Origin of the sequence: Snodgrassella sp. M0110, from assembly GCF_016101465.1 — a bacterium.
Lineage (GTDB): Bacteria > Pseudomonadota > Gammaproteobacteria > Burkholderiales > Neisseriaceae > Snodgrassella > Snodgrassella alvi.
This window is the reverse complement of record NZ_JACFQM010000002.1, coordinates 403,700-461,370: the sequence shown is the minus strand read 5'-3', so window position 1 is coordinate 461,370 and position 57,671 is coordinate 403,700. Positions and strand designations below refer to the sequence as shown.

General features: G+C 41.4%; 48 protein-coding genes and 1 pseudogene (2 of these 49 running past the window's edge). 21 read left to right on the top strand and 28 right to left on the bottom strand.

Translation table 11 applies throughout. From position 1 onward, the window contains the following. Both corA and ppx read right to left on the bottom strand, forming a co-directional pair. A protein-coding gene (gene corA, locus H3T84_RS04890) for a magnesium/cobalt transporter CorA (protein ID WP_084585088.1) crosses the window boundary here: on the bottom strand, positions 1–1,035 show its 5' portion. 42 nt of this gene lie to the left of the window's left edge; the window shows 1,035 of its 1,077 coding nt (coding positions 1–1,035); its start codon is at positions 1,033–1,035; the stop codon falls past the left edge of the window. A 25-nt stretch (positions 1,036–1,060) separates the two neighbouring features. Then, entirely contained in the window at positions 1,061–2,560 is a 1,500-nt protein-coding gene (gene ppx / locus H3T84_RS04885; protein ID WP_084585087.1) for an exopolyphosphatase, read from the bottom strand. Between the two features lie 330 nt (positions 2,561–2,890). Here ppx and H3T84_RS04880 point away from each other — a divergent pair, with 330 nt between their 5' ends. Beyond that, positions 2,891–3,661 carry an MBL fold metallo-hydrolase gene (locus H3T84_RS04880; RefSeq protein ID WP_078475332.1) on the top strand — a complete coding sequence of 257 codons (771 nt, stop codon included), beginning with the start codon at positions 2,891–2,893 and terminating at the stop codon, positions 3,659–3,661. Between the two features lie 402 nt (positions 3,662–4,063). On the opposite strand, the gene glnA is transcribed toward H3T84_RS04880, so the two are convergent. The 3 genes from glnA to H3T84_RS04865 all read right to left on the bottom strand — a co-directional run bounded on the left by glnA (position 4,064) and on the right by H3T84_RS04865 (position 8,591). Beyond that, positions 4,064–5,482, bottom strand: coding sequence for a type I glutamate--ammonia ligase (glnA, locus tag H3T84_RS04875; RefSeq protein ID WP_025330382.1), 1,419 nt, complete (start codon positions 5,480–5,482; stop codon positions 4,064–4,066). A 432-nt stretch (positions 5,483–5,914) separates the two neighbouring features. Beyond that, the gene (locus tag H3T84_RS04870; protein WP_198218401.1) at positions 5,915–7,045 is read right to left on the bottom strand and encodes a P1 family peptidase; all 1,131 of its coding nucleotides are present in this window, start codon (positions 7,043–7,045) and stop codon (positions 5,915–5,917) included. Between the two features lie 73 nt (positions 7,046–7,118). Beyond that, complete coding sequence (locus H3T84_RS04865; protein WP_198218400.1) at positions 7,119–8,591, bottom strand: MFS transporter; 1,473 nt, start codon at positions 8,589–8,591, stop codon at positions 7,119–7,121. A gap of 461 nt (positions 8,592–9,052) precedes the next feature. Here H3T84_RS04865 and aroE point away from each other — a divergent pair, with 461 nt between their 5' ends. After that, the gene (gene aroE / locus H3T84_RS04860; protein ID WP_198218399.1) at positions 9,053–9,862 is read left to right on the top strand and encodes a shikimate dehydrogenase; all 810 of its coding nucleotides are present in this window, start codon (positions 9,053–9,055) and stop codon (positions 9,860–9,862) included. Then, a complete protein-coding gene (mtgA, locus tag H3T84_RS04855) occupies positions 9,859–10,554 on the top strand; it encodes a monofunctional biosynthetic peptidoglycan transglycosylase (RefSeq protein ID WP_078475326.1) in 696 nt (231 codons plus the stop codon). The genes aroE and mtgA overlap by 4 nt, the downstream gene beginning before the upstream one ends. A gap of 34 nt (positions 10,555–10,588) precedes the next feature. Here mtgA and H3T84_RS04850 read toward each other — a convergent pair whose 3' ends face one another. Further along, positions 10,589–10,855, bottom strand: a complete 267-nt coding sequence (locus H3T84_RS04850) for a chaperone modulator CbpM (protein ID WP_078475325.1) — start codon at positions 10,853–10,855, stop codon at positions 10,589–10,591. 15 nt (positions 10,856–10,870) lie between these two features. Then, positions 10,871–11,839 carry a DnaJ C-terminal domain-containing protein gene (locus tag H3T84_RS04845; protein WP_198218398.1) on the bottom strand — a complete coding sequence of 323 codons (969 nt, stop codon included), beginning with the start codon at positions 11,837–11,839 and terminating at the stop codon, positions 10,871–10,873. Between the two features lie 952 nt (positions 11,840–12,791). Between H3T84_RS04845 and aceE the strand changes: the two genes are divergently transcribed. The 6 genes from aceE (at position 12,792) to H3T84_RS04815 (ending at position 21,893) form a co-directional block, all read left to right on the top strand. Next, positions 12,792–15,500 carry a pyruvate dehydrogenase (acetyl-transferring), homodimeric type gene (gene aceE, locus H3T84_RS04840; protein WP_370524010.1) on the top strand — a complete coding sequence of 903 codons (2,709 nt, stop codon included), beginning with the start codon at positions 12,792–12,794 and terminating at the stop codon, positions 15,498–15,500. Positions 15,501–15,609: 109 nt separating this feature from the next. Beyond that, entirely contained in the window at positions 15,610–17,250 is a 1,641-nt protein-coding gene (gene aceF / locus H3T84_RS04835) for a dihydrolipoyllysine-residue acetyltransferase (protein WP_198218397.1), read from the top strand. 112 nt (positions 17,251–17,362) lie between these two features. Beyond that, positions 17,363–19,114: a dihydrolipoyl dehydrogenase gene (gene lpdA, locus H3T84_RS04830; protein ID WP_198218396.1), complete on the top strand. Its 1,752-nt coding sequence runs from the start codon at positions 17,363–17,365 to the stop codon at positions 19,112–19,114. A 276-nt stretch (positions 19,115–19,390) separates the two neighbouring features. Next, positions 19,391–20,518: an AI-2E family transporter gene (locus H3T84_RS04825; RefSeq protein WP_198218395.1), complete on the top strand. Its 1,128-nt coding sequence runs from the start codon at positions 19,391–19,393 to the stop codon at positions 20,516–20,518. 122 nt (positions 20,519–20,640) lie between these two features. Further along, on the top strand, positions 20,641–20,907 hold the full coding sequence (rpsT, locus tag H3T84_RS04820) for a 30S ribosomal protein S20 (protein WP_025330392.1): 267 nt from the start codon (positions 20,641–20,643) through the stop codon (positions 20,905–20,907). A gap of 32 nt (positions 20,908–20,939) precedes the next feature. After that, positions 20,940–21,893, top strand: a complete 954-nt coding sequence (locus H3T84_RS04815; protein ID WP_198209555.1) for a bile acid:sodium symporter family protein — start codon at positions 20,940–20,942, stop codon at positions 21,891–21,893. A gap of 150 nt (positions 21,894–22,043) precedes the next feature. Here H3T84_RS04815 and recX read toward each other — a convergent pair whose 3' ends face one another. From recX to H3T84_RS04795, 4 genes are all read right to left on the bottom strand, one after another. After that, a complete protein-coding gene (recX, locus tag H3T84_RS04810; RefSeq protein ID WP_174829989.1) occupies positions 22,044–22,514 on the bottom strand; it encodes a recombination regulator RecX in 471 nt (156 codons plus the stop codon). Beyond that, positions 22,511–23,218, bottom strand: coding sequence for a phosphoglycolate phosphatase (locus tag H3T84_RS04805; protein ID WP_041880341.1), 708 nt, complete (start codon positions 23,216–23,218; stop codon positions 22,511–22,513). The genes recX and H3T84_RS04805 overlap by 4 nt, the downstream gene beginning before the upstream one ends. 157 nt (positions 23,219–23,375) lie before the next feature. Then, a complete protein-coding gene (locus H3T84_RS04800; RefSeq protein WP_198218394.1) occupies positions 23,376–24,446 on the bottom strand; it encodes an aldose epimerase family protein in 1,071 nt (356 codons plus the stop codon). Then, positions 24,433–25,746: a replication-associated recombination protein A gene (locus H3T84_RS04795; protein ID WP_198218393.1), complete on the bottom strand. Its 1,314-nt coding sequence runs from the start codon at positions 25,744–25,746 to the stop codon at positions 24,433–24,435. The genes H3T84_RS04800 and H3T84_RS04795 overlap by 14 nt, the downstream gene beginning before the upstream one ends. A 170-nt stretch (positions 25,747–25,916) precedes the next feature. Here H3T84_RS04795 and H3T84_RS04790 point away from each other — a divergent pair, with 170 nt between their 5' ends. Then, entirely contained in the window at positions 25,917–26,264 is a 348-nt protein-coding gene (locus tag H3T84_RS04790) for a hypothetical protein (protein ID WP_174833128.1), read from the top strand. Between the two features lie 41 nt (positions 26,265–26,305). After that, on the top strand, positions 26,306–27,721 hold the full coding sequence (gene thrC / locus H3T84_RS04785; RefSeq protein ID WP_198218392.1) for a threonine synthase: 1,416 nt from the start codon (positions 26,306–26,308) through the stop codon (positions 27,719–27,721). 64 nt (positions 27,722–27,785) lie between these two features. On the opposite strand, the gene H3T84_RS04780 is transcribed toward thrC, so the two are convergent. Further along, entirely contained in the window at positions 27,786–29,288 is a 1,503-nt protein-coding gene (locus H3T84_RS04780) for a sodium:proton antiporter (RefSeq protein WP_100116860.1), read from the bottom strand. A gap of 104 nt (positions 29,289–29,392) precedes the next feature. Beyond that, positions 29,393–30,331 carry a Dyp-type peroxidase gene (locus H3T84_RS04775; protein ID WP_198218391.1) on the bottom strand — a complete coding sequence of 313 codons (939 nt, stop codon included), beginning with the start codon at positions 30,329–30,331 and terminating at the stop codon, positions 29,393–29,395. Positions 30,332–30,663: 332 nt separating this feature from the next. On the opposite strand from H3T84_RS04775, the gene H3T84_RS04770 reads away from it, so the two are divergent. Next, entirely contained in the window at positions 30,664–32,388 is a 1,725-nt protein-coding gene (locus tag H3T84_RS04770; RefSeq protein WP_198218390.1) for a cation:proton antiporter, read from the top strand. 141 nt (positions 32,389–32,529) lie between these two features. Here H3T84_RS04770 and H3T84_RS04765 read toward each other — a convergent pair whose 3' ends face one another. The 11 genes and pseudogenes from H3T84_RS04765 to H3T84_RS04710 all read right to left on the bottom strand — a co-directional run bounded on the left by H3T84_RS04765 (position 32,530) and on the right by H3T84_RS04710 (position 44,527). Continuing rightward, complete coding sequence (locus tag H3T84_RS04765; RefSeq protein WP_232346104.1) at positions 32,530–33,915, bottom strand: MFS transporter; 1,386 nt, start codon at positions 33,913–33,915, stop codon at positions 32,530–32,532. Between the two features lie 95 nt (positions 33,916–34,010). Beyond that, on the bottom strand, positions 34,011–34,901 hold the full coding sequence (gene cyoE / locus H3T84_RS04760; protein WP_041880326.1) for a heme o synthase: 891 nt from the start codon (positions 34,899–34,901) through the stop codon (positions 34,011–34,013). A gap of 9 nt (positions 34,902–34,910) precedes the next feature. After that, positions 34,911–35,243, bottom strand: a complete 333-nt coding sequence (gene cyoD / locus H3T84_RS04755; RefSeq protein WP_025330405.1) for a cytochrome o ubiquinol oxidase subunit IV — start codon at positions 35,241–35,243, stop codon at positions 34,911–34,913. Then, positions 35,240–35,851 (bottom strand): cytochrome o ubiquinol oxidase subunit III, encoded by a 612-nt coding sequence (locus H3T84_RS04750; RefSeq protein ID WP_025330406.1) that lies wholly within the window; start codon positions 35,849–35,851, stop codon positions 35,240–35,242. Before H3T84_RS04750 ends, cyoD begins: the two co-directional genes overlap by 4 nt. Next, entirely contained in the window at positions 35,851–37,836 is a 1,986-nt protein-coding gene (gene cyoB, locus H3T84_RS04745) for a cytochrome o ubiquinol oxidase subunit I (RefSeq protein WP_174833133.1), read from the bottom strand. Before cyoB ends, H3T84_RS04750 begins: the two co-directional genes overlap by 1 nt. Positions 37,837–37,855: 19 nt before the next feature. Then, entirely contained in the window at positions 37,856–38,746 is an 891-nt protein-coding gene (gene cyoA / locus H3T84_RS04740) for a ubiquinol oxidase subunit II (protein WP_174833134.1), read from the bottom strand. Positions 38,747–39,754: 1,008 nt separating this feature from the next. Beyond that, on the bottom strand, positions 39,755–40,768 hold the full coding sequence (gene hemB / locus H3T84_RS04735; RefSeq protein ID WP_198218389.1) for a porphobilinogen synthase: 1,014 nt from the start codon (positions 40,766–40,768) through the stop codon (positions 39,755–39,757). Positions 40,769–41,115: 347 nt separating this feature from the next. After that, a pseudogene (locus H3T84_RS12100) lies at positions 41,116–41,685 on the bottom strand (LysE/ArgO family amino acid transporter). A gap of 194 nt (positions 41,686–41,879) precedes the next feature. Continuing rightward, a complete protein-coding gene (locus H3T84_RS04720; protein ID WP_174833137.1) occupies positions 41,880–42,635 on the bottom strand; it encodes an endonuclease/exonuclease/phosphatase family protein in 756 nt (251 codons plus the stop codon). Positions 42,636–42,657: 22 nt separating this feature from the next. After that, positions 42,658–43,101, bottom strand: a complete 444-nt coding sequence (gene nudB / locus H3T84_RS04715; protein WP_198218385.1) for a dihydroneopterin triphosphate diphosphatase — start codon at positions 43,099–43,101, stop codon at positions 42,658–42,660. After that, positions 43,094–44,527: a mechanosensitive ion channel family protein gene (locus H3T84_RS04710; protein WP_084585827.1), complete on the bottom strand. Its 1,434-nt coding sequence runs from the start codon at positions 44,525–44,527 to the stop codon at positions 43,094–43,096. Before H3T84_RS04710 ends, nudB begins: the two co-directional genes overlap by 8 nt. 322 nt (positions 44,528–44,849) lie before the next feature. Here H3T84_RS04710 and rpsF point away from each other — a divergent pair, with 322 nt between their 5' ends. The 5 genes from rpsF to mltB all read left to right on the top strand — a co-directional run bounded on the left by rpsF (position 44,850) and on the right by mltB (position 47,452). Then, on the top strand, positions 44,850–45,233 hold the full coding sequence (gene rpsF / locus H3T84_RS04705) for a 30S ribosomal protein S6 (protein WP_025330414.1): 384 nt from the start codon (positions 44,850–44,852) through the stop codon (positions 45,231–45,233). 19 nt (positions 45,234–45,252) lie between these two features. Continuing rightward, complete coding sequence (gene priB, locus H3T84_RS04700; protein ID WP_041880709.1) at positions 45,253–45,549, top strand: primosomal replication protein N; 297 nt, start codon at positions 45,253–45,255, stop codon at positions 45,547–45,549. 5 nt (positions 45,550–45,554) lie between these two features. After that, entirely contained in the window at positions 45,555–45,785 is a 231-nt protein-coding gene (rpsR, locus tag H3T84_RS04695; RefSeq protein ID WP_025330416.1) for a 30S ribosomal protein S18, read from the top strand. A 15-nt stretch (positions 45,786–45,800) separates the two neighbouring features. Continuing rightward, on the top strand, positions 45,801–46,256 hold the full coding sequence (rplI, locus tag H3T84_RS04690; protein WP_041880712.1) for a 50S ribosomal protein L9: 456 nt from the start codon (positions 45,801–45,803) through the stop codon (positions 46,254–46,256). A 119-nt stretch (positions 46,257–46,375) separates the two neighbouring features. Beyond that, complete coding sequence (mltB, locus tag H3T84_RS04685) at positions 46,376–47,452, top strand: lytic murein transglycosylase B (RefSeq protein WP_198218383.1); 1,077 nt, start codon at positions 46,376–46,378, stop codon at positions 47,450–47,452. A gap of 349 nt (positions 47,453–47,801) precedes the next feature. Here mltB and H3T84_RS04680 read toward each other — a convergent pair whose 3' ends face one another. Then, the gene (locus H3T84_RS04680) at positions 47,802–48,959 is read right to left on the bottom strand and encodes a hypothetical protein (protein ID WP_198218381.1); all 1,158 of its coding nucleotides are present in this window, start codon (positions 48,957–48,959) and stop codon (positions 47,802–47,804) included. A 676-nt stretch (positions 48,960–49,635) separates the two neighbouring features. Here H3T84_RS04680 and dnaX point away from each other — a divergent pair. The 3 genes from dnaX to recR all read left to right on the top strand — a co-directional run bounded on the left by dnaX (position 49,636) and on the right by recR (position 52,983). Beyond that, the gene (gene dnaX, locus H3T84_RS04675) at positions 49,636–51,594 is read left to right on the top strand and encodes a DNA polymerase III subunit gamma/tau (protein WP_198218379.1); all 1,959 of its coding nucleotides are present in this window, start codon (positions 49,636–49,638) and stop codon (positions 51,592–51,594) included. A gap of 57 nt (positions 51,595–51,651) precedes the next feature. Further along, the gene (locus H3T84_RS04670; protein WP_025330421.1) at positions 51,652–51,993 is read left to right on the top strand and encodes a YbaB/EbfC family nucleoid-associated protein; all 342 of its coding nucleotides are present in this window, start codon (positions 51,652–51,654) and stop codon (positions 51,991–51,993) included. Positions 51,994–52,377: 384 nt separating this feature from the next. Continuing rightward, complete coding sequence (gene recR / locus H3T84_RS04665; RefSeq protein ID WP_198218373.1) at positions 52,378–52,983, top strand: recombination mediator RecR; 606 nt, start codon at positions 52,378–52,380, stop codon at positions 52,981–52,983. Between the two features lie 161 nt (positions 52,984–53,144). Here the strand turns inward: recR and ilvA are convergent, their stop codons facing one another. Beyond that, a complete protein-coding gene (gene ilvA, locus H3T84_RS04660) occupies positions 53,145–54,677 on the bottom strand; it encodes a threonine ammonia-lyase, biosynthetic (RefSeq protein ID WP_198218364.1) in 1,533 nt (510 codons plus the stop codon). Positions 54,678–54,876: 199 nt separating this feature from the next. Here ilvA and H3T84_RS04655 point away from each other — a divergent pair, with 199 nt between their 5' ends. Beyond that, positions 54,877–56,022, top strand: coding sequence for a D-alanyl-D-alanine carboxypeptidase family protein (locus H3T84_RS04655; protein ID WP_198218362.1), 1,146 nt, complete (start codon positions 54,877–54,879; stop codon positions 56,020–56,022). Between the two features lie 135 nt (positions 56,023–56,157). Here the strand turns inward: H3T84_RS04655 and H3T84_RS04650 are convergent, their stop codons facing one another. Both H3T84_RS04650 and H3T84_RS04645 read right to left on the bottom strand, forming a co-directional pair. Further along, the gene (locus H3T84_RS04650; protein WP_198218360.1) at positions 56,158–57,450 is read right to left on the bottom strand and encodes an adenylosuccinate synthase; all 1,293 of its coding nucleotides are present in this window, start codon (positions 57,448–57,450) and stop codon (positions 56,158–56,160) included. Between the two features lie 36 nt (positions 57,451–57,486). Next, a protein-coding gene (locus H3T84_RS04645; RefSeq protein WP_198218358.1) for an ATP phosphoribosyltransferase regulatory subunit crosses the window boundary here: on the bottom strand, positions 57,487–57,671 show its end. The gene runs 967 nt beyond the window's last position; only the last 185 of its 1,152 coding nucleotides appear in the window; its start codon lies off the right edge, out of view — the gene reads right to left on this strand; its stop codon occupies positions 57,487–57,489.

The following is a 57,671-nucleotide window of genomic DNA, read 5'->3' as shown; positions in this document are numbered from 1 at the left end:
AATTATAGTCGCCATAAGACCGAGTACCACAAAATAACTATAATGCCAGTGTAATTCAGGCATGTTATCAAAATTCATCCCATAGATACCGGTAAGGACATTCAGTGGCATGACGATGATAGTGATAACGGTAAGCATACGCATTTGTTCATTCAGATGGTTTGACTGATAGGATAAATGCACATCCATCATGCCCATTACAGTATCTCGTGCACTGTCGAGCGTTTCCATTAATTGCTGGGTATGGTCATACACGTCAAGTAAATAAACATGGGTGTTCTGACTGAACATGGAAAATTCTCCATGTACAATTCGGCCGACAATATCACGAATAGGGGAAAGGGTACGGCGCAGATTACTGGCATCACGTTTTAACTGGTGGATCAGAATCAGTAAGTTTTTATTACTGTTGCTAAACAGGCGTTTGTCAACACCTTCAACCCGATTGTCAAATTCATCTACAGTAACGAAATAATCATCAATGATACGATCCAGCAATGAATACGCCAGAAAATCAATTCCTTTGCGGTAGATATCGCTGTAATTATGCTGAATATATTTACGGATAATATGCAGTAATCCGAGCGGTTCAAACTGGAAAGTAATAATATAATTCTGACCAATGATAATATAAATCTGGTTATATTGCAGTTTTTGTTTTTTATAAACAAAAACTCGTGCGGCTAAAAACAGATAATGTCCGTAGTCTTCAATTTTCGGACGCTGCTTGCGACTAAGCATGTCTTCCATGGCCAGTTCATGGATATTAAAAGGCTGTAATAGCTGATGCAGCTGTTCGTTATCAGTAATACCAATTAGGTGAATCCATGTAAGACAGTCTGTATCAGGTGCCGGTATGTTTTTACTGCATATATCGTCGCCGGTGAAGCTATGATTGATTAGTTGCTTTTCTTTAATCCGGATAATAGTCATGGATTGTGCCGGCATGTTGCTGACATTGCTGCGATGTACCAGACTAGGCAGATTATGGGTCTGAGCCAGTTTGTTACTGGAAACATTCGGCGTTGTACTCATGGGACATCCTTGACTGATTTATGGTTTACATGGCTTTGATTTCTAACTGTAATCCAATTTTCTGCCATAAAACAGATTCCTGCAATAAGACACTGTCAGTAAGCGGATTGTGTTTTAACCATTCTTTACCCAGGCTGATGGTCAGTTTCCTTAACTGTTGGTCATAGTGAATGTCACAATGATTCACCGGTATCTGAATGTCTTGCCGTGCCCGGCAGAACAGTGCAGCCAGCCGTAATGACAATATACCCAGCCAGAGCATTTCCTGCTGACTGAATTCGGCTATTTTGCGTAGGTCGCCGCGCTGTCCTAATACCATTGTAGCCAGAATATGCTGTTCTTTACGTGAAAAACCGGGCATATCAGCCTGATCGAGAATATAGGCTGCATGCTTATGAAAACCAGTATGAGAAATATCCAGACCAATTTCATGTACCAGCCCAGCCCAATGTACATATTGTTGCCATTGTTCCGGATGATCAGGAGAAACAGAGGCGGACAGATGATTGAATATCATTTGAGCTAGCTCGGCTACGCGTTCTGCCTGGATGGTATCAACATGATAGCGCTGCTGAAAATCAGCTATAGTCTGGTTGCGCATATCATCACCAAGTTGTCGTCCGATCATGTCGTAAAACACACCATCCCGCAGTGCGGCATCGGTTACTGTCATTTCGCTGATATTCAGTTCGGCAAAGGCGGCGATCATTACAGCCAGTCCGCCGGCAAAAACCTCTGTCCGGTCTGATTTTAAGCCTTCCAGTTTGGCTTTTTTGGTACTTCCGGCTGCAATAATATGATTGGCAATTTTGTGCATTTGTGTTGCGGTAATTGCATCGATGGTTGTGTCACCGGCTGCAATCACATCGCGAATTGAGCGGGCAGAGCCGGAGGTACCAATAGCGTAATGCCAGCCAATATTTTTAAGTGCGACGGAAATACGCTGAATTTCTGCCCGTGCATTGTTGACTGCGGCCTGAAAATTTTTATGGTGTATTTTACCGCGCGGGAAGAACCGCATACTGTAGGAAACACAGCCAAGATTCAGGCTTTCAGTAATGGCAGGCTGTAAATCCTGTCCGATAACAAATTCAGTAGAGCCGCCACCAATATCTATTACCAGCATGTTTTCACCCTTAGGCGGTAAGGTATGAACCACACCGGTATATATTAGTCTGGCTTCTTCGCGTCCGGCAATAATATCAATCGGAAAACCCAGTCTGGCTTCGGCAAGCGGTATAAACTGGCTGATATTTTTGGCAACGCGAAAAGTATTGGTTGCAACAACTCTTACCTGATCAGGATTGAAACCACGCAGCCTTTCTCCAAATCTGGCCAGACAATCCAATGCGCGTTGCTGAGAATCCTGATCAAGATTTTTTTGTTCGTCCAGTCCTGCTGCCAGCCTTACCATTTCTTTGATGGAATCAATGACCTGTAAATGGCCGTTCTGATTGTGGCAAATCTGGAGACGAAAGCTGTTAGAGCCTAGGTCTACAGTAGCGAGCATGTCTTGCGTGGTCATAATAAATATTTTTTAGTTCAGATAGGCTTAATGTTACCGTATCCCTACCACAACTGCCATGAAAGGCTGTTTTACCAAATGCTATCGGCGAAAATGATACACAAGTAACAGTGAATTTTATTTTTGGGTAAAAATAAAAAGGGGAAATTTGTGATTGAATGTACTTAAGTATTTTGGCAGAGCTGAATACTTTTCACTTTATGTCCAAACAAATATAACCATCCTTTACCAGTTTAGTTTAAAATAATTGAGATCCATCACACAGACAATAATAATTTTCAAATTACCATGCTTGTTAGTTTTTTTGGAAAATCATGTTTTGAGTAGTATATGAAAATAAAATTATTAATTAATGATATTAGAGGCTTCAAATTAAGCCCCAATAAAGGTGTTAGTTTTTATATTGAAGATGATAATACAAAAATTCTAATGGATTGTGGATCTGAATGGAGTGAGAATTTAACTCTAAATAACATAAATTATATAGTTTTATCACATGGTCATTATGATCATTCTGGTGGAATAAAACATGTAAATATAAATCAGGATGCATTAGAAAAAATGACGCTGATAGCGCATCCTGATGCATTAGAAAAAAGATATGCCATCAATCCATTAAAAACTCGATCGGATGGCAGGTTATCTTTGGAAAAATTGAAAACAAAATTTGATATAAAGTTAACAACAGAAGCTATTTGGTTAACAAAAAAAATGGTATTTCTTGGTGATGTTGGTGGATGCAAATTACCCACAGGAATTATTAAAACTGATAATAAAATAAGGTTAGACTATATTAATGATGATTCTAGTTTAGTTTATTGTTCAGAAAAGGGATTAGTCATTATTACCGGATGCAATCATGCTGGTTTGAAGAAACATATAAATAAAGCTATCAGAATAACTGGGGATAAGAGAGTTTATGCAATAGTTGGTGGATTACATTTTAATGGGCTTTCGGTATTAAAATTACCATTCGTGCTTAGAATTTTAAAAAAAACAAATACGACAAATTTTTATACATGTCATTGTACAGGTAAAATTGCAGAAAAAATATTAAATTCAAAAAAAATGTCTACTGGTGATATATTAGAGTTTATATAATCTATATTTTTTGTCTTAATGATAGTGCTGTTATGTTAAAAACTTTAAATATGTGATGGCTTGTTTGTCGACCAATATCATAGAAGAGACATCTGCCCACTTTTTTGGCGAAGATCGCTTAACACTAGGATATTGGTGTACCAGTGAGGTCATAGAAAATGACGGCATGATGTATTACTCTCTCAAAAGAGAATAAATGGGCTAGAAATGGTACAAAGGGTATACTAATCATATTTGCAAAATTGAATATGAAAATTTTTTCATTCTTAAAGACTTAACATTTGCTATTATGCTGACAGATTGCAGCAGTGTATAAAGCTTGAGTCAGCTTAAATCCGGATACAATTCAGACCGCTTTATCCTACAGATAAGCGGTCTGAGAATCAGCTTGAGACTAATATCTTACAGACTGTAATACATTTCAAATTCAAGCGGATGTGGTGCCATACGAATGCGTTTTACATCATCGCTCTTGAATTCAATATAGCTGTCGATCCAGTCCTGACTGAATACGCCGCCACGGGTTAAAAATTCATGGTCTGCTTTCAGTGCTTCCAGTGCCTCTTCTAAAGAAGCACATACGGTTGGTACCAGAGCATCTTCTTCCGGTGGTAAATCGTACAGATTTTTATCTGAAGGATCACCCGGATGAATTTTATTCTGGATGCCGTCCAGTCCGGCCATTAACAAAGCGGTGAAAGCCAGATAAGGATTAGCGGTAGGATCCGGGAAGCGAGCTTCGATACGGCGGGCTTTTGCACTGGCAACGTACGGAATGCGGATAGAAGCTGAACGGTTTTTGGCAGAGTAGGCCAGTTTGGTCGGGGCTTCAAAATGCGGTACCAGACGTTTGTAAGAGTTGGTTGACGGATTAGTCAGCGCATTCAGTGCTTTAGCATGTTTAATGATACCGCCGATGTAGTACAAAGCCAGATCAGACAAGCCGGCGTAGCCGTCACCGGAAAACAGATTTTGTCCGTCTTTCCAGATAGACTGATGTACATGCATACCGGAACCATTGTCACCCAGAATAGGTTTTGGCATGAAAGTAGCAGTTTTACCAAAGTTGTGCGCTACATTCTGGATGACATATTTCATATCTTGTGTCCAGTCAGCACGGCGCACCAGTGTATTGAAACGGGTACCGATTTCCATCTGACCGGCAGTGGCAACTTCGTGGTGATGTACTTCTACCGGAATGCCGATCGCTTCCAGTGTCTGGGTGCAGGCTGAGCGTAAATCCTGACCGGAATCAACAGGTGCTACAGGGAAATAGCCGCCTTTAACGCCCGGGCGGTGTCCGGTATTCTGACCGTCATATGATTTACCGCTAGACCATGCGGCTTCTTCAGAATGAATTTTATAACGGGTACCGCTCATATCGGTTTGCCATTCTACGCCGTCAAACACGAAAAATTCCGGTTCCGGACCAAAGAATGCAGTATCACCGATACCGGTTGATTTCAGATAAGCTTCGGCACGTTTTGCGATGGAGCGCGGATCACGGTCGTAACCCTGACCATTGGCCGGATCGATAACATCACAGGTTAAAACAACTGTGGTGTCATCATAGAAAGGGTCAATAAATGCTGTCGATGCATCTGGTCTCAGAGTCATATCGGAAGCCTGAATTCCTTTCCAGCCGGCGATGGAAGATCCATCAAAAGCCTGACCGTTTTCAAACCATTCTTCAGGGTCTTCCAGCACAATTCTGGCTGGCACGGATACGTGCTGCTGTTTGCCTTTTGTATCGGTAAAGCGCAAATCAATGAATTTGGCATCATTTTCTTCAATCAGGCTAACTACTTTTTTTATTGACATATTTAAGGCTCCCATTAAGGTCTGGAGAGTGACAAACTCTCCGGCAAGTTAAGGTGATTCTGCCACATTCAATTTGTAAAAAAAACGCATTGATGTAAAAAAAGCCGGTTTTTTATAACGGATTAAATTAACTTATTTAAAAACATGTTGTTATATATATCTATTCTGGTTTATATCAGAATTTGTGAACTATCAGATTTAGTTATTCAATACAGAAAAATTTAATAAATCAAATACCGTCAGGAAATAAAGAAGAGCCAGGTTGATGTATCAGGCAGAATATTAACGGTGGATAAAAGGCGTTATTTCAAATTTTCTTATGTTATTGATTCGGAATGCTGATATTTGAATCGAATCGTATTAATTTGTTTCAGCCCGTAAGTTATCTGTTAACTCGTAATTAACGGGCTGAAATTAATAAATATTAAATATTTATTTGATTTTTCCGTATTTTTTCAAAATTGCTAACAGTTGATCCTGCGGTAGCGCCTGAACCAGATTTTGGTCACGACCTTCCATGGTTTCAGCTGCACATAAAGCATTTAATACTGCTTCTTCAACTGCTTCTACTGTGGCAATATAAAGCGGATCAATAATTTCATCGCTCAGCATATCAATTTTGCTGATGCCCAGACTGTAAGCATTTTCATTAGCGGTAGAGAAAGCCAGAAAAATGTCGCCGGAACCGTTATCACCATAAGCGCCGAGTAAGCCGATGCCAATAGGGACACGTTTGGTGAGTTTACTCAGTTGCCAGGGAAGTAACGGGGCGTCGGTAGCCAGAATCACGATGATAGATCCTGTTCCCGGTTTGGGGGCAAAAGTATTAATTACAGGCATGGTTTCAGGGCCAAATTCATCTTTCAGCGGAATACCGCAAATTTGAAAAGTATCACGCATCCCATGGTTGGCCTGTACCAGTACACCCAGAGTAAATTCACCGGCTTCTGTGCTGACTATACGTGATGCGGTGCCGGTACCGCCTTTGAAATCATGGCAGATCATGCCGGTGCCACCACCGACGTTACCTTCAGCAATGGCACCTGCGTGTGCATTATTTAAAGCCTCAAGTGCATGTTCAGGTCTGATATGAAAACCATTAATGTCGTTTAATAATCCGTCCCATGTTTCGCCCACTACCGGATAAAAATATCCTACGCCGTCTACAGGCTGACCATTGTTAACATATGGAAAATAAAAGTGATTATCTATCATCCATTTGCTGGTGGTATCGCGTACAATACCTACGCTGTTAGTATTGGTGATGAGTACCGGACCATGCATTAAACCTGAATCATCCAGCCAGTGTGTGCCGGTTAATTCTCCATTGCCGTTTAAATCATGCCTGCCGACAAATACAGCACTGCGTTGTTTACCTCTGGGCAAAATAGCGGTTACACCAGTACGGGCAAAGGCTGAACCCGGACCTGTATAATTATCCGGTGTACCATAGATAACGGTACTGTAGCCAACTTCAATGCCGCATACATCGGTTATCGCATTGTTTTTGCCAGTGGTGCCGGTTAGAGGAATTCCTAATTCCCGTGCACGTTTCTTAATCATAATATTTCTCCTTTTTACATGTATCATGTTGTTTATCTTGATTATATTGTAAATATTAGCTTTTGCAGCATTTTTACAATAATTGTTTGAAATTACTGGTGGTGTACGGCTGCTGCTCTTTTTTTGCTTTAAGAGCGGTAAGTAATGCCTGATAACGGCTGCGGGTCAGTGGATAACCAATGGCACACAGTGCAGCAATAATGCCGGCTAATGCATGAATCCATGTGTTTAATTCCAGAATAGCCTGTTGTGCCAGTGGTGGCTGAATAATGGTTTCCTGTCCTGTGGATGATATATATCCATGTTTCTCCAGATAAAAACCAATAAACCAAATGGCCAGTGCACTACCGAATTTTTGTAAGAATGACATCAGGGCTGTAATTGCTCCTTCTCTTCGTTTGTTGTTAATAAAATCATCCAGCTCACTAATGTCGTACATCATGGAATAATATATAGTCCAAAAATAACTATTGCCAAGTTGAAGCAGAATTAAAAAAATTATCAGCATAGTTCTGTTAGGAAATCCGCAAAAAAAGAATAGGCCTGTGCCTATTGAGCTGATGAGCATAGACAGATAATAGACATTTCTTTTATCAAATTTCTGCGCGGTATAATTTACAGCGGGAAGCCAGGCAAGAGCCAGTAAGCTATAAATCAAAAAACAGATCGCAGCATTTTTTTCGCTGTATGCCATGTTGTTTAAAAATAAATAATATAAGGCTCCGGTACTGAGCGCGTAAGCAGCCGACCAGAAAAAAACTGATGCGCCAAGAAATTTACTTGATGAAAGACGCCAGATTTCAATCATGTTACTGATAACTTCGCGAATAAAAGCCAGAAGCCGGTATCTGCTATGTATTCGGCTTGTTTTATGCCGGACAGGCAGTTCATAACCACGTGTCAGAAACCAGCAGGTGAGTCCGCTCAGTAAAGTCAGAACAGCAAATATCACACTCACTCCGTGCCAGCCGCTGCTGACACTGAATCCATAATCTACCATCCATTTAACAATCAGCGGCGGAGCGCAAGAAGATACAAGAACGGCTGCATTAAGTGCATAACCCGCCCATACCCGAAGCGAAGTACGTTCATCAAAGTTATTGGTCATTTCTGCACCTAAAGTGTAGAAAGGTATGACGTAGATTTTGTAAGCAGACCAGAAGAGAATGGCAATTATGGTGAAATAAACCGTTTTCTGATTGGTGCTGAGAGATGAAATATCAGTATAGAGCAGTAACAATAGCAGGGTATATGGCAGAATAGCTGCCAGCATTAATGGTCTGCGCCTCCCCCAGTGTGAACAGATATTATCTGAAAACTGACCTACCAGCGGATCAGCCACAGCATCCCAGATAACAGCAATTAGAACAATAGTACCTGCTTGAGTAGCAGGAATGCTGGCAACGTTTGTCAGAAAAAAAAGATAAAAAACATAAAAAAGATTATAGGCAAGTGAATCAGCCATTTGTCCGATGGCATATCCCAGTTTAACGTGTAAGGGTAATTTATTGAATGTGTGAGGAATGACAGGCCGGCGAGTATGCATGATTCATCCTGATAAAAACTATATCAATTGGCATTGCAATATGCATTGCATAAAAATTTTTGCTTCAGATGCTGGCCTGATATCAGATTATTTTTTGAACGTGCTGATTGATTAAATGCCAGCTGATTGATAAGTAGTTTTGTGTTTACCTGGATGTAATCAGGTTTTATTACAGCTAATCGATAATCCGGAAATTAAAGAGTAAGCGTGGGTAAATCATACGGTAAATTGAAGTTAAATAAAAATAAATTTTTACAATTGTTGCTAATTTGTCTGGTTTTCAGGCTAAAAAATTAATTTTATTCAGGCAGAAATTTATTTAGCGGCCAGATATGCATGCGTATGAAAGCCAGCGTCTGCTTATCATGAAAGAAAAATTAATGGTTTTATGATAGGGTTTTGCCTTTGACCGGTGTAGTCTGGATAATGGCAACAGTTATTTACATCGCAGAGGGGAGTCAATGAGTATATTTGCAGTATTAGGTAATCCTGTAGCGCATAGCCGTTCTCCGCAAATTCATCAGGCTTTTGCTGCTCAGCACGGTCAAAAGTTAATTTATGAGCGGCGTCTGATTGCTTTAGATGATTTTGCTGCACAAGCCAGAGAATTTTTTAAAGCTGGTGGAACCGGGGCTAATGTTACTGTGCCTTTTAAGTATGAGGCTTATATTCTGGCTGATGTGCTGACTGAACGGGCTAAAGCAGCAAAAGCTGTTAATACTTTATTCTGGCGCAACGGACAGTTGCTGGGAGACAATACTGACGGTATCGGTCTGGTGCGGGCAATTGAAGAATTATTGTCTTTTTCTCTGAGTAATAAACATATATTACTGCTGGGAGCGGGTGGTGCAGCGTGTGGTGTCATTCAGCCACTTTTACAGCAACTGCCAGCATCACTGACCATTGCTAACCGTTCAGTTGAAAAAGCACAGCTGCTTGCTCAGGAGCATAATGTAAACTGGTGTGCGGTAACGCAGATAAAACCGGAATATGATGTCATTATCAATGCTACCTCAGGTAGTTTACACGGGCAGAAATTACCTGTGTCTGCGCCAGTACTGGCCAGGGCGCAACTGGTTTACGATATGATGTATTCGGCAAAGTTAACCCCTTTTTTGCTTCAGGCTCATGAAGCAGGGTGCCGGCATCTGGCTGATGGTCTTGGTATGCTGGTAGCGCAGGCAGCAGCCTCATATGCATTGTGGCATGGTTTTAATCCTGATATCCGGCCGGTAACCGAGCAGATACGTAAAGAAATGGAACGGTCATGAAAATCGTGCGTAATTTGTTAATTGTGCTCGTTACGCTGTTTTTGCTGTTTAATGTTTATATTTATGGCAGTCTGTTAATCTATCGGACAGTAGCGCCGCACCGCACCATGTTTATGTTGTTACGTATGCATGAGCTGGCTGAAACTCACCCGGATACGCAGTTGAATTATCAGTGGGTAGCTTACAACCGTATTTCGCCCAATCTGAAAAAAGCGCTGATTGCCTCAGAAGATGCGCGTTTTGCCGAACATGACGGTTTTGACTGGAATGGTATCCGTACAGCAATTAAAAAAAATGAACGTCAGGGTAATATTAAGGCTGGCGGTTCAACCATCAGCCAGCAGCTGGCTAAAAATCTGTTTTTATCTGAAAGTCGCAGTTACTGGCGTAAAGCAGAAGAAGCAGTGATTACTTCGCTGCTTGAAGCTACAACCAATAAAGACCGGATTTTTGCGCTATATCTGAATGTTATTGAGTGGGGATATGGGGTATACGGGGCCGAAGCGGCCAGTGAAACGATTTATGGACGAACCGCCATGCAGTTGTCTCCGCAACAGGCAGCCAAACTCGCTGCGCGTGTACCCAGACCGCTTTATTACATTGATCATCCGCGAGATAAAGAAATTCGCCGTAAAGCCAACGTTATTTTACGGCGAATGGGTTCTGCACAATTGCCGGATAATGACCAGTAACTGCAAAGAGTATTGGTTAATTAGTCACTCCGGATTAACCGCGTCGGCGTAAATCTTCTACTTCATCCAGTAATTGCAGAATCAGCGCAGTGGCGCTCGCGCTGGCATCAAAATCACGATGAATACGCCATGCGCGGCGGGCAATAGCCATATGGTAGCCACTATAGCGCGCCAATTGCGGTTCCTGTTCAACAGGAATAACGCTTTCAGCAATCAGGCTTAATATCCAGTTACTCTGATTGTCACAGGCACGAACCAGATCATCAAAGCTTAATTCAATATCTTGTTGATTTTTATTCATTATTCGCTCCTGTTATCAAACATGATTCTGGGGTTTAAAACCGGCGTAATGCGTGGCAAGTGCCTGCCATGCGGCACGGTCTGCTTCGTTAGTGGCTTGTGGCAGCACAATATTTATCAGCAGATACAAATCACCGGCTGCTTTTGCCGGTATACCTTTACCTTTCAGGCGCATTTTCTGCCCGTTGTAGCTGTTGGCAGGAATATTGACACTCAGTTTGCCGGCCGGAGTAGTAATATCTGTTTTACCGCCCAATGCAGCAGTCCAGGGAGCAACGTTGATACGCTGGTAAACATCTTTACGGTTCTGGACATATAAATTATCCTGATTACGGAAACTGATTTTTAAATATAAATCTCCGGATGAACCACCGTTAAAACCAGGTAATCCCTGACCGCTAAGCCGGATTTGCTGACCTTCAGTAATCCCTGCCGGAATTTTTACATTGAGTGTTTTACGCTCATAAGCCATTTGCCCCTGAGCATTCAGTGTAGGCATATCCAGGGATAAATTACGTTGTGCTCCCTGATAGGCTGCGGCAATATCAATAACCAGCTCAGCATGCTGGTCTTCTCCGCCTACCGGACCGCTTCGGCGTTGTTGAAAGCCTTGTCTTGCACTGCTGCCGAAAGCAGAGAATAAGTCGTCAAAACGAAAATCGCCATTGCCAAAGGCTCCGTTCTGACCAAAGTGACTTGGGTCAAAATCATACTGCTGATAACTGTAATCACCCTGGTTGCCTCCAGCCTGCCGGCTGCTATGCCGGAACGGATTGTCCAGCATTTCATCATATTCAGCCCGTTTTTCCTTATCATGTAAGGTTTCATAAGCAATATTGATTTCACTAGTTTTGGCTACGGCATCAGGATCTTTACTCACGTCAGGGTGATATTTGCGAACCAGTTTACGATAGGCTTTTTTGATATCGTCTTCGCTGGCCTTTCGATCAACACCGAGAATTTCATAATAATTGCGTTCAGCCATATTTTATCCTTTGCTGAAATTTCTATTCGTTTTCAAAATACTATTTAAATCAAAATAAGGTCAAATGATTAAAATTTAAAGTGCTTATTTTAGGTAGTAAAAACAATTAATAAAATGTATATTTGTGTTTTAATTATAGATAAATAAAAATGAAATGATTAATTTTTGAAGTCTGAAAGAAATTAAAACTTGATTTGATAATGCGGTAAAGAAAAATTGTAATAATCCAGCTAATATAATATTGATTAAATTAAATAAATTATAAATTGAGATTGAAAATAACAGAATGTGAAATAATTTTATGGGATCAATTTATGATAATTATTTAACATTAAACTATAAATAAAATTCTAAAGAATTAAAACTAAGATAAAAAATAAAGAAAATTTCATTTGTCTGAGTAAAACTGATACTGATAACTTGATTTAGGTTTGGTTGTTTAAAGCAGCGAATAAACAAATTGATTACTCAGTAATAGCGTTTGTATAAAATAAAATTTATTAGTTAATAAATGTCAATTAATGTGCGGAAGTTCAAAAATAATTCCAATTCTGAATTTATTAATAAAAAATAGTTTTTGTTAATGATAATTACGTATTTGGTATTAATATAACTTATTATATTTACTTTTGTTTTATCTAATTACCTGTTTTTGGCATAGTAAAAATCATTTACCACATTCTGATAAACTTTCTGTGATGATTTGTTTATTTGTTTTAAATCAGAAAATTGGTGTAAAAATACATTGCTGTTTAGGTATTACGCTGGTACGATTTAAACGAAAATACAGTATGTTGCATCACAATAATATATGCTTTTATTCAACTAAGATTATGCAGATTTATTGTAAGTTATTTGAATTTATTTGTATTTCTTTTAATTAATTTGGTAAAGCATCTGGTTAATAAAGAAAATGATAAATGAAATAGCAACAACATAAAGTGTTTTGTTCATGACTCAATCCCAAATGAAAGAGGATATTGCTATGTCTGCTGACTTCCATGATCAAGATATCGATCCGATTGAAACCCAGGAATGGCTGGATTCACTCAGCTCGGTGCTGAAAGAAGAGGGACCTGAACGTGCGCATTATTTAATGGAAAGCCTGGTGCGCTATATCCGCCGCCGAGGCATTTACATGCCGTTCAGTGCCACAACAGCCTATCTGAATACTATTCCTGTTGGTAAAGAAAAAAAATCACCGGGTAATCATGAATTAGAGCACCGAATCCGATCACTGGTGCGCTGGAATGCAGCAGCATTGGTATTAAATGCCAGCAAAAAGAATCTTGAGCTGGGCGGGCATATTGCCAGCTTCCAGTCTTGTGCTACTTTATATGATGTTGGTTTCAATCACTTCTGGCATGGTAAAACAGATAATCAGGAAGGCGATCTGGTATTTTTCCAGGGTCATAGTGCACCTGGTTTCTATGCACGTGCATTTGTTGAAGGCCGCTTAACTGAAGAACAAATGAGTAATTTCCGTCAGGAAGTACATGGTAATGGTCTGTCTTCTTATCCTCATCCATGGCTGATGCCTGACTTCTGGCAGTTCCCGACAGTATCTATGGGTCTGGGACCAATCCAGGGTATTTATCAGGCTCGTTTGCTGAAATATCTGGAATCCCGTGGTCTGGCGAAAACTCAGGGCCGTAAAGTATGGGTATTCTGTGGTGACGGCGAAATGGATGAGCCGGAAAGTCAGGGCGCAATTGCACTGGCTGCCCGTGATGGATTAGATAACCTGATTTTTGTTGTTAACTGTAACTTGCAGCGTCTGGACGGACCGGTACGCGGTAACGGTAAAATTATTCAGGAACTGGAAGGCAACTTCCGCGGTGCCGGCTGGAATGTACTGAAAGTAATCTGGGGCAGTAAGTGGGATGCACTGCTGGCTCAGGATAAAGATAATCTGCTGAAAAAACGCATGGAAGAATGTGTTGACGGTGATTATCAGATGTATAAATCACAGAATGGCGCATATGTGCGCGAACACTTCTTCAATACGCCTGAACTGAAAGCCATGGTGGCTAATATGTCAGACGATGAAATCTGGTCACTGAACCGTGGTGGTCACGATCCGCATAAGGTGTATGCCGCTTACTATGAAGCAGTTAATAATCCGGATGGCCGTCCGACTGTAATTCTGGCTAAAACCATTAAAGGTTATGGTATGGGTGCTTCTGGTGAGGCACAGAATACTGCTCACCAGGCTAAGAAAATGGATATGAAATCTTTGAAACAGTTCCGTGATCGTTTCCAGATTCCGGTAACTGATGAAGAGATGGAGCATACTCTGCCATTCTTCCGACTGCCTGAAGACAGCGAAGAAATGAAATACATGAAAGAGCGCCGTGCTCAGCTGGGTGGCTTCCTGCCTTACCGTCATCCTGATTCTGAGCAGTTACCAATTCCGCCATTAAGTGAATTTGAAGCTCAGTTGCAGGATAGCGGTGACCGTGAGTTCTCTACAACAATGGCCTTTGTACGTATTCTGAGTACACTGCTTAAAGATAAAAATATCGGCAAGCGGATTGTGCCGATTGTGCCGGATGAAAGCCGTACATTCGGTATGGAAGGTCTGTTCCGTCAGTATGCTATCTGGAATCCAAAAGGTCAGATTTACACCCCGCAGGATCACGACCAGCTGATGTTCTATAAAGAATCTAAAAATGGTCAGATTTTCCAGGAAGGTATTAATGAGCCGGGTGCAATGAGCTCATGGATTGCTGCTGCAACAAGCTATTCCAATAATGATTGCCCGCTAATCCCATTCTATATTTATTATTCAATGTTTGGTTTCCAGCGTATCGGCGATCTGGCCTGGGCTGCCGGTGATCAGCGTGCCCGTGGCTTTATGCTGGGTGGTACTTCCGGCCGTACAACTCTGAACGGTGAAGGCTTGCAGCATCAGGATGGTCATAGCCATATTCAGGCTGAGCTGATTCCGAACTGCATTTCCTATGATCCATCCTTCTCTTATGAAGTTGCTGTCATTATTCAGCATGGTATGCAGCGCATGTATGTAGACCGTGAAGATGTGTTCTATTACATCACTTTGATGAACCAGAACTATAAACATCCGGCTATGCCGCAGCGTGAAGGAATCGAACAGCAGATTCTGAAAGGTATGTATCTGTTGCAGGAAGGTGGCAGCGGTAAACTGAAAGTGCAGTTAATGGGTTCCGGTGTTATTTTGCAGGAAGTGATTGCTGCAGCAGAACTGCTGAAACAAGATTTCGATGTTGATGCCAATATCTGGAGTGTGACTTCATTTAACGAACTGTACCGCAATGGTATTGATATCGAACGCTACAACCGTCTGCATCCGACCGATACCCAGAAAGTACCTTATGTGACTCAATTACTGTCTGGTCATGAAGGTCCGATTGTGGCTTCAACCGATTATGTACGTCACTTTGCTGACCGTATTCGTGCTTATGTACCACAGGATGTGTTCACAGTTCTGGGTACAGATGGCTTTGGTCGCAGTGATTCCCGTGACAATTTACGTGAGTTCTTTGAAATCAACCGTTACCACGTGGCTGTAGCTGCTCTGAATGGTCTGGCTGATGAAGGCAAGATCAGTAAACAGGTGGTACAGGATGCCATCAATAAATATGGTATCAAGGCTGATGTAGAACCGAGCTGGGCACGTTAATAAACCCAATGCCTGAAGTTCATTCGGATTTCAGGCAGGTTTTGCTGGCTGTGCAAGCTAATGATTGTCGGACGCAGGCTTAAGCCTGCTGTCATCAAAGGACATAATGATGAGTCAGATTGTAGAAATAAAAGTGCCTGATATCGGTAATTATACTGGTGTCGATGTTATTGACGTGGCGGTCAAAGTTGGCGATAGCATTGCGGTAGACGATACCCTGATTACGCTTGAAACAGATAAAGCCACTATGGACGTTCCTGCTGATAAGGCTGGTGTGGTGAAAGAAGTCCTGGTTAAAGTAGGTGATAAAGTATCTGAAGGTAATGTGATTGTGAAAGTAGAAACTTCTGCTGCCGCAAGTGCATCTTCATCTGCTGGTACCACTACTGAAGCTCCGGTTAAGGCAACAACTACCGAAGCAGCCGGTACAGCTGCTCAGTCTGTTGCTGTGAAAGTACCGGACATCGGTAATTTCTCGAATGTTGATGTAATTGAAGTAGATATTAAGGTCGGTGATGATGTAGCTGTTGATCAGACACTGGTTACCCTGGAAACTGATAAAGCGACGATGGATGTACCGTCTACTGTTGCTGGTAAAGTAACGGCTGTACATGTAAAAGTTGGCGATAAAGTATCAGAAGGAAGTGCTCTGATTGAAGTGGCTGTTGCTCCGGCAAGTTCTACTGCCGCACCGTTAACGCCGGAACAAAAAGAAGCTTCTGAAATCAAAAAACAGGTTGCTGCCACACCATCTGCTGAAAATAATGAATTACGTGCCGAAATCAAAAGCCATGTACCTCAGGCTTTTGGCAGCTCTGATATTGATGAGAAAAGTTTTGAAAAAGCCCATGCCAGCCCGTCTGTACGCAAACTGGCTCGTGAACTTGGCGTTGATTTAGGACGTGTAAGTGGTAGTGGGCGTAAAGGACGCATTACCCCTATTGATCTGCGTGAATTTGTTAAATCGGTTATGCAGAAGGTTGAGCAGGGTGGTAGCGGTGCTTCTCTCGGAGGCGGGCTGGATTTATTACCATGGCCTAAAGTAGATTTCAGCAAATTTGGTGAAATTGAGGTTAAAGAACTGTCGCGCATCAAGAAAATCTCCGGTCAGAATCTGGCTCGTAACTGGGTAATGATTCCTCATGTTACTTTGCATGAAGATGCAGACATGACGGATCTGGAAGCTTTCCGTAAACAGCTGAATAAAGAATGGGAGCGTGCAGGTATTAAAGTATCTCCGCTGGCCTTCATTATTCTCGCCTGCGTGAAAGCATTACAGGAATTCCCTGAATTTAATTCTTCGCTTGATGGTGATAACCTAATTCTGAAGAAATACATTCATATCGGTTTTGCCGCTGATACGCCGAATGGTCTGGTTGTGCCGGTTATTAAAAACGCTGACCAGAAAGGTCTGAAAGAAATCACGCAGGAACTGGCTGATATGAGTAAGCGTGCCCGTGAAGGCAAGCTGAAACCTCAGGAAATGCAAGGCGCTTCTTTCACTATTTCTTCTTTAGGCGGAATTGGCGGTACAGGCTTTACGCCTATTGTTAATGCACCAGAAGTAGCTATTCTGGGCGTTTGTAAATCACAGATCAAGCCGACCTGGAATGGTAAGGAATTTGAGCCGCGCTTACAATGCCCGCTGTCCCTGTCTTTTGACCACCGTGTGATTGATGGTGCAGCCGGTATGCGTTTTCTGGTATTTATCAGCCAGCTGCTGGCTGATTTCCGCCGCGTATCTCTGTAAGTTTTTAAATAACAGGCTGCCTGAAAACAGATTGGTTTCTGGCAGCCTGTATACATGAAATACAGGCAATTACTGTTGTATCTGATGCAACAGTCAGGCAAAAGGTAAGACCATGAGCTTAATTGAATTGAAAGTACCGGATATCGGCAATTATAAAGATGTCGATATTATTGCGGTAGAAATCAAACCGGGCGATACCGTTGCGGTAGATGACACACTAATTACGCTGGAAACAGATAAAGCCACGATGGATGTACCGGCAGAAACAGCCGGTGTGGTGAAAGAGGTTAAAGTTAAAGTTGGTGATAAAATTTCTGAAGGTGGTGTGATTGCAGTAGTAGAAGCTGCTGCTAAACCGGCAGCAAGTGCTCCTGCGGCTGAAAGTGCACCGGTAGCAGCACCTCAGGCAGTTAATTACTCCGGCAGCAGTGATACTGAGTACGATGTTGTTGTACTTGGCGGTGGTCCGGGCGGATATTCTGCGGCTTTTGCCGCAGCTGATGAAGGCCTGAAAGTTGCCATCGTGGAACGTTATGCAACTTTGGGTGGTGTTTGTCTGAATGTTGGTTGCATTCCATCTAAAGCTTTACTGCATAATGCAGCTGTAATCGATGAAGTTAAAGAACTGAAAGCCAATGGCATTGAGTATCCGGCACCAAAAATTGATATCGACCAGTTGCGCAGCTACAAGGAAAAAGTAGTAGCGAGAATGACCGGCGGTCTGGCCGGCATGGCTAAAACCCGTAAAGTTGATATTATTCGCGGTAATGGTCGTTATATCGATCCGCATCATATTGAAGTCAAACTGACTTCAGGTGAAGGACGTGTTGAAACCGGTGAAACCAAAACACTGGCTTTTAAAAATACCATTATTGCTGCCGGTAGCCGCGTAGTTAATTTACCGTTTATTCCTGAAGATCCGCGCATTGTTGATTCAACAGGCGCTCTGGCACTGAAATTTGTGCCGGAAAAAATGCTGATAATCGGCGGCGGTATTATTGGTCTGGAAATGGGTACAGTGTATAGCACACTGGGCGCACGTCTGGATGTGGTAGAAATGATGGATGGTCTGATGCAGGGTGCTGACCGCGATATGGTCAGAATCTGGCAGAAGAAAAACGAACATCGTTTTGATAATATTATGCTGAATACCAAAACCACAGCTGTTGAAGCTAAAGAAGATGGTATTTACGTGACATTTGAAGGTGCTAAAGCTCCGACACAGCCGCAACGCTATGATTTGGTTCTGGTTGCAGCCGGTCGTGCACCTAATGGCAAGCTGATAGGCGCAGAAAACGCCGGAGTGGCCGTTACAGATCGCGGGTTTATTAATGTAGATAAGCAGATGCGTACTAATGTACCGCATATTTTTGCCATAGGTGATATTGTAGGTCAGCCGATGCTGGCGCATAAAGCTGTACATGAAGCACATGTGGCTGCTGAAAATTGTGCCGGTCATCAGGCGTATTTTGATGCACGTGTTATCCCAGGGGTGGCTTATACCAATCCGGAAGTTGCATGGGTAGGCATGACAGAAGATCAGGCGAAAAAAGATGGGGTGAAAATCACTAAATCCGTATTCCCCTGGGCTGCTTCCGGCCGTGCCGTAGCCAATGGTTGCAGTGAGGGTGCTACTAAGCTGATTTTTGATGCTGACAGTGGGCTGATAATCGGCGGTGCAATTGTTGGTCCGAGTGCCGGCGATATGATTGGTGAAATTTGTCTGGCTATTGAAATGGGTTGTGATGCAGATGATATCGGTCGCACCATCCATCCTCATCCGACGCTGGGTGAATCAATAGGTATGGCAGCTGAAGTCGCTATGGGTACGTGTACTGACCTGCCGCCACAGCGTAAAAAGTAAGAACTAAAATTCTTATGTTACAGGCTGTCCGGTTATCCCGGATAGCTTTTTTATTGGATGAAAAAAGGTAAATTCGGAAATAATTGATTAAATCAGCTGGTCTGAGTTGAATAATATTTGCAAAAAAATATCAGTATCTGATACGTAAATTACATTTAGACATTCCAGTACAGTGCTTATTCGGTTATTATCAAAATAAATATGCTGATAAATCACTATCCGTGTATTGCTGTGAGCTTATATTTTATTAATCAGTATGAGTACAATTGAATGAATATGAACAGCAAAACCTCTTCTGGTATTGCACCCTGGATTATAGGTGGGTTGGTGCTGCTGGCAACCATCAGTCTGTTTATAGGACTAAAACCGATTTTAATGCCTTTTGCCGCAGCCGGAGTACTGGCCTATATTTTAAATCCGCTGGTAGTAAAACTGCATAGTCTTAAGATTTCCCGCTCGCTAGCAGCAATGTTGGTGATGTTTCTGGGGCTGAGTGTTATTGTGATTTTGCTGCTGATTGTGATACCGATGCTGATTAATTTGCTGGATAGTATTTATGAGAAACTGCCGGCTTTTCTCGACTGGGTGCATCACAGTCTTGTTCCATGGCTTAATCAGACATTTCATATCCGTATCCGCTGGGATGCGGATTATATGTCCAAGTATGTAGCACAATGGATTCAAACTCATAATGCCAGCATTAAAGATGCCGCTTCAAAAGTTTTACCTGTAGTATGGCAGCATAGCAGTGGTATGATAGAGTGGGTGACCAATCTGCTGTTACTGCCTTTTCTTTTATATTATTTTCTGCTGGACTGGAATCGCTGGACCTCCGGTATCCGTCATCTGATTCCGCGCCGTGCCTTACCTACTTATAATCGTATCGCTACCAATATGGATACGGTATTGGGCGAATTCCTTCGCGGCGAATTGCTGGTAATGGTAATTATGGGCATGGTTTATGGTCTGGGGCTGGCATTGGTAGGGCTGGAATCCGGATTTGCCATAGGTATGGTTGCCGGTTTGCTGGTGTTTGTGCCTTATCTGGGTGCTTTTACCGGTCTGCTGCTGGCCACGCTGGCAGCATTATTGCAGTTTGATGGCTGGACAGGACTATTACTTGTCTGGGGTGTATTTGCCATTGGTCAGTTTCTGGAAAGCTTCTTTGTCACTCCGAAAATTGTGGGTGACAGAATTGGTCTGTCTCCGTTCTGGGTTATTTTCTCATTGATGGCATTCGGGCAGTTACTTGGTTTTGTCGGTATGCTGCTGGCGTTACCACTGGCTGCTATATGTCTGGTATTGATTCGGGAAGGAACTCAGGCGTACTGGAGAAGTGATTATTTCCGCAAATTGCCGGAAAATAGCATAATCAAGGATGAAAAAACACAGCAGGACAGATAATCTTGGCTTCTTGTTTTTATATGTTGCCTGCTGAAAAAAACAACACCAGTACTTGCATTTATGCTGTGAAGTCATTAAAATTCTGCGTTTCATGATTTGTATATGTATGTTAGGAGATATTGATGGCCAATAGTGCACAATCTCGTAAGCGCGCCCGTCAGGCACTGAAACAACGTGCCCATAACGCTAGCTTGCGTACCGCTTTTCGCACTGCGGTTAAAAAAGTATTGAAAGCCGTTGAAGCTGGTGACAAAGCAGCTGCTCAGGTTACCTACAGCGAGAGCGTTAAAGTGATTGATCGCATTGCTGATAAAGGTGTTTTCCATAAAAATAAAGCTGCACGTCATAAAAGCCGTCTGGCTGCCAAAATCAAGGCTATGGCTGCTTAAGCTGATTTTTGTCATTGCATGAGACGATTCTCATGATTGCTATTATCACGAGGCTGTTCCCATTGTGGGCAGCCTTATGTTCTATCTTTGCCTATTATAATCCTGCCGTTTTTATTCCTCTGAAATCTTATATTTCTGAAATGTTGATGCTGGTGATGCTATCCATGGGCATGACGCTGAGAATTGAGGATTTTACCCGGGTATTGAAGCGGCCGGCGCCTATTGCGGCAGGTATTGGTCTGCATTATCTGATTATGCCACTGGCCGCATGGCTGATTGCCAGATTGCTGAACATGTCGCCAGAATTGCAGGCAGGAATGGTGCTGGTAGGGTGTGTGGCCAGTGGTACTGCTTCGAATGTGATGGTGTTTTTATCCAAAGGTGATGTTGCACTGTCTGTCACAATCAGTGCCTTGTCTACTGTAGTGGGCATTTTTGCTACACCACTATTGGCAAAACTTTATATAGCAGCATCAATTGAAGTACCTGTCGTAAATATGCTCAGGGAAATTTTGCTGATTGTTGCCTTACCTATTGCTATAGGGGTAAGCATTAATTATTTTGCGCCGAAACTGGTAAAAAAAATTATACCTTCACTGCCACTGATAACGATGTGTATGATTATTATTGTGCTATCAACTGTGGTGTCATTAAGCAGCGATAAAATCGGAATAAAGACGGTAATTGTTGTTATTGGTGTGATTTTGCATAATGCTTTAGGGCTGATTGGCGGTTACTGGGGGGGACGGTTGTTTGGTTTTGATAAATCCATCTGTCGCACACTGGCTCTGGAAGTAGGGATGCAGAATTCTGGTCTGGCAGCAGTATTGGGATCTAACTTTTTTGGTTCGATGGCTGCTTTACCGGGCGCAATATTTTCATTATGGCATAATATTTCCGGTTCGTTTCTCGCCAGCTACTGGTCGGGAAAGCCTACAGGTACAAGTAACGACCATGTGAAACGTGAAGATGTCAGTTTACATTAATTAATTTGACATACCCAAAAAGCCCGGTTATGAGTCCGGGCTTTTTTATTGAATAATGCTTTGCTGAATTAAATGTACAGGTATTGATTTTGTATGTATATAGACGAAATTTTGTATTTTAGGATGTGCAGTCAGTACCTGGCATTATAATCAGTATTCATCTTCGTCAGGCAGCGAAGTATCAGCCCACGCCTGCCGGATAGCTGAGTGAATAATATCCATACTAAAACCGCGGTAAGCAAGAAAATGCATACATTTATGTTTTTCTTTTAAGTCAGCGGGAGGCTGACGATATTTTTTTTGCAAAACAGCTATAGCATTATTTATCTGTTGTTCTCTGTCCGGTAAATAATCTGCAATCAGAGCTGCATCCACACCTTTTTGCTTCAAGCTTTGCTCTAAACGCAGATTACCATGCAGCCGGCTTTTACTATTGATATAAGTTTCCGTATATCGCTCATCTGATTGCCAGTGCTTTTGTGCCAGTTCATCCAGTAATGCTTCAAGATTGTCGTTTTCATCTGCATAAGGATGCAGTTTACGTGCCAGCTCAGCTCTGCTGATTTCCCGCCGTGCCAGTAGGGCAATAGCACGGGCACGTAAACTGGTTTTTTGCTTCATGCGCGGATTTCGCTGTTAGCATGATGACGTATGCCATCATCAATCTGAGGCAGATGATCAACAATAATGTCCGGTTTAGTCTGTGTGTTTTTTGCCAGCTGTGCCATATCTGCATAACCCCATGTGACGCCACAGCTTAAAGCTCCGGCTGCTTTAGCTGCCAGAATATCATTAGCAGAGTCACCAACCATCAGTAAATTTCCGATAGGTACGCCTAATACTTCTGCTGTGTGCAATAAAGGCATAGGAGAAGGTTTTTTTTCAGCCAGTGTATCACCACCCACAACCAAACTGAATGAATCAGCCAATCCAAGCTCACATAATAATTCCACTGCCAGAATTTCATTTTTATTTGTGATTACTGCTAAAGGCAAACCACGGGCACGGAATAATGCCAGTGCGGTTTCTACTTCAGGATAGGGGCGGGTGTGAACACTCAAATGAGTACGGTAATAGGAAATAAAAGCAGTAAATCCCTGTGTCCAGATTGTTTCATCCACCAGACCGTCCCGATCACCACTGAGAGCCCGGTGTACAAGGCTGGATAAACCGTCACCTACATAGGTAGTCAGTTCAGATTCTGGCAGTGGTGACAGTCCTAGTTCCGCGCGCATATGATTGGCAGCAGCACATAAATCGGCGATTGAATCGACCAGGGTACCATCCAGATCGAATGCTATGGCATGAATATCATTCCATTTCATGATTGGCTTATTGATTGGGTAAAAGACATGCTTATTTTATCATGTTCAAATAACCAGTAAGGCTGCCGGTAACAGTATATTACTCTGTTTAGCAATCCGGTATTATTAAGGTTCAGACATAGCCGGATAAAACTACAGGCAATTAATCCGGTTGCAGTTAGTTTATAACTGGCTGAATGGGATCACGGCTGAATATATAAGCTATATGCTGTTTAAACTTTGTACCGGCATGCAGAATATTATTCGGAAATGCATGGTGATTCGGAGCATCTGTATAGCCTTGCGGTTCAAAACAAATTGCTGCAAATGGCAGAAGTGATTTACGTGCCGGTATCTGCTGCTCAGGCAGATTTTGGGCATTATAGACCACCATTACAGGCGCATCTGTTTTTACCGCCATGGACAAACCGGTATCCGGAGCACTTAAGCGCGCAACAATGTTGTTTGTTGAATTTGGAGGTAATACATAGGCCGTATCAATAATGCTGCTGCCTATGGGACGTGCTGAATGGAAATCAAGCGTTGCCGGTGCTTTATGAATATCACCAGTTGGTATCATTTCTTTATCAGTCACGATGACTTCTTGTGGTAACAGCCATAATTGATGTTCGCTGATCGTGCTTTCTCTCAGAGCCAGATTAAAATAACTATGCTGAGTCAGATTAATTAAAGTATCACGATCTGATTCAGCGCTGAAATCAATATTCAGTTCGTTATTTACTGTCAGGGTATAGCATACCTGTACATTCAGGTTACCCGGATAGCCTTCCTCACCATCGGCACTAAAAAGCTGCATGGTAACCGAAGCGCAATGTTCATCATTGTGGGTAGCACATACTTTCCACCACTTCTGATCAAAACCAGTATATCCGCCATGCATATGATGTTCTCCCTGATTAGCAGTCAGGTGGAGCAGTTCATGGTTGAGCGGTGCATGGGCAAAGCTGATGCGTCCGGCATGCCGTCCGATTACAGCGCCCAGATGGGGATTGTTGGTACGATAACTGGTGCTGGTATAATCCTCAGCATTATTGAAACCCAGAACACATTGCACAGGATTGCAACCTCTGTCAGGCATGATGATCGAGGTAACTATGGCACCGAAATCCATAACAGATACCTGCATCCCCTGACTGTTTGTCAGTGTCCACAATGTGGCACTTTCACCGTCTACCAAACCAAATGGCTGAGTACTAATCGTACATAATGAATGTTCATTTGATTTCATTCTGTCCGGCCTCTTCATCAAGATTATGTAAGAACGCCAGTTTTTCGGCGATTTTAATTTCCAGCCCGCGAGCTACCGGCTGATAGAATGCCGGTTCATCCATCCCTTCAGGCATATAGGTTTCTCCGGCCGCATAGGCATTAGGTTCATCATGGGCATAGCGGTATTCACGCCCGTAGCCCAGCTCTTTCATTAACTTAGTCGGTGCATTGCGTAAATGAACCGGTACTTCATTGGACGGGTGTTTTTTGACAAAAGCACAGGCTTCGTTATACGCAACATAACCGGCATTGCTTTTTGCCGCACACGCCAGATACAGTACTGCCTGCGCCAGAGCCAGTTCCCCTTCAGGGCTGCCGAGTCGTTCAAAAGTCTGCGCTGCATCATTGGCTATTTGCATCGCTCTTGGATCAGCCAGACCAATATCTTCCCATGCCATACGGATTATACGTCTTGCCAGATAGCGGGGATCAGCACCACCATCCAGCATCCGGGTAAACCAGTACAGAGCGGCATTTGGATGAGATCCGCGTACTGATTTATGCAGTGCAGAAATTTGTTCGTAGAAGCTGTCGCCGCCTTTATCAAAACGGCGTAATTGCGTGCCAAGACTGCCGGCAGTTAACTCTGCGCTAATTTCAGTTTGCTGCTGTGCTTGTGCGGTATGAATCAGTTGTTCCAGTAAATTCAGAAAACGCCGGCCATCACCATCAGCGCTGTTAAGGATTAATGTCTGTGCATCCGAGCTGATACTGAATGAGTGAAACTCAGGCAGGCTGAAAACTTTATTTTGCAATTGTTTCAGTTCTTCAATGCTGAGTGAGTGCAGGGTATACACCTGTGATCGGCTTAGCAGTGCCGGATTAACCTCAAAAGAAGGATTTTCTGTTGTAGCGCCTATAAAAGTAAATAAGCCGTTTTCGACATAAGGTAAAAATGCATCCTGCTGTGATTTATTAAAGCGATGTACTTCATCGACAAAAAGTATGGTGCGTTGTCCCTGTTGTAAAGCCAACTGAGCTTTTTCAACCGCAGTACGGATTTCTTTTACTCCGGAAAAAACCGCTGATAAAGGAATAAACAGAGCATTAAAGCTTTGTGCCAGAATCCGTGCCAGAGTGGTTTTACCCACGCCGGGAGGACCCCATAACAGCATGGAATGCAGATGTCCGGTTTCTACAGCAACACGCAGAGGTTTACCTGCACCAATCAGGTGTTGCTGCCCGATTACTTCGTTCAGATTTTTCGGGCGTAACTGTTCTGCCAGTGGTGGTAAAGGTTTCTGATTAAATAAATCCATAACGTGTCATTCAGTACACGATAATTCGTGTAATATATTGTACCTGATTATGAAAACTTTGCAGGGCTGGTAACCATCGGATTATGGGTATAATGCAAAAAAATATATATATAATATTAAAGAGAAAAATTGTGTTTTAGACTCTAATTTGATTAAACTGAATAAAATTTATGAATAAAATATTATTTTTACTGGTATTTATTTTGGTTGCCATAGGTGCTTTTATGACCTATGAAAAAAAGTCTAAAGTGAGACTTGTATCTGGTATTGCAGAATATATGATTAATCAGGAATGTCAGCGTCAGATTAGCCAGCCAGTAAGCAAACAAGTAACAGAATCAATTGACGTACCTGATGTAAGCAAGCAATATTGTAACTGTATTGCTGTGCATGCTAGTCGCAAACTGCATGTTAAAGAAATTGTACAAATGATCAATTCGCAGAACCGCCAGCAAAAGGTAAGTAAATTTTCTGCATCTTTTGCCACAGTATGCAGACAAAGCTTACAGCGTTATTAACTATAGCTCAAAGATGATTGAATAATCATACAGGAGAAACAATGAAATATATTAGTACCAGGGGGCAGACAGCACCAAAAAATTTTAGTCAGGCATTAATGGCGGGCCTTGCAGATGACGGTGGTTTATTATTACCACAAACCTATCCGCATATTGATACATTTACTCTTCATGAGTGGCGGTCATTAAGTTATGCTGAACTGGCTATGCAGATTATCAGTCTGTTTGCTACTGATATTCCCAAAGCAGATTTACAGAAGATAGTCAGTAAGACATATACAAAAGAAATATTCGGAAGTAACGAAATCACTCCGGTCAGAACTTTGCATGATGGTATTCTGATTGAAGGACTTTCAAATGGTCCGACGCTGGCATTTAAAGATATGGCCATGCAATTATTGGGTAATTTGTTTGAGTATGTGCTGGAACGTGAAAACCGCTTCCTGAATATTATCGGCGCCACCAGTGGCGATACCGGTTCTGCTGCTGAGTATGCTCTGCGTGGCAAAAAACGGGTAAATGTATTTATGTTGTCGCCATATGGAAAAATGAGTGATTTCCAGCGTGCTCAGATGTATAGTCTGAAAGACGGTAACATTTTTAATATTGCTGTTAAAGGCATGTTCGATGATTGCCAGGATATTGTAAAAGCGCTGCAGAATGATCATGCTTTTAAGGCACACTATCATTTAAGTACAGTTAATTCTATTAACTGGGGGCGTATTGTTGCGCAGGTGGTATATTACTTTAAGGGCTATTTTGCGGCTACCAGTACTAATGAACAGAAGGTTTCATTCTGTGTACCCAGTGGTAATTTTGGTAATGTGCTGGCAGGGCATATTGCCCGAAGTATGGGTCTGCCTATTCATCGCCTGATTGTTGCTACAAATGAAAACGATGTGTTGAATGAATTTTTCAATACCGGCCATTATCGCCCCCGTGATGCGGCACATACATTTGTTACTTCAAGCCCGTCTATGGATATTTCCAAGGCTTCTAATTTTGAACGCTTTGTTTATGATTTGCTTGACCATGATGGTTCTCATGTGCAAAAACTCTGGCAGCAGGTTGCAGCAGGTAATGGATTTGATTTAAGCCATATGCTGAATAAAATTCAGCATCAGTATGGTTTTGCTGCTGGTAAAAGTACTCATGCTGATCGTTTGCAAACCATTGCTCAGGTGTATCGGGAAGACAATGAATTGATTGATCCACATACAGCAGATGGCGTAAAGGTAGCGCGACACTTGCGCGAAGCCGGCGAAATCATTGTGTGTCTGGAAACTGCTCTGGCAGCTAAATTTGCACAGACCATTCATGAGGCAGTTGAAAGTGATGTAACCATACCGCGCCCTGATAATCTAGACGGACTTGAAGATTTACCACAGCATGTTACCGTGATGAATAATGATGCGGCTGCGGTTAAGCGGTTTGTGGAAACACAATTGGATAAATAAAAGTAGACATAAACGTTTTTAATTTTAAAGGCCAGCATAATTATGCCGGCCTTAGTTTTTCAGGTTAGAAATTATCTGGGTTTTCCAGTTTATCTACTTTCTGTTTTAGTTCTTCAGGAGTCAGCGCAATTTCTTCACTTGGATTAGCCGCTGCTGTAGCTACTGCAACAGGATTATAGACAGAAATGTATTCTGACCCGTCAGAACGATCCTCAATAGTGTACATCACTCCGCTGCGGTTGAAACGGTGGCACTGGCGCTGATACCAGCCCCTGAACCCGGTTTTTGGTTCATTCGGATTGTAATAAAATGCATTGAGTATTTCCGGTAAGCCAAGGCCGCATACCACACCGGAAAGCAATACACAGATAAATGTATAGCCAACCAGAATATCGCTGTATTTAGCCAGTGCCGGCATATTGGCTACAGCCAGTATCAGGGCGAGAGAGATACCACCGCGTACACCGCCCCATGACAAAATGGTAAGGCTGCCATGATAGCTTTTCTTATAAACTTTTGGGAACAACATAAATGCCAGTATGTTTCCGGCAAAGCGGCTCAGATGCAGTAATACGAAAGCTACGATACCGCCGATAACCAGAGTTTTGCTCATATCAACGATAAACAGTTCCAGACCGATTAAGGTGAACAGAAATGAATTAATGATACCTTCTACAGCGTGCCAGAAATTATTAACATCATCTATTTCTTTTTTCTGTAAAACTTCCTGCCATTTATTTCCTACAATCAATCCACCGACTACACAGGCAATCGGGCCGGACGCATGAGCAAAATAAGCCACCAGATAAGAGCCGGAAGCCAGCAAAGCTGTTGTCAGAATCAGTGATTCATTTTCATGTTTGCCATGCAACAGACGCAATGCGCCAATCCCGAAAATGAAGCCGATAATAACAGCAACAGCAATTTCATAAAAGAAGTTTTCAACAACACCAAAAGGTGAAACGTGCTGACCATTAATCAGGGTAAGAATAGTCATGAATACTACGATACACATGGCATCATTGAATAATGATTCACCTTCCAGTTTAACCATTAAATGGCGCGGAGTACGTACTGAGCTCAGTACACCTTTAATACCGATAGGGTCCGTTGCACCCAGAGCAGAGCCCAGTAACAGCAGCACCAGTAAAGGTACAGGATCACCAACCAGAAACTGAAATCCATAAAGCAGACCGCCGAATAACACTGAACATAACAATAAACCGAGGGTAGCCAGAATCAGAATTTGTCGCCAGTAGCGTTTTAAATCAGAGATCTTAAATTTAAGTGCAGAGGAAGTCAGAATAAAACAGATTACGCCGTTTACCAGAAAATCATAAAAATTAATATGACTTACGGCTGCCTTTAACGCCATGATATCTACATGGATAAAATGATTGCGTCCGAATAAATTCATGCCCCATTGCAGTGCAAATACCAGAATGGCTGAAACAATCGGTACGCCAATGGCCTGCGGCATGTCAAATAAGCGTTTATTTAATAATGTGGTGACAATAGACAGTGAAAAAATAACCGTTATTGCCTGTAAAAAAAGTACACTACCCATGCAAACAGTTTTCCTTTATTTAAGTATTGTAATAAGTTGCTGATGAATCGAATCTGTCGCAGTTTGTAGCAGGTTCCCCTTGAATCAAAACTTGCAATAATAACTTACGAATCAAATTCATCCAGTAAATCAGGTGCTGGAATAAAATAGAGACTGCCGCTTACCGGTGTGCTGAAATCCAGCAGACGGTCTACGTGACCTTCGGCATTTCCGGTAAACATATGCTGCAGCATTTGGCGTGTTACTGCAAATGAACGTGCATAACCGATAAAAAACGTACCGTACTCATTTTTTGACGGATGAGCAAATGCTACATTGGCACGAATAATTTTCAGTTCGTTGCCTTGTGCATCATAAGCCTTACTCACGTTACTATGTGCAGATTTCGGCTTTTCTTCATCAGAAAGCTCAATGTCATTAAAACGACGCCGGCCAATGACTTTTTCCTGTTCTTCTACTGATAGTTGCCGCCATGCCTGCATGTTATGCAGATATTTCTGAGTAAAAGCATAACTGCCGTTGCGGAATAACGGATCTTCATCACCCACCAGAGCATATTCTGCTTTGGATACATCTTCCGGATTTTCGGTACCGTCAACAAAACCGATGATAGCGCGACCATCCAGATAACGGAAACCATTTACTTCATCAATGGAATAAGTCGCATCAGCCAGTAATTCATCAATCATTGCGGCCATTTCATAACAAATATCCTGACGATCGGCACGGATATGAAAGAAAAGATCGCCTGCTGTCGCTACGGCAGTATGTTTTTCGCCTTTAATAGCAGTAAAAGGAACTAGTTCCTTAGGCTTTGGTTTACCCGGCCGCAGTTTATCCCAGGCTTCCGAGCCAATCCCCATTAATGCATTAAAATTTTCATCATGAAACCGGCCATGCATGCTGCGTACTAACGCTGAAAAACCAGTAATAAATTCGAGTACCTTGTTAATCGCTGCCTGATTATTCTGTATCCCTAACGTAATAAATAAAGCACTTTTACCCGGATAAGCTAATACTGAAGGTGTTCTGTATATTGTCATTAATAAATACTTTCCTAAACCATTATTATAATGAAATCAACGTACGTTATTAAGTAAAAACTGACATGAATTTAAATATTTTTAACTATGTCATAAAAAATCGCCTGTAAATACGTTCAGTACTGTAAACCGAACCAAGTAATAAATCCGGCTTTTCTCACTGCCTGTATTAGTCACGCAATTAATAAATGGGGGTACTTATATATAAGATATGAAAATTATCGATAAAATATGATAATTATAGCCTAAAAGCGTATAAAAGCTTTTATTTGCTGATATTTTTCCGCTAGTATAGATTGCTTACTATTGTTTACTATTACCCTGAGAAAGCAATGCATCACTCATTTCCATTGGTTGAAACCATCGTAGGTGGTTTATTTTTCGCCTTTGTGCTCGGTTATATCGCACATAAGCTGCGTATGCCCCCGCTGGTCGGCTATTTGCTGGCCGGCATAATTGTCGGACCGTATACCAAAGGATTTACTGCTGATATGCATTTATCACAGCAGTTGGCTGAGCTGGGTGTGATTTTGCTGATGTTTGGGGTGGGGCTGCATTTTTCCATTCGCGATTTACTTGCGGTTAAGCGGGTAGCAATACCGGGTGCACTTATCCAGATTGTTTTAGCTACCTTACTTGGCTGGTTCCTTGCCTATCTGGCCGGCTGGACAACAGGTGCGGGTATTGTCTTTGGATTAGCTCTATCTTGTGCTTCAACTGTTGTCTTAATAGCGGCTTTACAGCGCTGGCATTTGGGGGATTCTACGCAGGGGAGAATTGCAACCGGCTGGCTGATTGTTGAAGATATTGCTATGGTGTTTGTGCTGGTGATGATTCCGGCTCTGGCGCCGGTTTTATCAGGAGAGGGTGCTGTTTCCAGTACAAATTTGCTTTATTTGCTGGGTAAAACCGGAGTGCAAATCATTGCATTTATACTGGTTATGCTTTTTCTTGGTCGCAGAATAATTCCATGGTCTTTACAGCGTGTAGTGAGCACTGGAAGTCCTGAGTTGTTTCGTCTGGCTGTCATTGCTATTGCTTTAGGCTGTGCCATACTGGCCAATTATTTCTTCGGTGTGTCGTTTGCTCTGGGTGCTTTTTTTGCCGGAGCCATCATCAGCGAAACCAGTATGAATCACACTGCTGAAGAAGCATCCGGCGGTTTACGTGATTTTTTTACTGTACTGTTTTTTGTTTCAGTGGGTATGCTGTTTGATCCTAGTATTATTGTCCGTAATCCATTATTACTATTAGCCACTTTATTGGTGGTGGTAATAGGTAAAAGTGCGGGAGCATTTTTGATTGTGCGTGTATTCGGCTATCCGCCTCAAACTGCACTAACAATTGCTGTTGCGCTGGCTCAGATCGGTGAGTTTTCTTTCATGATTGCCAGTCTGGGCGCGGTATACAATATTTTGCCGCAATTAGCCAGTGATCTGATTCTGGGTAGCGCACTAATATCCATAATCTGTAACCCGTTTTTATTTGTCTGGCTCAACCGCTATCTGGAAAAACAGTCACAGCAAAAAACTTCTGCTACAACCATTGTGTCCGAGAGTAATCGATTATCAGATAAACCTCATGCCAAAGTAGCAGCACCGATTAAGCCGGTTTCAATCTATTTTGTAGATGAAGATATGGCTATTGCTCCTGCGGTGAGCGATCATACGGTGTTGGTGGGTGCAGGCCCGGTCGGACAAGAAATAATCAGGCATTTACATGCACGTAATGAAACAGTCTATGTACAGGAAAATCGTTTAGAAGTTGTTACAGAGTTGCGTGCACGTCAGATACCCGTTGCCTATGGGCATGCATTATCAGATGGGATGCTGGACGCTGTATTTGTCGCTCAGGCTAAAAATCTGATTATAACTATTCAGAATAAAACTGAAGTGATATCAATTATAAAGGCTGCTATCGCGCTTAATCCGCAACTGCACATAGTCACATTCAGCAGATATGAACAGGACAAACAGTTGTTTATTCAGGCAGGGGCAACTAAAGTTGTTGACAGTCAGCTCTTACTGGCCAATGAAATTATGCAAGCATTCGGATAAGTCTGAAAACTGACATTGATACCAATAGAAAAATATAATTTTTTATTAGTTTTTAAAAATAATCCAGTATCCTGAAAATGATATTTTCTGAAACAGGCGTAAATCAATAATTATCTAATATTGGTTTGCGCCTGTTTTGGTTTAATTACTTATAGTATCGATAAATACTTCCAGTTGTTCACGGTTAGTAATTTTGCTGTCTATTTTGATATATATATTGTGTTCTTCAGGAATAATTAGTACCTGATGTACACCAGCCTGTTCAAGTAATTGTTGTCGGGCATTGTCAGGTAAAACACGACCCTGTTTCAGGATAATGCGCAGACTGGCCAAATAGGGTGGTTCGTGCATTGTCAGGCTCAGCAGAAGCCAGATAAAAATTAATCCTGTGCCGAAGATAAAAACACTATGTGCACCGGTTTGTGCAGCTAGCCAGCCTCCAATTGTTCCTCCGCAGGCTACGCCCAGAAACTGTCCGGTTGCATAGATGCCCATTGCAGTGCCTTTATAACCTGCCGGTGCTTCTTTACTTACCCATGAAGGTAAGAGTGCTTCCATCAGATTAAAAGCAATAAAGAATAATAAAACACCTGTGACAAGCGGCCAGAAAGAAATATTAGCCAGCCATAATACACTTTCAGCAATCAACAGTCCGGCAACACATAAGATAAACACTTGCTTCATTTGCCGTTTGCTTTCAGCGTATATAATTGGTGGCAGAACAGTTATGAAAGCAATCAGCATCGTGTATAAATAAATCTGCCAATGTTTGGCTGCCGGAAATCCTGCCTGTTCCAGTTGTATAGGCAGTGCAACAAAAGTCGACATAAGCAGAAAATGCATGCAGAAAATACCGGTGTTCAGCTTAAACAGAGCAGGGTTGCGCAGTACAGTACCAAAACTGCCGCGTACAATGCCTGAATCACGGTTAAGTACATGAACAGTACTGTCGGGTACAAAAAACAATGTCAGGCCGATAGCAGCCAGTGCCAGTATCGCAATAACCCAGAATAATCCGTGTAAACCTATTGCATGTGTAATGATAGGGCCGCAGACCATGGCAATTGCAAAAGTGATACCAAAACTAATACCAATAAAAGCCATGGCTTTGGTGCGGTTTTGTTCGCGCGTCAGGTCAGATAATAATGCCATTACAGCTGCTGCGATAGCACCACTACCTTGTAATGCACGTCCTAATATGACTCCCCAAATAGAGGATGTTAAGGCAGCAATAATGCTGCCCAGAGTGAAAATCAGTAAGCCGCCTACGATTAAAGGTTTACGCCCGAAACGGTCAGACCACAAACCAAAAGGAATTTGCAATATAGCCTGCATCAGACCATAAATTCCGATTGCCAGTCCGATCAGGCTTTCACTTGCTCCCTCTAATTTCATACCATAAGTAGTCAGAACAGGAAGAACCATAAACATGCCCAGCATGCGCAGCGAAAAAACTGCTCCTAATCCCCAAGTTGCACGCCTTTCGGCAAGATTCATGTGTGTATCACTGTTGTTCTTGGAATTCATGTTTAATACTGCTTAAAAGAAAAACCTGCCTATTGTAAAAGAAACAAAGGCAGGTTGGGTTGGTTTGCGTATTGTAATATATTTATGTCACGGTATCAGCCAGCAAAGCTTAATACAGTTTGTGAGGCCGGAGTCATAAAATCTACCGACATCATTATGCTTAAGGTAGTGATAGCAATAATCGAAAACACAAACAGTTTGCGCGCCCATATACGATCATTATTCTGTGCTTTATAGCCAGATAATGCCATACACAGCCACCACACGCTGACAGCCGCAGCAACGACCAGATATTTGTAGCCGGCGTAGCCGCCTATTGACAGCATCAATGTTGCAAACATAAAGGCAATAATATAAAACGTGATATGGTGTTTTGCTACAGCAATGCCTTTTACTACCGGTAAAACCGGAATATTAGCCGCCTGATAATCCTTAAAGCGGTAAATCGCGATTGCATAGGAATGCGGCATCTGCCAGAGACTGAAAATCGCCAGCAGAATAAGTGCACCAGCATCAAAATTATTGCTTACAGCGCAATAACCGATTACTGGTGGTGCAGCACCCGACAGACTGCCAATTAAAGTTCCGTAAACAGAATGCCGTTTCATATAGAGACTGTAAATCCCTACATAAACCACAAAACCCATTACAGATAACCACATGGCTAAGGGATTTGCGCCAAAATAAAGCACAACAAATCCGGCAATACCCAGTATCGTGGCCAGTGCAAATGTTACACGGGCAGAAGCTAAGCCCCGCACAAGCACACGATTCTTAGTACGCTCCATTTTCGGATCAATATCACGGTCAATCAGGTTATTAAACGCACAGCCGGAAGCTACTACCAAAGACACGCCCAGCAGAGTAAGGATTAGCAGGTAGCCGTTTATGCTGCCTTTTGACGCCAGCAAAAACCCGCCGACAACCGAAATCAGGTTGCCGACGATAATACCTGGTTTTGTTACTTGCAGGTATGGCTTAATCATGAACTGCCTTTAACCTAACACCATGTTTGCGTTGAGGCTCCACATAATCCAGATGGAAAGACCTACTAGCAATACAATCACAATAGCAGTGAAGATAAATGAAATCAGATTCCAGCGTTCTTCAGGGTTACTGCCCAGATGTAAAAAACAAACCAGCTGAACAATAAGCTGCAAAACGGCAGTAATGACAATCACAGCAAACAGAGTTTGTTTGTCAGCAGACTGATTCATTACCATCATAAATGGAATCAGAGTTAAAACTACAGACAGGATAAACCCGATAATGTAGTTTTTAGCACTGCCATGTTGTGGGATATGGTCTTGATGGTTTGACTGACTCATAACGCTACCCCCATCAGATATACAATTGAGAACACGCAAATCCACACGATGTCCAGAAAGTGCCAGAACAGGCTCAGGCAGTTGATGCGCATGCGGTTAACACTGGTAAGACCGCGTGAAGCTACCTGAATCATCATTACAGCCATCCAGATTAAACCGGCAGTAACGTGCAGACCGTGGGTGCCGACCAGAGCAAAAAAGCCAGAAAGATAACCACTGCGGTCAGGACCCATACCACTTGTAATCAGGTGATGAAATTCATACAGCTCCATCCCGATGAAGCATGCACCGAATACAAAAGTAATCACCAGCCATAATAAAACCTGACTCTGATTATTGCGATTCATTGCCAGCACAGCAAAGCCGTAAGTAATGGAACTCAATAAAAGAGCAAAAGTTTCTACCAGCACAAAAGGCAGCTCGAAAATGTCTTTGCCGCTTGGACCACCTGCTGTGCCCGGCAGGAGCACGATATAGGTGGCAAACAGACAGGAGAACAAAATCAAGTCACTCATCAGGTAAATCCAGAACCCGAATACCTTCAGTGAACCGTTGTCGTGGTGAGCGTGCTCATGCGCACTACCGTGAATCAAGGTTTCAGTTGACATTATTTCAGTCCTGCTTTAGTTAATTCATTAAAACGTTTGCTTTCAATAGCTTCAATTTCAGCAACCGGCACGTAGTAATCCACATCCGTGTCAAAGCTCTTGACAATAATGCTGATAATCATGCCGGCAAAGCCAACGATAGCCATCCACCAGATATGCCAGATCAGGGCAAAGCCGCAAATCATTGAGAACACTGCAATCACCAGACCGGCAGCAGTATTTTTTGGCATATGAATTTCTTCATATTTGGCTGGTTTCTTGTAAGCAATACCTTTTTCTTTTTCATCCCAGAATGCATCACGGCTTTCAACCTGTGGCTGCACAGCGAAATTATAGAAAGGTACAGGGGAAGAAGTAGACCATTCCAGAGTACGACCATCCCACGGATCACCTGTAACATCAAGGTTTTCCTTACGATGCAGGCAGGAAACCACAACCTGAATCACCATGCATACTACACCCAGAGCGATAATGGCAGCACCACTGGCAGCAACGCACAGCAAATTATGGTAAGCCGGATCAATGTGCTGACTCAGGCGGCGGGTCATACCCATGAAGCCCAGTGCATATAAAGGCATGAAGGCTACAAAGAAGCCGATAAACCAGCACCAGAAAGCCCGTTTGCCCCATTTTTCATCCAGCTTAAAGCCGAATGCTTTCGGGAACCAGTAGTTAAGTGCTGCAAACAATCCAAACACTACACCACCGATAATGGTGTTATGGAAGTGAGCGACTAAGAACAGACTGCCATGCAGTACAAAGTCCGCACCCGGTACAGCAAGCAGTACACCGGTCATACCACCTACGGAGAATGTAATAATAAAGCCTACAGTCCACAGCATCGGCACATGGAAGGAAATACGACCTTCATACATGGTAAACAGCCAGTTGAAGATTTTTACCCCGGTCGGGATAGAAATAATCATGGTGGCGATACCGAAGAATGCGTTGACATTGGCACCTGAACCCATGGTAAAGAAGTGGTGCAACCATACGATGAAAGACAATATGGTGATACACACAGTTGCCCATACCATTGAAGTATAGCCAAACATGGTCTTGCGTGAGAATGTAGCTGTAACTTCTGAGTACACACCAAAGATTGGCAGTATCAGAATATATACTTCCGGATGACCCCATGCCCAGATCAGGTTGATGTACATCATCATGTTACCGCCCAGTTCATTAGTAAAGAAGTGGGTGCCGAGGTAACGGTCTAATGTCAGCATGGCAACAGAGGCTGTCAGGATAGGGAAGGAAGTCAGAATCAGAATATTGCTACAGAAAGATGCCCAGCAGAAAATAGGCATTTTCATCATAGTCATGCCCGGGGCACGCATTTTCAGGATAGTAGCAATAAAGTTAACAGCACTAACCGTTGTCCCGATACCTGATATCTGCAAACTCCATATCCAGTAATCAACACCTACACCCGGGCTGAACTCCAGACCAGACAGTGGCGGGTAGGACAACCAGCCGGTTTGTGCAAATTCACCGATGCCCAGTGATAAGTTAACCAGTACCACACTTACAGCAGTAAACCAGAAACCCAGATTATTCAGAAATGGATAGGCCACATCGCGCGCACCCAGTTGCAGCGGGATGACAAAGTTCATCAGGCCGATTACAAAAGGCATGGCAACAAAGAAAATCATGATTACACCGTGAGCGGTGAAAATCTGATCGTAGTGATGTGGTGGCAAAAAGCCGTCACTGGTGCCTGAAGAGGCTAAAACCTGTTGGCTACGCATCATCACTGCATCGGCAAAACCACGAACCAGCATCACGATAGCGACAATGATATACATGATACCGATGCGTTTGTGGTCAACTGTAGTAAACCATTCTTTCCACAGATAGCCCCATTTATGAAAATACGTAATCGCACCTACCAGCGCCAGACCTATGACGATGATAGCCATGATCGTTACCATGACAATTGGCTCATGGAACGGTATCGCATCTAAAGTTAATTTTCCAAACATTTTTTATTTCCTCGCAAGCTTACTCAGCACTGCTGGCTGTACTGGCCTGTAGAGCTGCAGGCATATTGTGATTGGCAAATTTGGCAATCACATTGCCATACAAACCCGGATTTGCGCTGGAGAAATATTCCACCTGATGGAATTGACTTGGCGCAGCCAGTTTGTTGAATGAAGCCATGTCATTAAGTGTATTGGGTGACTGTTTCACCTTATCCACCCATTGATTGAAGCTGGCTTCATCCGGTGTTGCAATGGCAGTAAATTTCATGCCAGAGAAACCGGCACCGCTGTAGCTGGATGAAATACCTTTATATTCACCTGCTGTGTCAGCAATTAAATGCAGCTTGGTCTGCATACCGGCCATAGCGTATATCTGACTGCCTAACTGAGGAATAAAGAACGCATTCATCACTGTATTAGAAGTGATTCTGAATTCCACCGGGGTATCTTTCGGGAACGCAACTTCATTAACAGTGGCAATACCTTGTTCCGGATAAATGAACAGCCATTTCCAGTCTAATGAAATTACCTCAATTACCACTGGTTTTTTATCACTTTCCAGCGGACGATAGGGATCCAGAGAATGAGTGGTCTTCCATGTGATTGTTCCCAAGGTGAGAATAATCAGGATAGGAATACCCCAAACTATGGCTTCTAGTTTGTTGGAATGCGCCCATTTCGGTGAATATTTGGCATTATTACCCTCTCTATATTTCAGAGAAAATAAAATTGCCATGATAATCACCGGAATTACGACTATTAACATCAAGCCTATGGCTGTCAGTATTAGTGTGCGTTCTTCCTGACCTATATGGCCTTTTGGGTTTAGCAGAGCAGCATCACAGCCGCTTAAAAAAAGCGAACCGATCAGCATCGTCAATACTATCCCTGAGAGCTTACTTAATTTCATGTAACGACCTCAACATTACGGGAAACACGATTAACGTTTGTAAAAAACGGGTTCTACTATTTTAAGACAATGTTGCCGCACTGTATATTGTACCTTTGGCAGGCTAATTAAAAATTTAGCAGCTAAAATAAAAAAACAAAATTTATTTATTAATTTTTGTTTATAAAATATATATTTATAAAAAAATATTTTAATATTTTAATGTCATTATAAAAGATTTTCTGTTTAAGTTATATAAACCAGAATTTTATTAATATATAAATTTCATGATGCAATTTTACTTACAATCTAAAATTTGTATCAATAAATTCAATTTTTTATTTATTATAACCAACTGATTTATAATAAAAAAATATTATCTTAATTTTGAAACTAAAAATACAGATTACTTTTTTACTAAAATAAAAATATAAATGTTAAGATTGCAAAAAAGTTAATCTATATCAATTTTCTGTGAATTTTTTTAAAAAAAGTTATAGCAAAAGAAAATTTCAATATGATTAAAAGTTCTAATGGATTAAGTTTATATATAATTTTTTGTATTTTATAAGTTTTTATAAAATTTTTGGAATAAAAACTTATACTGGGGTGTTGTAAACATAGCGACTGAATAAAAAAACGAGTTGATTTCGGTATATGAAATGGTATAAATGAAATAACTGAGGTAAACAATTTAATTCAATTTAAATAATTATTTTGTTTGTGACTTTAAGTTTTGATAACGCTTACGAGTTAATATCCTGAAGTGAATTTAGCAATTTTTATGCCATTTTTGGTGTTTGCTATTGAGAAAATAATATTCATTGTGATTATTCAAGATAATGCTTAAATGCTTTAGTAATTAATATATCTAATGTTAAGAATAATGGCATATTTATTTTGCTCTGATAGATAATCTACTGAGTAAATCTGAAGAAAATAAGCAGACATTCAAACATAAAAATGCATTAATCTGCCAGTAAGCGGTTTTGCTTTGCTGGCAGATTAATGCATATATTTAATATATTACTAAAACCTGCTATTTTGTTGTAATTGCCGTGCTGCTTCCAATGCAAAATAGGTCAGAATACCGTCTGCACCGGCTCGTTTGAATGCAAGCAGGCCCTCTAAAATTACTTTATCAGCATCAAGCCAGCCATTACTGATGGCTGCCTGCAACATAGCATACTCACCAGATACCTGATAGGCGTATGTAGGAACACCAAATTCATCTTTAACCCGTCTGATTACATCCAGATAAGGCATGCCCGGTTTAATCATTACCATATCGGCTCCTTCAGCTATATCAAGTGCTACTTCATGCAGCGCTTCATTGCTGTTAGCAGGATCCATCTGATAAGTATATTTATTACCTTTGCCCAGATTACCGGCACTGCCTACAGCACTGCGAAACGGACCATAAAAAGCTGAAGCATATTTGGCAGCATAAGACATAATCCGAGTATGAATAAAACCATTTTCTTCCAGTGCTTCGCGGATAGCTCCGATACGTCCATCCATCATATCGCTTGGAGAAAGAATATCCGCACCGGCTGCGGCGTGTGAAAGTGATTGTTTGATAAGTGCTTCTATCGTTTCATCATTTTTAATATACCCATTTTCATCCGGCAGGCCATCTTGCCCGTGGGTTGTATAAGGATCGAGAGCCTGATCTGCCATTACACCCAGCTCAGGAAAACGGGATTTTAGAGCACGGATAGCACGCTGAATGATACCGTTTTCATCCCATGCAGCCCGTCCGTCAGTGGTTTTACTATCAGGATCAGGAACACCAAATAAATCCAGAACCGGTACGCCCAGTTTTAAAGCCTGTTCAGCGACTTTTAATAATTCATCAATAGATAAACGTTCTACTCCGGGCATGCTGTCAACAGACATACGCCCAGTTTGTTCATGCACAAATACCGGCAAAATAAAATCATTGGCTGTCAGTATGGTTTCACGCATCATGCGCCGTGAAAAATCATTATGTCGCATACGCCGCATACGTGTATTGGGCATAATTCGAGGAGGAAAATTCATAATAGTATTCTCGGTTTTTATAAACGCGCCAGCCTATAGGCTGACTAAAATTATTGCCAGTAAAGCTTTGTGAAATTCGGATTGTTATTCTAAACCCTTTCAGGCAGGACTTCTAATGACATAATTCAGTACTGATTATTAATAAAAAACTATTAAAGTTTGGTTTGTAATTAAAATTGTATTTTAAAGATATAATTAGGAAAAAACATAATTGCTTTTAAAATTCCTTGTGTTGGTATTTACTTAAAATTGCTGAACAAAGTCAGACTGAATTACTTAATAGAATAATTTTTTTTTGCTGATAGAAAAGAAAACTGATTTTTCAATGAATTTAGCGTTCAATGCGATTATTTAGTGAAAATCAAGCTAAAACTTATACTCCACATAATAATCCCTATAACAAAATCTAATATTTTCCATGAACGGTTTTGATTAAATAAAGGAGATAAAAATTTGGCACCATAGCCTAATGAAAAAAAGAACAACCATGATGAAAGCATAACCCCAAGTGTGAATAGATAAAGACTATCTTTGAATGATACCGATATTGAACCAACTAAAATAACTGTATCCAGATACACATGCGGATTTAACCATGTAAAAGCCAGACAAACGCCAATAACTTTCATTAATGAACTTTTATCAATCAGGCTGGGTTTCAGTGCTGAATTTTGATTCAATGCAGAATAAAAACTTCAATATTTTGCATAAATAATAATTTCCGGATAGCGGTTAAGTACTTTAGAAAATCCGGTTACGCCTAAATAAATCAGAATAGTATCTGATACTGAGCAGATCAAGCATACCCAGAAAACATATTGCTGTTTTAAACCTTGTTTTAAAATAAATGCATTTTGAGCACCGATAGCTATAATTAAAGAAAAACCAAGTCCTAGTCCTGATAGCAAAGCAAACATTGAGTTTGACCTATTAAATTATTGAAAAGTATATTTATATAAAAGAGTTTATTTTATTAATAATTTTGCTGAAAGCTTTATTAATTCAATAATACCGATGGTTTTTAAAATTATTCAGAAAATGTCTGGATAAAAATAGCTTTGATGAGATCCAGTTTAGGAATGATGATTTAGATCCATTTGAAAACAGGTTATTAAGTTTTACTCAGAGGACTGACAACTGCATACAAAGGCAGATGGTCGGAAAGTTTTTGCCATGGCTGACCTGTTAATGATTTTGCTTCGTGTATTTCCAGATGGCGGGTAAAAATCCTGTCGAGACTTAAAATAGGCAGGCGGGCTGGAAAAGTTTTCGGTGCATGGCGATAAGCATAAAATGCATCATGTAAATTTAATTTTAAGCCTAAGCTATCATGAGAGCGCTGGCGCCAGTCATTGAAATCTCCGGCTAAAATTAATGGATTGGCCGGATCTATTTCACTTTGGATATAGTCGTAAATAGTTTGGTACTGTTTTATACGGTCTGGTTCACGCAAATTTAGATGAGCACACAGACATACTAATGGTCGTGGCCATTTTGGTGGCTGAATTTCACAATGTAGCAGCCCGCGCTGCTCAAAACTGTTAACACTGATGTCCAGATTATGGCAGGTTACGATCGGTAGCTGACTTAAAATAGCATTACCATGATCACGAAATTTATAACGGGCATTGCGACCATAACTTACATTATAGGCTAGTTGTTCGCCGAGAACCTGATAATGAGGTTGTTTAGGAAAATCCGGTATGTTTTCTGCCCGTTTGCTATTGATTCCTTGCACTTCCTGTAAAAACAGTATGTCCGGAGCCAGCTGATGCAGGGCAGCAGCCATTTGAGGAAGTTGTACTTTTTTATTAAGTGCCGACATGCCTTTATGTATGTTATAGGAGGCAATAGTGATTTTATTCATGAAAATGGCCGGTGATTTTAAATTACCAGTGTTGGGGTAGTTGCAGTATTGCTGAACGGTTCGATGGCGAAAATACTTTTTCCGCAGCCTGTTCAGGCGAACACCATATATAGTCTAAATGTTCGCGTGGTGACAGAAGAATAGGTGTTTCTGCTGAAACACACAGGGAAAAGATATGCTCGGTATTATGAGTAACTCCGGGAGCATAGCGATGACGCCAGTGCGGATAAATTTCGTAGATACTGGATTGCTGCCAGTTAAAAATATCATTGCTGTAAATACCGGTTTCTTCTGCCAGTTCCCGTTTTGCAGTCTGCTCAATTGTTTCTCCCGGTTCCAGGCTGCCGGTTACGGATTGCCAGAAACCGGGCTTATCTGCGCGCTCCATTAGCAGTATCTGCCGGTTGTTATCATAAATAACAATCAGTACAGATACCGGTTGTTTATATGGTTGATTATTACTCATGATTAGATTGCTGAGCTGAATGATAGGATAAAGTACTTAATGCTGTGGGTAAATGTTCCGGATGGTTCGGTTCACTCTCTGTTTTTTCTGCACCGGCCTTACTATCGCAGACAATCGGATCTGCTTTATCATTCAGAATACGTATCTCCTGCTGGGGAAACGGAAATTCTATGCCGACTTCTTTAAAACGATTCCAGATTTCCAGCAAAATAGCAGAATTGATACTCAGAAAACCATTTTCCGGATCACGAATCCAGTAATTAACATACAGATTAATTCCGGAATCAGCAAAGCCGGTAACATAACTGTTGGGTTTAGGATCATCACATACTCTTGCCTGCTTGGCTGCAGCCTCTTTTAGTATTTCCAGAGCCTGAGGCAGATCAGTATTATAAGCTACCTGCAAGGTCAGATTATTTGACATGATTTTGCTGGAATAAGAATCATTGATAACTGTATTGGAAACAAAAGTATCATTCGGAATCAGGGCTTCTGAGCCGTCACTGCTACGTAATACTACAAAACGGGCAGTTATTTTGGTTACATAGCCTGTGAAGTTATTAATATTCAGTCTGTCTCCCGGACGTACGGAATGATCTGCCAGAATGATGAAACCGGATACATAATTGCTGGCAATTTTCTGTAAACCAAGTCCGAGACCAACACCCAGAGCGCCACCAAAAACAGAAAGAATGGTTAAATTAATTCCCACCATCGGCAGAGCAATCAGTACGGCAACTACGACCAGTAATGTTTTAACGATTTTCACTAGTACATAGCGCAGATTGACATCAAGTTTTTCTGCTTTAAGAATACGTTTTTCGGTAAAACGAGACAGCCACATAGCAATAATAATGGCAATCCCGACAATAATACTGCCGGTGATTACTGTATACAGGCTCAGACTGGTTGAGCCTATGGGCAGAGCAAGTGACTTGAGCAGGCGGATAATAAAAGTATCCAGACTCGTCAGCCATAGGATGAAACACACCCATAGCAGGGTGGATAATGAGCGTTCATAATGCTCATTAAAACGGTTATTCGGAATGGCGTTGTGCAATACGGCCATGATGATGCGAATCATCATTAACCAGCGTGCAGTAAAAACAGTTATTTGTAACCATAATACCGACTCACCTGTGCCGGCACGCCAGATAATCATAGCAATAATAGTGCAGATAAATAGCAATACGGGCCATAACAGGCGTGTAAACAGATGGTACAGAAACGGAAGTTTAATGTTGTTCTGATTTTCAATACGTTTGGATACGGCCGACAAAATTTTCAGACTGAACCAATAGGTACCAATCATTATTATCATTGCACAGACCAGCTCCAGCCAGCCAGTATGAGTTTTTAAGCTATGTACTATCAGGCGTGCCAGAAATTCTTTGCGGGCAAACATGGAGTCAAAATAGTTATTCATGGTAGGGCAAAGAAAAGAAATTTAAAACTGCTCTAATGTTAGGCGTTTTAATAGGTTTCTGTAAACTGTCATTATCAAAATTAGCGCTGAATGATGAAACAGTTATATATTGCAGTATTGGTGAATCAATAGTATTTCTGAGTATAGATTGATTTAAAATAATTTAATAAAACAAATATTTATATTGATTTAAATAAATCCGTTCAGTCAAGTTGCTAATTATTTGATTCCGGATACAAAGATGCTTATAATAGCAGGTTTTCCAACCTTGCCCTTTGCACCTTCGCATGGTAAAGGGATCGATTAGCCACAAGGAGTACTCATGCGTCATTATGAAATCGTGTTCATTGTCCATCCGGATCAAAGCGAACAGGTCGGTGCTATGGTTGAACGTTACAAAACCATGATTACCGAAGCTAACGGTAAAATTCACCGTCTGGAAGACTGGGGCCGCCGTCAGCTGGCTTACCCGATCAATAAAATTCATAAAGCACACTATGTGTTAATGAATATTGAAACCACACCTGAAGTGATTGACGAAATTGAAACAGCATTCCGTTTTAATGATGCTGTATTGCGTCATCTGACTGTAAAAATGGACGCAGCAGTAACTGAAGCTTCTCCGATGATGAAAGACGAGAAGTCTAAAAATCTGTTAGCCGGTAACAGCACTGAAACTGCTTCAGAAGAAGCAGCTGAAGCCTGATTAATTTACTGAGGCCGGTTTGCTGAATCAAATATGCCTGTGTGCACAGATTAAAAGTCTGGACAATTTACGCTATACGCCTGCCGGTTTGCCGGTTCTGACCATGTGGCTTACCCATGAGTCATGGCAAACGGAATTGCAGCAGCAGTATTTGGCAAAAGTGGAAATTCAGGCGAAAGCACTGGGTGATTTAGCTGAAAACTGGTCGTATCTGCCGGGAAATATGGTTGAAGTCAGCGGATTTCTCAGCCAGAAAGGTATATACCATTCTCGTCCGGTACTGCATATCCAACAAATTCGTGAATATAAAGGTTAAACGACATGGCTCGTCAATCATTCAAACGTAGAAAATTTTGCCGCTTTACTGCGGAAGGTATCAAACAGGTAGACTATAAAGCAGTTGATTTGTTAAAAGATTTTATTACTGAAAATGGTAAAATCATTCCGGCACGCATTACCGGAACCAAAGCACATTACCAGCGTCAGCTGTCTACAGCGGTAAAACGTGCCCGTTTTCTGGCTTTGCTGCCTTACACCGATCAACATAAATAATAAGGAAGAGTTATTATGCAGATTATTTTGTTAGAAAAAGTCGGTGGCCTGGGCAATCTGGGTGATCTGGTTAATGTAAAAAACGGCTATGCCCGTAACTTTCTGATTCCTCAGGGTAAGGCTCAGCGTGCCAATGCTGCCAATCTGGCTGCTTTTGAGGAAAAACGTGCTGAATATGAAGCACATCAGGCTGCTGTTCTTGCTGATGCTGAAGCACGTAAACTGAAACTGGATGGTCAGAATATCAGTGTAGCGCAAAAAGCCGGTGTTGATGGTCGTCTGTTTGGTTCTGTAACGACTCATGATATTGCAGAAGCTATTAAAGCTGCTATTGGTGTTGAAGTAGTTAAAGCTAATGTGCGTCTGCCTAATGGTCCTTTGAAAGCCATTGGTGAATATGAAATCGAAGTAGCTCTGCATAGTGATGCTGTTGCTGCTATCACAGTAACTGTTGTGGCTGCTGCAGAATAAATATAACTGACACACATCAGGAAAGTATAAGCTGTCCGGATTAATCCGGACAGCTTTTTTGTTATTGATGGTAAAATTAGTTTAAAATGTGCATGAAGCATATGCTAGGAACCATAATAATGAAATTAGTCAGGATAATAAGTGCAGCTTTGTTTCTGTCAGCCTGTCAAAGTACCCATCCAATTCAGGAAAACCCACTTCAGCCTACTGCTACAACCAGTGTATCGTCACCAGCTGATAATAAAGTGTTTGCTTTGACGGACAGTGGAATAGATTTACTGAAACGTAATGATGTAAATCGTTTTATTGATTCTGAAGTTAAGCGGGGACAATACAGCAGGGATCAACTGGAAAATTTTTTCCGGCAGGTAAGTTACCGGCCAAGTATTGTTCGTGGTATGGATAAACCGGGAACATCTTTACCGTGGTATACATTTGCACAGAATAATGCCAATAATGTTCGTATTAATACCGGAAATATCTTCTGGAAAAATAATACCGGAATAATTCAGGCAGTATCGAAACGTTATGGAGTAGCACCGCAATTACTGGTGGCGATTGTTGGGATTGAAACCAATTACGGCAGTACTATGGGCTCATATCGGGTTGCTGATGCACTGACAACATTGGGCTATCACTATCCGCGGCGGGCTGAATATTTTCAGCGTGAGCTATCTGAATTTTTGCAACTGGCTTATGAAGAAAAGCAGGATCCATTAAGCTTTAAGGGCAGCTTTGCCGGTGCGATGGGTATGCCACAGTTCATGCCATCCAGTTTTCGCCAGTTTGCCGTTGACTGGGATGGTGACGGACATCGGGATATCTGGCGTAATTCCGGTGATACACTGGCCTCAGTGGCCAATTATATGAAACAGCATGGCTGGCAGTCCGGAGCGCCGATTGCTGTACCGGTAAATATGCAGCCAACACCGCGATTACAGCAAATTATTGATGAACCTACTTCGCTTAAATACACCGCAGGTCAGTTGCGTCAGTTAGGCGTAGTCATTCCCGCGCAGATTAAAGATCAGGAAAAGGGTATTTTATATCGTCTGGAAAGATCTCCCGGCGAATATGATTACTGGTTTGGTCTGAATAATTTCTACACTATCTGGCAATATAACCATAGCCGGCATTATGTGGCTGCCGTTCGTCAGATTGCGAATAATTTGGCAGATGCCAATGCTAATTTATAAATGAGTGTTCATTTGCAATCATCAGCCATCTTGTTATACAGATGGCTTTTATTTTGCTATGGTAAGTAGTAATTGATTAAAATAATTATTAAAAAATTTAAATAAAGATGAAACTAATCTGGTGTAATTCTTATCTGTATTAATATTGCAGGATATTCAATTAAACCATAGTCAGATTTATCATTGAAATGAAGATGAATGTCTGATTAATGATTATTAAATTAGTTATAATAGAAGCTATTAATATTAATTTATGTGTTCAAATAAGTTTTTATCTTTCATTGCCGATAACGCTGATTTAAAATTTTATCTAAGTATGGCTATTCGTGTTTATTAGATAATGAGTAAACTAGTTATTTACCTGCATTTCCTCGATAACACTTTCTATAATCTGATAAGCCAGTTTAGCTGCATCTAATTTTTGATTGATAGAATTTTGATCATCATTATCAGGATTATTCTTATAATTAATTGTAAAAGAGTATAAGTAGGAAACTTCCCAATTATTAGTAAAATCATGAGTTATATAGCATTTTAAATCATAATCAGTCGGGCAATTAATAACAAGAGGTTCCGTTACAGATGGTAACCAACCGGGATTGGAAATGGTTATGACATTATAGTAGTGATCAAAAAACTTAAACATTTGTACTTGATTATCAAATTTTAAATTTTCAATCAATTCAGTGTGATGATTCACTATTTCATAATTTAATTTTTCTTCTTTAGTATAAATATATTTATTATTCAGATCGTCTTGAAATTGTTGCCAGGGACTTTTAGTATTCTTATCTTTTTTTATCAGTTCGAATTCAAGCCATTCAAATTTTATTTGTCTGGTTGCCGGATTTTCACAATAGCTGGCCATTTTTTTTGAAACCGGATGTTGGCATAAAGTATTTAAATCAATATTTATTTTACCAATGGAGTCGATTAAAGTTGGTTGAGAAGCTGAAAACTGCCTGCAAAAATTCTTTTGAGCAGTATTAAAAATATAATCTTCTAACTTAGGAGCAAGGCTTCTAATCCAAAATGATGGATATTTGGAGATCGGGTAAATACGTAAGTTAATATCTTTTGATAAAGCCACTAATCGGCCATTTTGTTTGCATTCACTGTCTGGACGGTTTTGCCAGTATTCTATTAACGGTGGAGCGACGAGATAGGCTGGCCAGAAAAAGGTACATAAGAATGGCAAAACAATATAAACAATAACAGAATAAAATTTTTGCTTAATGCCTTGAAAATGAGCGGTGAAGGATTGACAGTAGCGAAGAATAACTGGAAAAAGTGCTCCTGTTATTGAAAATAAAAAAATATAGATGTCAGCAAATATCAGGCTGAAAACTAACCATCCGGCAATAATAATGGCAAAGCCTATTTTGATAAATTTATAAATTTTTCCATAAACAATTATCAGGGTAGGAAGAAAAACGATGTAGAAAAAAGGCAGTATAAATATCCATACAAAAACATAACTATCAGTGTGATAATAAGGATGATCCATGTACAGGCTCACTAAAAATATCTTTTTAAAATTATATTGACCCTGTTATTAATATAAATTAATTATTTTATTTAAAACAAATAATATTGATATATTGTGTATTTATATCAAACTATTGGTAGGTTAATTTGTAATTACAAACTCTTTTGACAAGGATAAATAAATCTCTGGTAATTGTTTACTCATCCAAATGCTTAGATTAAGAGTAAAAATATTTAATATTGGAATAATGTGATTGTTAAACGAGGCTACCAAGTGATGTGATATATTTCATGAATTAATATTGGTTTATAATTAAGCATACAGACTAAGTGCGTGGTTACATGTATTCAGATAGTTTTTTCATGTAGCAAATGACTTTTTATTTCTTTTTGTTTTTATTTTCGCGTAGTTATATTTACTAAGAGCGATTTGTGTAAAATATTTGTACTTTAATTTATTATTGATGATTTAAGCATATTAAATATATATATTTTGCAATCTTAACTATTTAAAGTAATAACAACAGATGTTAAAGCAAGTTGAGGTTGTTTCATCTGATTGTTTCACCTAGTTTGTGGCTTCGGTATAACCTTTTATGCTGGTTTTTGGTTACAATAAAGTGCTTGTTTAGATTGCACTGAACAAGATTTATTTTGCCTTTAAGTTTTGCTGTGGCTGGCAGTTGCGGATGGTTATGACTTATCAAGTATTGGCACGAAAATGGCGACCAAAAAAGTTTGCCGATTTAGTAGGACAGGAGCATGTAGTCAGGGCATTGTTAAATGCGCTTGATAAAGGACGTTTGCATCATGCTTATATGCTTACAGGGACTCGCGGTGTAGGTAAAACCACCATTGCCCGTATTCTGGCCAAAAGCCTGAATTGCCAGCATACTGAACATGGCGAGCCATGTAACCAATGTGATTCTTGTCGCCAGATTGATGCCGGCCGTTTTGTTGATGTGCTGGAAATTGATGCTGCTTCCAATACAGGAATTGATAATATCCGCGAAGTACTCGAAAACGCACAATATGCGCCAACGATGGGGCAGTATAAAGTCTATATCATCGACGAAGTGCACATGTTGTCGAAAAGTGCTTTTAATGCCATGCTCAAAACTTTGGAAGAGCCGCCTGAACATGTGAAATTTATTCTGGCGACAACAGATCCGCAGAAAGTACCGATTACGGTTTTAAGCCGGTGTCTGCAATTTGTCTTGCGCAATCTGAATAGTACTCAGGTACATGATCATCTGGTTTATGTATTACAGCAGGAACATATTGCTTATGAAGATCCGGCATTATGGCTGTTAGGCCGGGCTGCTGCCGGCTCAATGCGTGATGCACTCAGCCTGCTTGATCAGGCTATTGCCATTGGTTCAGGAAAGGTAACTGAATCTGATGTGCGGAATATGATTGGTGCGGTTGATAAAAGTTATTTGTATGCGCTTTTGGAAGCCTTGGCTGTGCGGGATGGTCAGGCATTACTGGCTAAAGCGGAGGAAATGGCCAGTTGCGCGGTAGGATTTGATAGTGCGTTAACTGAGCTGGCTCTGTTATTACAGCGTTTAACAATACTGCAATCTGTTCCGGCAGTCGGCGCTGATGATCCTGAGTATGCGGCTTTAACTCGTTTTGCGGGTTTGTTTTCAGGAGAGCAGATTCAATTATATTATCAGTGTGTATTACGAGGTAAGGCAGATTTGCCGCTTGCTCCGGATGAGAAAGCTGGGTTTGTCATGACCCTATTGCGGATGCTTGCATTTGCACCTCTGGCTGCACTGAATAGACAACGTTTGCATGGACAAATCGACGGTACACAGTTGCATGATGTGCCAGTAAACAATAAGCAGATGGATAATATACCAACTGTTTCTGAAGAAAATAGTCCAGCTTCAGTATCTGAAGCACTGTCAGAGACAGCATCTGATGCAACTACTGAAGTACCGGTAACATTAGAAACTGAAATAATCGAAAAAAAATCGTCGTTGATAACAGCTGCTGATAGCAAGATATTAAATGATTCTTCACCTGCTTTGCAGGAATCTCAGTCAGTAACGATTAGCGATGAGCCTCCGCCACCCTGGGAAACAGGTGTTGATGACTTATCCTACGAGGCTGTGAGTGTGTTTGAGTCTGTAGATTCAGTCAAAGCAAACGCGGCAGAAAAGTATGATGAAAATACGGATATATCCGCAGAAAAGCCCAGAGATGATCAGAATTTAACTCTGGTAAAAAAGGCTTTTCCGCCATTGACGGCAGAGAACTGGCCGGAAATTTTAACTTTGCTGGCACATCGTCTCGGTGCAGTACAGTTGTTCAGTCAGCATACGGCGATTGTTGCTTATGATGAAAATAGTGGTGATTTAACTATTGCTCTGGCTGAGCAGGGTGAGCCGACAGCCAATCGTGAGTTATTAAACCGGCTAGCTGAATCGTTGTCAGAAGTTTATCAACGGCCGATACATCTGCATACCTGTAGCTGGCAGGAGCAGAGTATGCCGGAAACACCGCAAATGCGTCAGCAGCGATTACATGCAGAACAACAGCAGCAGGCAAAGACAGTGTTAGAAGCGCAGCCCGCTGTAAAGATGTTGATGGAAACTTTTAATGCAGAATGGATACCGGAAAGTTTACATCTGGATAAAGAATAATTGCCATTATTTGTTTAATTTTTTCTCTCTATTTAATTGACGTGTAAGGAAGATATTATGTTTGGAAAAGCAGGTTTGGGTGGTTTGATGAAGCAGGCGCAACAAATGCAGGAACGCATGAAAAAGGCGCAGGCTGATCTGGCTAATGTAGAGGTGGAAGGTGAATCTGGGGCTGGTATGGTTAAGGTAACCATGAATTGTCACTATGGAGTAAAACGTATCCATATTGATGACAGTTTGCTTGCAGATGCTGCTGATGACAAAGAGATGCTGGAAGATTTGATTGCAGCTGCGGTTAATGATGCCGTACGTAAAGCTGAATCAACTTCTTCAGAACGTATGAGTCAGTTTACTCAGGGTATGAATTTACCAGCAGGTATGGGAGATTTATTTAAATAATTACTTCAATAAAAAAGGGTAACGGTTACGTTACCCTTTTTTATTGTTTTTAATTTAAGCTGGTATCATTAAAACCATTGTTTTCTGCTTAGTTACGAAACTAAGCAGGTAAAATGTTATATTGAAATTCAGAAGGCAGGATGATAAATGATCCGGGTTAGTTTGATGGTAATCTTACATAGTATACAAATCTCAGGTTGGATAAGGTAAAGATGTTTTGTCTGAGTTGATGAAGCTAGTCCTGTTTCTTCCGGTCTGATGAGAGTTTAATTACATGAGAGCTATATAAAATAGTCTATAGTTTTTATGGAATAGATCCAGGCAGTCAATCAGTGAAAACGGGCTGGTTTTATATATGACTTAAGAGTTTGTTACAGGTAAAGAATGAGTACAAAACAAGTGGACGCATTTAGCCGCTTAACTAATGCACTAAAAGTATTGCCAAATGTTGGCCCTAAAACAGCGCAGCGCATGGCTTATGAATTATTACAGCACCAGCGTCAGGGCGCAGAAGAACTGGTGAAAGCAATTCAAGCTGCTTTATTACAGGTACAGCATTGTCGTTTATGTAATACTTTCTGTGAAGGTGAATTGTGTGCAATTTGTTCTGATGAGCAGCGTGACACCAGACGATTAATGATAGTACAAATGCCGGTGGATGTAGCCAGTATGGAATCAGCTCATTGCCATGATGGTATGTATTTTGTATTGATGGGACAGGTTAATCCTGCTCAGGGAGCAGATTTGCAGGCCATTGCTTTGGATAAACTGGTAACGCGATTACAGCATCATGAAGTAGATGAGATTATTATTGCTACCAATTTTACTGCTGAAGGAGATGCTACTGCGTATGTGCTGGCACAATTACTGGCTGAGTTTCCGGCAAAAGTTACGCGTCTGGCGCGAGGTATGCCACTCGGAGCAGAACTGGAATATATAGATGCGGGTACTCTGGCTCAGGCTGTTTATGAACGCCGTAATGTAAAGTAAACAGTATAATTTACAGATAAAATCGGCTTAATGGCAGAATGGAGAATAAAAATATCACTAGGAAAGATTAAGCCTGTTACAGATTCATTTAAAAAATCAGACAGAGTAATTTCAGCAATTACTCTGTCTGTTGTTTTGTGGTTGTATTTCTGATTTATTTATCAGGAGGTGGCGGATTCGCTTAGAAATAGCTGATAAGCGGCATTGTGAGTTTGTTCCTGATAGATATAACCCACATTATCCAGAAATGCATAGAATTTTTCTGCATCAGCCGGTGGAATATTCAAACCAACCAGTACGCGACCGAAATCGGCTCCATGATTGCGATAATGAAACAAAGTAATGTTCCAGTCGGATTGCATATGTATCAGAAAACGTCTTAGGGCACCTGGTCGCTCAGGAAATTCAAAACTAATCAGACGTTCATTAGCCACTTTGCTGGTACGACCACCGACCATATACCGGATATGCAGTTTGGCCATTTCGTTATGGGTGAGATCTAGAGCCGGCAAACCATTGTTGTTCAGTTCCTGTACGATAGTCTGTAAATCAGCAGTATCATTGCTTTGAATACCAACAAATATATGGGCCTTCTGATCATCACCATAGCGATAATTGAATTCGGTAATATTTCTGTTACCGATTAAATCAATGAAAAAACGAAAGCTACCGGGTTTTTCTGGGATGGTTACCGCAAAAATTCCTTCATGTCCCTCTGTCAGTTCACAGCGTTCAGAGACGTGGCGCAGTTGATGGAAATTCATATTTGCACCGCTGGTTACTGCGATTAGATTTTGATGCTGACATTGATTCCGGGCGATATAGGCTTTTAATCCGGCAAGAGCCAGTGCACCGGAGGTTTCCGTAATACTGCGGGTATCATCGAAAATGTCTTTAATTGCAGCACAAATACTATCGGTATCTACAATAATAATTTCATCCAGTAAGTCTTTGCATAGTGTGAATGTTTCTTCACCTACCAGTTTAACTGCAGTACCATCCGCAAACAAACCTACTTCTTTAAGTTCTATGCGTTTGCCAGCAGCAATAGATTGCTTCATAGCACAGGCATCTTCAGTTTCTACGCCGATTACTTTGACCTCCGGACGTACATTTTTAATGTACGCTGCCACTCCTGCAGCCAGCCCGCCACCACCAATAGCAACAAATACAGCATCGATAGGTTTCGGGTGCTGGCGTAATATTTCCATACCGATGGTACCCTGTCCGGCAATGACATCTGGATCATCAAAAGGTGGAATATATGTGAGGCCACTTTCGGCAACCAGCTGCATGGCATGGTTGTAGGCATCATTATAGGACTCACCGGCCAGTACTACTTTGCCACCGCGTTTTTTTACAGCATCGATTTTAATTTGTGGTGTGGTCTGTGGCATAACGATAGTTGCTTCACAACCCAGTTTTTGTGCTGAAAGTGCTACGCCCTGAGCATGATTGCCGGCCGAGGCCGTGATGACACCTTTTTCCAGGGCATTTTTATCCAATTTGGCCATTTTGTTATAGGCCCCGCGGATTTTGAAAGAGAATACTGGTTGTAAATCCTCCCGTTTCAGCCAGATGTAATTGTTGAGTCGATCTGACAGATTAGCAGCATAATCCAAGGGTGTTTCAATGGCCACATCATATACTGCGGCAGTAAGAATGCGGGTAAGGTAGTTTGTGTGATTGTTCATAATGTAGAATGAAAAAACTGATTTTATTTTGCAGATTATCTGCTTAACTGAATTAATCAAAAATTAACGATAACGCGGCTGTTTTTTTTATGCAAGTAAATTTGCCAATATTGCTTCTCTTGTACAGACTACTGTTTATAATAAGCGGTTATGGAAGTAGTTAATCGCGGTTAATTCAGATTTAAATTTGATAATAGAAATGATGAGAAATTTTTTTCGCTGGCTCATTACAACTGTGCTGATGAGTGTTTTGCTAACGACACATGCTGTAACTATGCCTGAAATTAATGCTGCTGCATATGCAGTGGCAGATCAGCAAAGTGGTACAGTTCTGGCCAGCCGTGATAAAGATGCCCGGATTGAACCTGCTGCACTGACAAAGCTAATGACAGCTTATCTGGTATTTGATGCTTTGCATACAGGTAAACTGAAAGCGCAGCAACCGCTAAAAGTTTCTGCTACCGGTTGGCAGGCAGACGGTAGCCGGATGTTTTTACAGCAGGGTGTTCCGGTAAATGTGGAAACCGTTGTGCAGGGTATGCTGGTTATCTCAGCTAACGATGCAGCAATTACGCTGGCTGAGGCTGTGAGCGGAAACGAAAAAGCATTTGTGCGCAAGATGAATGCTGAGGCGCAAAAAATGGGACTGACAAATACCAATTTTGTTAATTGCACAGGATTACCGGCAGAGGGACAATATAGCAGTGTGGGGGATCTGCTGTTGCTGGCTCAGGCTTTGGTGCGCGATTTTCCGCAATATCAGAGCTGGTTTGCTAAAAAATCTTTTGCTTATAATGGTGTTACTCAGTTAAACCGTAATTTGCTCCTATTCAGAGATGATCAGGTAGATGGTCTGGCAGTCGGCTATACTATACATGGTGGTTACAATCTGGTTGTAAGCAGTAAACGCAATGAACGCAAAATTGTAGCTGTACTGGTAGGAGCTGACAGTAGTGAGGCCAGAGCAGCAGAGGGAAGTAAATTATTAAGCTGGGCTCTGACTAATTTTAATACGGTCAGATTATATCCGGCCGGACAACATAAAGTAAGTGATATTACTGTTTATAAAGGTGCACACAGGAAAGTAGCAGCAGGTTTTTTAGGTGATGCTTATGTCACTTTGCCTTCTGGTAGTGCTAAACAATTATCTGTAGAGCTGGAGTCTGTTCAACCAGTGGTAGCACCGGTGTACAAAGGCCAGAATATCGGAACTTTAAAATTGCTGTCAGGTAAACAGGAAATTGCCCGACAGAATGTTGTGGCACTGGAAAATGTGGGCGAAGCAAGCGGGTTTGGTCGCTGGCTGGATGGTATCGCCATGTGGTGGCATAACCTTTTTAACTGATAAAGCCGGCTGCTTTTTGAGAGATAAGCATTTATCTAAGCGGCTAATTAATCAGTTTAACGGTAATATGTGCTGAATTGATTGATTTGTTTTAAAAATAAACCCATCAGCTGATGGGTTTATTTTTAATTTCAGTTATTCATATGGATGACGGAGCAGAATGGTTTCTTCCCGATCAGGACCGGTAGAAATCATGGCAATCGGAGCACCGCAAATTTCTTCAATACGTTTCAGATAGGCTTTAGCATTGTCTGGTAGTGCGTCGTATGATTTCAGACCAAAAGTGCTTTCCTGCCAGCCCGGCATTGTTTCATAAATAGGTGTACAGGCAGAAACGGCGTCGGAACCACAAGGCAAAATATCTATTTTTTGCCCGTTATAATCATAACCGACACAAATATTAATGCTATCCATGCCATCCATAACGTCCAGTTTAGTTAAACATAAGCCGGAAATACCATTTACCTGGATAGACCGTTTCATCAGAGCAGCATCAAACCAGCCGCAGCGGCGCGGACGTCCGGTTACTGCACCAAATTCATTGCCGCGTTCTGCCAGACCTTCACCCACGCTATCGAAAAGTTCGGTCGGGAATGGTCCGGAACCAACTCGTGTTGTGTAAGCTTTGACAATACCCAGTACATAATCCAGTTTAGTCGGTCCTACACCAGAACCGACAGCTGCCGCTCCGGCAATGCAATTAGAGGAGGTAACGAAAGGATAGGTACCGTAATCAATATCAAGGAAAGTACCCTGAGCACCTTCAAACAGCAAGGATTCACCACGGGCATTCATGTCGTTCAGTTCACGGGAAACATCTCCGACCATTGGTTTTATCTGATCGGCCAGTTCCAGAGTCTGCTGGTAAATTTTTTCAGCATCAAGTGCTTCCTGACCATACAGACAGGTAAGCTGGCAGTTATAAATGGCTACTGCATCTTTAATTTTCTGCTGTAAAACATCAGGCTGGAATAAATCCATAATACGAACTGCACGCCGGGCAATCTTGTCTTCATATGCAGGTCCGATACCACGACCGGTCGTACCGATTTTCTTATCGCCTTTAGCTGCTTCACGAGCATGATCCAGAGCGATATGATAGGGAAGAATTAAGGGACAGGTCGGTGCAATGGTTAATTGTTTGGTTACATCAATACCCGCCTGCTGTAATTCAGCCATTTCGCTAAGCAGAGCTTCTGGTGATACGACAACACCAGAACCAATAAAACAACGTTTACCTGTATGTAAAATACCACTGGGAATCAGGCGCAAAACAGTTTTTTTGCCATTGACCACCAGAGTATGCCCTGCATTATGTCCGCCCTGATAACGTACCACGCCGGAGGCACGTTCAGTCAGCCAGTCTACAATTTTACCTTTGCCTTCATCACCCCACTGGGTGCCGACAACAACGACGTTTTTTGCCATATGGTTTTACCTGCTCATACTAAGGGTTAATTATTGCTACAAAGGAATCAGCTGCCATTGCTGGTTTTGCCATACTAGCTGGCGGTCGCATCCTCTGATATCGTTACATTCGGGAGTATAATCAATAATGACACACTCACCGGCTGAACGCAGTTGCTCTATTTCGGTTTTTGCAGCAGTGGCATCTTGTACGCTGACTTTTATGCCGCGCAGTTTTTCTA

Excerpts from the sequence above, each read along its gene's own strand:
- ppx (WP_084585087.1), bottom strand. The coding sequence starts at position 2,560 with ATGACCACGCAAGACATGCTCGCTACTGTAGACCTAGGCTCTAACAGC.
- H3T84_RS04880 (WP_078475332.1), top strand. The coding sequence starts at position 2,891 with ATGAAAATAAAATTATTAATTAATGATATTAGAGGCTTCAAATTAAGC.
- glnA (WP_025330382.1), bottom strand. The coding sequence starts at position 5,482 with ATGTCAATAAAAAAAGTAGTTAGCCTGATTGAAGAAAATGATGCCAAA.
- H3T84_RS04870 (WP_198218401.1), bottom strand. The coding sequence starts at position 7,045 with ATGATTAAGAAACGTGCACGGGAATTAGGAATTCCTCTAACCGGCACC.
- H3T84_RS04865 (WP_198218400.1), bottom strand. The coding sequence starts at position 8,591 with ATGCATACTCGCCGGCCTGTCATTCCTCACACATTCAATAAATTACCC.
- aroE (WP_198218399.1), top strand. The coding sequence starts at position 9,053 with ATGAGTATATTTGCAGTATTAGGTAATCCTGTAGCGCATAGCCGTTCT.
- mtgA (WP_078475326.1), top strand. The coding sequence starts at position 9,859 with ATGAAAATCGTGCGTAATTTGTTAATTGTGCTCGTTACGCTGTTTTTG.
- H3T84_RS04850 (WP_078475325.1), bottom strand. The coding sequence starts at position 10,855 with ATGAATAAAAATCAACAAGATATTGAATTAAGCTTTGATGATCTGGTT.
- H3T84_RS04845 (WP_198218398.1), bottom strand. The coding sequence starts at position 11,839 with ATGGCTGAACGCAATTATTATGAAATTCTCGGTGTTGATCGAAAGGCC.
- aceE (WP_370524010.1), top strand. The coding sequence starts at position 12,792 with ATGACTCAATCCCAAATGAAAGAGGATATTGCTATGTCTGCTGACTTC.
- aceF (WP_198218397.1), top strand. The coding sequence starts at position 15,610 with ATGAGTCAGATTGTAGAAATAAAAGTGCCTGATATCGGTAATTATACT.
- lpdA (WP_198218396.1), top strand. The coding sequence starts at position 17,363 with ATGAGCTTAATTGAATTGAAAGTACCGGATATCGGCAATTATAAAGAT.
- H3T84_RS04825 (WP_198218395.1), top strand. The coding sequence starts at position 19,391 with ATGAACAGCAAAACCTCTTCTGGTATTGCACCCTGGATTATAGGTGGG.
- rpsT (WP_025330392.1), top strand. The coding sequence starts at position 20,641 with ATGGCCAATAGTGCACAATCTCGTAAGCGCGCCCGTCAGGCACTGAAA.
- H3T84_RS04815 (WP_198209555.1), top strand. The coding sequence starts at position 20,940 with ATGATTGCTATTATCACGAGGCTGTTCCCATTGTGGGCAGCCTTATGT.
- recX (WP_174829989.1), bottom strand. The coding sequence starts at position 22,514 with ATGAAGCAAAAAACCAGTTTACGTGCCCGTGCTATTGCCCTACTGGCA.
- H3T84_RS04805 (WP_041880341.1), bottom strand. The coding sequence starts at position 23,218 with ATGAAATGGAATGATATTCATGCCATAGCATTCGATCTGGATGGTACC.
- H3T84_RS04800 (WP_198218394.1), bottom strand. The coding sequence starts at position 24,446 with ATGAAATCAAATGAACATTCATTATGTACGATTAGTACTCAGCCATTT.
- H3T84_RS04795 (WP_198218393.1), bottom strand. The coding sequence starts at position 25,746 with ATGGATTTATTTAATCAGAAACCTTTACCACCACTGGCAGAACAGTTA.
- H3T84_RS04790 (WP_174833128.1), top strand. The coding sequence starts at position 25,917 with ATGAATAAAATATTATTTTTACTGGTATTTATTTTGGTTGCCATAGGT.
- thrC (WP_198218392.1), top strand. The coding sequence starts at position 26,306 with ATGAAATATATTAGTACCAGGGGGCAGACAGCACCAAAAAATTTTAGT.
- H3T84_RS04780 (WP_100116860.1), bottom strand. The coding sequence starts at position 29,288 with ATGGGTAGTGTACTTTTTTTACAGGCAATAACGGTTATTTTTTCACTG.
- H3T84_RS04775 (WP_198218391.1), bottom strand. The coding sequence starts at position 30,331 with ATGACAATATACAGAACACCTTCAGTATTAGCTTATCCGGGTAAAAGT.
- H3T84_RS04770 (WP_198218390.1), top strand. The coding sequence starts at position 30,664 with ATGCATCACTCATTTCCATTGGTTGAAACCATCGTAGGTGGTTTATTT.
- H3T84_RS04765 (WP_232346104.1), bottom strand. The coding sequence starts at position 33,915 with ATGAATTCCAAGAACAACAGTGATACACACATGAATCTTGCCGAAAGG.
- cyoE (WP_041880326.1), bottom strand. The coding sequence starts at position 34,901 with ATGATTAAGCCATACCTGCAAGTAACAAAACCAGGTATTATCGTCGGC.
- cyoD (WP_025330405.1), bottom strand. The coding sequence starts at position 35,243 with ATGAGTCAGTCAAACCATCAAGACCATATCCCACAACATGGCAGTGCT.
- H3T84_RS04750 (WP_025330406.1), bottom strand. The coding sequence starts at position 35,851 with ATGTCAACTGAAACCTTGATTCACGGTAGTGCGCATGAGCACGCTCAC.
- cyoB (WP_174833133.1), bottom strand. The coding sequence starts at position 37,836 with ATGTTTGGAAAATTAACTTTAGATGCGATACCGTTCCATGAGCCAATT.
- cyoA (WP_174833134.1), bottom strand. The coding sequence starts at position 38,746 with ATGAAATTAAGTAAGCTCTCAGGGATAGTATTGACGATGCTGATCGGT.
- hemB (WP_198218389.1), bottom strand. The coding sequence starts at position 40,768 with ATGAATTTTCCTCCTCGAATTATGCCCAATACACGTATGCGGCGTATG.
- H3T84_RS04720 (WP_174833137.1), bottom strand. The coding sequence starts at position 42,635 with ATGAATAAAATCACTATTGCCTCCTATAACATACATAAAGGCATGTCG.
- nudB (WP_198218385.1), bottom strand. The coding sequence starts at position 43,101 with ATGAGTAATAATCAACCATATAAACAACCGGTATCTGTACTGATTGTT.
- H3T84_RS04710 (WP_084585827.1), bottom strand. The coding sequence starts at position 44,527 with ATGAATAACTATTTTGACTCCATGTTTGCCCGCAAAGAATTTCTGGCA.
- rpsF (WP_025330414.1), top strand. The coding sequence starts at position 44,850 with ATGCGTCATTATGAAATCGTGTTCATTGTCCATCCGGATCAAAGCGAA.
- rpsR (WP_025330416.1), top strand. The coding sequence starts at position 45,555 with ATGGCTCGTCAATCATTCAAACGTAGAAAATTTTGCCGCTTTACTGCG.
- rplI (WP_041880712.1), top strand. The coding sequence starts at position 45,801 with ATGCAGATTATTTTGTTAGAAAAAGTCGGTGGCCTGGGCAATCTGGGT.
- mltB (WP_198218383.1), top strand. The coding sequence starts at position 46,376 with ATGAAATTAGTCAGGATAATAAGTGCAGCTTTGTTTCTGTCAGCCTGT.
- H3T84_RS04680 (WP_198218381.1), bottom strand. The coding sequence starts at position 48,959 with ATGGATCATCCTTATTATCACACTGATAGTTATGTTTTTGTATGGATA.
- dnaX (WP_198218379.1), top strand. The coding sequence starts at position 49,636 with ATGACTTATCAAGTATTGGCACGAAAATGGCGACCAAAAAAGTTTGCC.
- H3T84_RS04670 (WP_025330421.1), top strand. The coding sequence starts at position 51,652 with ATGTTTGGAAAAGCAGGTTTGGGTGGTTTGATGAAGCAGGCGCAACAA.
- recR (WP_198218373.1), top strand. The coding sequence starts at position 52,378 with ATGAGTACAAAACAAGTGGACGCATTTAGCCGCTTAACTAATGCACTA.
- ilvA (WP_198218364.1), bottom strand. The coding sequence starts at position 54,677 with ATGAACAATCACACAAACTACCTTACCCGCATTCTTACTGCCGCAGTA.
- H3T84_RS04655 (WP_198218362.1), top strand. The coding sequence starts at position 54,877 with ATGATGAGAAATTTTTTTCGCTGGCTCATTACAACTGTGCTGATGAGT.
- H3T84_RS04650 (WP_198218360.1), bottom strand. The coding sequence starts at position 57,450 with ATGGCAAAAAACGTCGTTGTTGTCGGCACCCAGTGGGGTGATGAAGGC.